Source organism: Pseudomonas sp. 58 R 3, assembly GCF_900006605.1.
GTDB classification, from domain to species: Bacteria; Pseudomonadota; Gammaproteobacteria; order Pseudomonadales; family Pseudomonadaceae; genus Aquipseudomonas; species Aquipseudomonas salomonii.
Genome location: NZ_CVTT01000008.1, coordinates 1 through 56,257, shown reverse-complemented (window position 1 = coordinate 56,257; position 56,257 = coordinate 1). Strand labels below are relative to the sequence as shown.

The window sequence follows — 56,257 nt, the reverse complement described above, 5'->3', positions numbered from 1 at the left end:
GTGCTGGACCTGTCGGAGCTCAAGGCGTTTTTTGACAAAACCCGGGAGCAGACTCGCGAGCAATTGCAGGCCTGGCTGCACAATAACACCGCAGAACGTCAGCAATTGCTCAGGGAATTGCGCATTACCGAAGTCAACCAGGTGGCCGTGCGCCTGTTGAATGTTGGCTCATGCGAGGAAGCCTGGGAACGCCTGATCGATGATTGCCCACGCAATGCCACCGCCATCGGCTATCAAGTGCTTGAGGCGGTGCTGACCCAGCAAAAGCAGCTGGAGCTGGAAATCCAGCTCAATGACGTCGCCGGTAACGATCAATACCTGTGGCTGGTGATGCGCCTGCCGGAGCAGCAGGACGACTTCAAGGCCGTGATCCTCAGCATCAACGATATCACCAGCCGCAAGCTGATCGAGCTGTCGCTGGTGGAGCGCGAGAGTTTCTGGTCGGACGTGGTGCGCACCGTGCCGGATCACCTGTATGTGCAGGACGTGATCAGCCAGCGCATGATTTTCAGCAACCACCATTTGGGCCACACCCTCGGCTACAACAAGGCCGAACTGCAGCAAATGGGCGAGTACTTCTGGGAAATCCTGTTGCACCCCGAAGATGCCGAGTACTACCACGACTTGCGCCAACGCCAGCGTGAGGTGGGTTACACCACGCAGTTACAGTGCCAGTTGCGCTTTCGTCATCGCAATAACCAGTGGCGGCGCTTTGATATCCGCGAGCAGGCCCTGGCCCGCGACAAAACCGCGGTGGTCACGCGCATCATCGGCGTGGCCAAGGACATCACCGACCAGATTGAAGCCAGCGAATCCCTGCGCGACAGCGAGCAGCGCTACCGCATGCTGGCCGAAAGCATCAGTGACGTGATCTGCTCCACCGACAGCCAGTTGGCCCTCAACTACGTCAGCCCGTCGGTCAACGCCGTGCTGGGTTATGACGTGGACTGGGTGTTCAAGAATGGCTGGCAGTCGATCATCGCCAACCCGCAGCAACTGGCCGGCATTTACAGCCTGATGGAACAGGTCAGCCGTGCCCTGGGCGACGCCGCCGCGCTGAATACGCTGCGCGATCAAGTGCATACCCAGCTGTTCCTGTTCGACTGCCTGCGCGCCGATGGCCGCAAGGTACCGATCGAGATGCGCCTTGTGCTGGTGTGGGATGAACACGGCGCGTTCGAAGGCATCCTTGGTGTGGGCCGTGACATCAGCCAGCAACGCCGCGCCGAAAAAGACCTGCGCATGGCGGCCACGGTATTCGAGCACTCAACCTCGGCGATCCTGATCACCGACCCGGCCGGTTATATCGTGCAGGCCAACGAGGCGTTCAGCCGCGTCAGCGGCTATGCCGTGGCGGATGTGCTCGACCAGTTGCCGAACATGCTCACCGTCGACGAACAGCAGGAAGCCCACCTGCGTTACGTGCTCAAGCAGTTGCACCAGCACAGTACCTGGGAAGGTGAAGTGTGGCTCAAGCGTCGCAATGGCGAGCATTACCCGGCCTGGGTCGGCATTACCGCCGTGTTCGACGATGAAGGCGACCTGGCCAGCTACGTGTGTTTCTTCAGCGATATCAGCGAGCGCAAGGCCAGCGAACAGCGTATCCACCGCCTGGCGTATTACGACGCCCTGACGCACCTGCCCAACCGCACGCTGTTCCAGGACCGCCTGCACACCGCGTTGCAGTCGGCCGAACGGCAAAAGTCGTGGGTGGTGCTGATGTTCCTCGACCTCGACCGTTTCAAACCGATCAACGACTCCTTGGGCCACGCCGCCGGCGACCGCATGCTCAAGGAAATGGCCACCCGCCTGCTCGGCTGTGTGGCCGAAGACGACACCGTGGCGCGCATGGGCGGTGACGAGTTCACCCTGCTGCTGCAACCACGGGTGAGCCGCGAGATGGCGTTGAACCGCGCAATCAGCGTGGCCGAACAGATCCTGGCGAGCCTGGTGAAGCCGTTTGTGCTGGAGGGCCGCGAGTTCTTTGTGACCGCCAGTATCGGCATCGCCTTAAGCCCGCAGGACGGCAACGAGCTGAGCCAGTTGATGAAAAACGCCGACACGGCGATGTACCACGCCAAGGAGCGCGGCAAGAACAACTTCCAGTTCTATCAGGCCGACATGAACGCCAGCGCCCTGGAGCGTCTGGAGTTGGAAAGCGACCTGCGCCATGCCCTGGAACAGAACGAATTCGTGCTGTATTACCAACCGCAGTTCAGCGGCGACGGCAAGCGCCTGACCGGCGCCGAAGCCCTGCTGCGCTGGCGTCACCCGCGCCGTGGGCTGGTGCCGCCGGGGGATTTCATTCCGGTGCTGGAAGAGTTGGGGCTGGTGGTGGACGTGGGCGACTGGGTGATCTCTGAGGCTTGCCGCCAGCTCAAGACCTGGCACCAGAACAAGGTGCGCGTGCCGAAAGTCTCGGTGAACATCTCGGCACGGCAGTTCTCCGATGGGCAGTTGGGCGAGCGTATCGCCACCATTCTCAAGGACACCGGCCTGCCGCCGGCGTGCCTGGAGCTGGAGCTGACCGAAAGTATCCTGATGCGCGAAGTCAACGAGGCCATGCAGATCCTTGCCAGCCTGAAAAACCTCGGCCTGAGCATTGCGGTGGACGACTTCGGCACCGGTTATTCGTCGCTCAACTACCTCAAGCAATTCCCCATCGATGTGTTGAAGATCGACCGCACCTTTGTCGACGGCCTGCCGTCCGGCGAGCAGGACGCGCAAATTGCCCGCGCAATTATCGCCATGGCCCACAGCCTCAACCTGGCGGTGATCGCCGAGGGCGTGGAAACCCATGAGCAGCTCGATTTCCTGCGTGAGCACGGTTGCGACGAGGTGCAGGGTTATCTGTTTGGGCGGCCGATGCCGGCAAATCGGTTTGAGGCGCAGTTCAGTAACGACGCGCTGTTCATGTTCGACTGACCTCCACAGTGGACGCAGAGCGTCCAGGGCGGCATTCCCACGCAGAGCGTGGGAACGATCGGTGGCTAAAGTGAGCGCCACTTGTCCGCGACATGATGTCCTTTCATATGCCATCTAAAACCCATTGAGTTAGAATGCCCTCCTTTTCTGCCCCCGATCCTTGAGGACCGCCATGTTCAGCCGTGATTTGACTATTGCCAAGTACGACGCCGATCTCTTCGCCGCCATGGAGCAAGAAGCCGTGCGCCAGGAAGAGCACATTGAGCTGATCGCTTCGGAAAACTACACCAGCCCTGCGGTGATGGAGGCTCAAGGTTCGGTTCTGACCAACAAGTACGCCGAAGGCTACCCAGGCAAGCGCTACTACGGTGGTTGCGAGTACGTCGACGTGGTTGAGCAACTGGCTATCGACCGTGCCAAGGAACTGTTCGGCGCCGATTACGCCAACGTTCAGCCGCACGCCGGTTCCCAAGCCAACAGCGCCGTGTACCTGGCCCTGCTGCAAGGCGGCGACACCATCCTGGGCATGAGCCTGGCCCACGGCGGTCACCTGACCCACGGCGCCAGCGTTTCCTCCTCCGGCAAGCTATACAACGCCGTTCAATACGGTATCGATGCCAACGGCCTGATCGACTACGACGAAGTCGAGCGCCTGGCGGTCGAGCACAAGCCAAAAATGATCGTGGCCGGTTTCTCTGCCTACTCGCAGATCCTCGATTTCCCGCGCTTTCGCGCTATCGCCGACAAGGTTGGCGCCTACCTGTTCGTGGACATGGCTCACGTAGCCGGTCTGGTCGCCGCTGGCGTCTACCCGAACCCGGTGCCATTCGCTGACGTGGTGACCACCACCACCCACAAGACCCTGCGTGGTCCACGTGGCGGCCTGATCCTGGCGCGCGCCAACGCCGAGATCGAGAAGAAGCTCAACTCCGCAGTATTCCCAGGCGCCCAGGGCGGCCCGCTGGAGCACGTCATCGCTGCCAAAGCGATCTGCTTCAAAGAAGCCCTGCAGCCTGAGTTCAAGACTTACCAGCAACAAGTGGTGAAGAACGCCCAGACCATGGCCAGCGTGTTTATCGAACGCGGCTTTGACGTGGTGTCCGGCGGTACTGAAAACCACCTGTTCCTGCTGTCGCTGATCAAGCAGGACATTTCCGGTAAAGATGCTGACGCCGCACTGGGCAAAGCCTTCATCACCGTGAACAAAAACTCCGTGCCGAACGACCCGCGTTCGCCGTTCGTCACCTCCGGCCTGCGCTTCGGCACCCCGGCTGTGACCACTCGTGGCTTTAAAGAAGCAGAGTGCAAAGAACTGGCCGGCTGGATCTGCGACATCCTGGCAGACCTTTCCAACGAAGCCGTGATCGACGCGGTCCGTGAAAAGGTCAAGGCCATCTGCAAAAAGCTGCCGGTGTACGGCGCTTGATTGCAGTTGCGTGACTGAAAAGCCCGGCTCTTGAGCCGGGCTTTTTTATGCCTGAAAAACGGCTCTCTGACCTGAAACCGAATCAAATGTGGGAGCGGGCTTGCTCGCGAAAGCGGTCTTTCAGTTGATACTTGTGCTAGCTGAACCACCGTATTCGCGAGCAAGCCCGCTCCCACATTTTTGACCGTGTTTCAGGTCAGGACTGGTAGACGCGATGGAAGCCTTCACGGATTTTGTCCTCGGGCAACTCGTCGGCAATAAACACAATCACACTTTCACGCGCCTCGCCCTCGGCCCATTCGCTGTCCCAATCGAAACCGTAGAGCTTGAGCACGCCCTGAAACACCATGCGCCGGTCTTCCCCGGCAATGTTCAGCACGCCTTTGTAGCGCAGCAGCTGTTTGCCGTGATCTTCCAGCAACTCATTCATGAACTCGCTGAGCCGGTCGATATCCAGCGGCTGGTCGGTGCGCAGCACCAGGCTGGAAATACGGTCGATGGATGGCGCGGCACTGACCGGGCGCAGGCTCATGCCGGCGTTGAGGTTGAAACCGCGCACGTCGAGCAGTTCAGCCAGGTCGATTTTGCCGTGGTCGACCACCCGAATCGGCGCGCGGCGGTTGATGCGGGTCAGGCGCTGGCTAAGGGCGTCGAAGGTGGCTTCGTCCACCAGGTCGCGCTTGCTCACCAGCAGGCGGTCGGCAAAACCGATCTGGGCCTGGGCGATGGTCTGGGTCAGGTGATGCTCGGCGTGGGCCGCGTCCACCAGGGTGATGATACCGTCGAGGATGTAGCGCTCGCGCAACTCCTCGTCGATGAAAAAGGTCTGGGCCACGGGCGCAGGGTCGGCCAGGCCGGTGCACTCGATCACCAGGCGGTCGAAGGCGATCTCGCCGCTGTCCAGGCGTTCGAGCAGCAGGTACAGGGCTTTGGTCAGGTCGGTGTGGATGGTGCAGCACACGCAACCGTTGGACAGGGTCATGACTTGTACAGGCTCGGCGCCCAACAGTTGGGTGTCGATGCCGGCATCACTGAATTCGTTTTCGATCACGGCGATTTTAAGGCCGTGCTCGGCTTTAAGCAGATGGCGCAGCAAGGTGGTTTTGCCGGCGCCGAGGAAGCCGCTGAGGATGGTGACGGGGATGGGAGAGGACAAAAAATTCTCCTTGAAGAAACACAGAAACAAATGGGGGAGCAGACCCATGTGGGAGCTGGCTTGCCTGCGATGCAAACAACTCGGTCTATCAGTCAGACCGAGGTGATGCTATCGCAGGCAAGCCAGCTCCCACACAAGCCCGCTCCCACATGGGATCACCGCCAGCCCGAATACCGGGTCAGCAGCACTTGGGCCCACCCTTGCCACCGTAACGGGCTTCCTGGCGTTCACGGAAGAACGCCTTGTAGTCCATCATCGGTTTATCCGGGTGCTTGGTTTGCATATGCTCGACGTAGGTGTCGTAGTCGGGCATGCCGACCATCAGGCGCGCGGCCTGACCGAGGTATTTACCGAGGCGACTGATGTCATTGAACATGGTTGCAATCCTCGTTTACGCGTCCGGTACAGCCTGGAACGGGGCTTCTTTGTCCGTGCGTTCTTTGTTGCTCCAAGCGGCGACGCCGACCTTGAGCGCATAGAACAGGATGCTGAAGACCACGAACAGGAACAGCGCCGTCAGCGTTGCGTTGGTGTAGGCGTTCCAGATCACGTGTTGCATCTGGTCGATGTTCTTGGCCGGCGCGAGGATCTGGCCGTTGGCCAGGGCATCGCTGTACTTCTTGGCCAGCGACAGGAAGCCGATCGCCGGGTTAGCGTCGAACAGCTTGATGAAGCCTGCGGTCACGGTGCAGATCAGCAGCCAGACAGCCGGCAGCATGGTCACCCAGATGTAGCGCTGGCGCTTCATTTTGATCAGCACAACGGTGGCGAGCATCAGCGCGATACCGGCGAGCATCTGGTTGGAGATACCGAACAGCGGCCACAAGGTGTTGATGCCGCCCAGCGGGTCGATCACGCCCTGGTACAGCAGGTAGCCCCACATTGCCACGCAACCTGCCGTAGCAATCAGGTTGGCGGTCCAGGACTCGGTACGCTTGAGCGACGGCACGAAGGAGCCGAGCAGATCCTGGAGCATGAAGCGTCCGGCACGGGTGCCGGCGTCGACGGCGGTCAGGATGAACAGGGCTTCGAACAGAATCGCAAAGTGGTACCAGAACGCCATGGTGTTTTCACCCGGCAGCACACTGTGCAGGATCTGCGCGATACCCACCGCCAGGGTCGGCGCACCGCCGGCACGCGCCAGGATGGTGGTTTCACCGATGTCATGGGCCACTGCCGTCAAAGCTTCCGGGGTAATTGCAAAACCCCAGCTGCTGACGGTTTGCGCCACCGTCACCACGTCAGCGCCGACTACCGCAGCCGGGCTGTTCATGGCGAAGTACACGCCAGGCTCAATGACCGAAGCGGCAACCATGGCCATGATGGCCACGAACGATTCCATCAGCATCGCGCCGTAACCGATGTAGCGCGAGTTGACTTCGTTATCCAGCAGCTTGGGCGTGGTGCCCGAAGAGATCAGTGCGTGGAAACCCGACACCGCGCCACAGGCAATGGTGATGAACAGGAACGGGAACAGGCCGCCCTTCCATACCGGGCCGGTACCGTCGATGAATTGGGTGAGGGCCGGCATTTTCAGCTCTGGCATGGTGACCAGAATGCCGATCGCCAGGGCAATGATGGTGCCGATTTTCAAGAACGTGGAGAGGTAGTCACGCGGAGCGAGGATCAGCCACACCGGCAGTACCGCAGCGACGAAACCGTAGCCCACCAGCATCCAGGTGATCTGGATCCCGGTAAACGAGAAGGCCTTGGCCCACACCGGGTCAGCGGCGATTTGCCCACCCAGCCAGATCGAACCCAGCAGCAACAGCACGCCGATGACCGAGATTTCCCCAATGCGGCCCGGACGGATGTAGCGCATGTACACGCCCATGAACATCGCAATCGGGATGGTCGCCATCACCGTGAAGATGCCCCACGGGCTCTCGGCCAAGGCCTTAACCACGATCAGCGCCAGCACCGCAAGGATGATGATCATGATCAGGAAGCAGCCAAACAGCGCGATGGTCCCCGGAATGCGGCCCATCTCTTCGCGAACCATGTCCCCCAGGGAACGGCCATTGCGACGAGTGGACAGGAACAGCACCATGAAGTCCTGCACCGCACCGGCCAGCACCACGCCGGCAATCAGCCAAAGCGTGCCGGGCAGATAGCCCATTTGCGCCGCCAGTACCGGGCCGACCAGCGGACCTGCACCGGCAATCGCCGCAAAGTGGTGACCAAAAAGAATGTGTTTGTTGGTCGGCACATAGTCCAGACCGTCATTGTTAAGCACTGCAGGGGTGGCCCGCCGTGGGTCGAGCTGCATCACATTGTTAGCGATGAACAGACTGTAGTAACGGTACGCAACCAGGTAGATGGCGACAGCAGCAACCACAATCCACAAGGCGTTGATCGCCTCGCCGCGGCGCAAGGCCACTACGCCCAGGGCGCATGCTCCTACAATTGCCAGCACCAGCCAGGGTAGATGGCGTAGCAGGCTATTATTATTTTTCATTTTTATATTCCAGCCAGGGTGGACAGAAAGACAGCCAGCCCGAGTTTAGCGCTGTTGGCCCTAAAGGCCAGCCCCCTACGTTGGTCTAGAGCCTTGCAACCGTAAAAAAAGCAGAAATAAACGCCCGATGATGGCGCAGGGCTACAATTCCCTTATCCACAGAGGGTTTGACCATGAGCGAACACCCGTCCGATCGCCGCCGTTTCCGGCGTATAGCCTTTGATGCCCGAACGACTATTGCGCAAGACCACTGGAATTGGCCGGTGCAATTGGTGGATCTGTCGCTCAAAGGTTTGTTGGTGCAGCGCCCTGATGATTGGCAGGGCGATCACACTCAGCTGTTTGCTGTGGATATCCGTCTGGATCCGCAGGCGCATATAAAGATGCAGGTAAGGCTGGCCCACGATGATCATGGGCAGTTGGGGTTTGTGTGTGAGCACATAGACCTGGAGTCGATCAGCCATTTGCGGCGGTTGATTGAGCTGAATGTGGGCGATCATGAAGAACTGGAGCGTGAGCTGGGCGCCTTGTTAGAGATTTGAAAACCCTCTAAACCGCAGAGGCGACGGGTGTCTGAATAGATCCACTCACCCGCCAGCCTCCGCTACATCCTCATCAATAAAAGTCATACCTTTAGATCAAATCATCATAACAACCCCGCCTGCACGACCACCTGGAAACATATAAACCCTTCACAAAAACGACATACGTCATTTTAATTAAAACTGTAACAACTCAATCCACATTGAATTCGGTGGGAAAAATATGCAACGCCGCTCCTTTCTTTAAAAAGCAACACTTCCAATAATGAAATTATTTTCATGATCGATCATTAAGACGATACGGTTCGCGCGCTTGATAAAAACACAGTTAATAAACTACATTTCACCTGTCCTTCCAGCCCGGCCCTCTAACAGGATGTTAAAGCATGCTTATTGCCAAAGCCGAAATCTTCTTGACCGAAATCCCCTATAAAAACCCCTACCAAACCGCTACCAACATAACCCCGAAAGGGCGGCATATAGTATTAAAGTTAACCACCGATACTGGCTTGGTAGGTTGGGGAGAGTCCGGAATTATCTCAAGACGCTATCCTGCTCAAGGTGATACTCCCGAAACCATGTTGGCCGTCCTTGAAAGTTATCTATGCCCGGCAATCATTGGAAAAGACCCTTGCGCATTCGAAGTTATCATGAGCCAACTCGACACGCTGATCAAAGGGCATCTATTTGCCAAGTGTGCGATTGATCATGCTCTGTTAGACCTCGCGGGCAAAGTGCTTAACATTCCAGTCTGCAACTTGTTGGGCGGTGCATACAACCTCAGCTATACCGTCAGTCGAAGTTTGCCATTTGCCTCCGCCAGGGAGGTGACTGAGCGGGCACTTGAACTACAGGCACAGGGCTATAACCGATTGACACTCAAAGGTTCCGGGGTACTGGAAGATGACTACGCGTGTTTCAAAGCGGTTAGACATGCGCTAGGCGATCACTTTGAGCTCGAAGTAGACCCCAACTGCGCCTACGACGTCCCCACCGCCATCCAATTTATAAAGCGAATTGAGCAGTATGGCGTTTTCGCTGTCGAGCAACCAACGCCAGGTCATGATATCGCTGGGTTAGCGGAAGTAAAGCGGAATGTAGCAACGACTATCATTGCCGATGAAAGCCTGTTTACCCCTAGGGATCTGAAGGACATCATTAGCCTCAATGCAGCACACGCTATATGTCTGAAACCCTTCAAATCCGGCGGAATATTAGCCTCACGTCGACTGTGTGCCGCTGCTGAAGTTGCAGACCTGCAAGTCAGCACGGGTAGCATGCACCCCTTCGGAATTGGCACTGCAGCTCTTCATCATTTTGTTGCCACGCTCAAAAATGTGGCAACCACCGGCTATGGCTGTCCTGCCGAGAGGTTCGCCGATGATATTGTTGATGAAAGCGGTTATTCATTTTGCGATGGCAGAGTAACACTCGCTATCGACAAACCCGGACTCGGCGTTGAAGTCAACGAAGATAAATTGTTGACGTATTCGTCACAATGCAAAGTCGTCGAACACTCAATGCACCGCTAACCCTCATGACAATGGATTGCTTGTGATGACATTTATTACGCTTGTCGACTCAACGCTGCGAGAAGGAAATCAAGCGCCAGGCGTCAAGCTGACAATCAAGTCGACGCTGGCCATTGGCCAAGCACTCGCGGATGCAGGCATCGACTTTATCGAAGCCGGTCATCCCTATGCATCAAAGCAGGAGTTTGACCGAGTCACCTCACTGGTAAAGTCGAGGCTGGCGAAAAACATACTGGCGCACTCGCGTGCGCATCGCGATGACATTGATGCCGTTTACGCAACGGGGGCTAATTGGATAGGGATATTTGCAGGCATTAATGAGGCCTCCCAAAAATACAGGCTCAGAAAAACAAAAGAAGAGATACAAGAACTTGTCAGGCGTAGCATCCTATATGCTAAATCGCTAGGGCTGAACGTGCGATACACCATTGAGGATGCCTCAAGAACTGATCTGGCAGCATTGATTGAAACCTATAAAATCGCCGAAACCGCCGGCGCCGACCGCATATGTTATGCCGACTCACTGGGCATCTGTGAGCCTTTCAAGGTTCGATCCACAGTTCAGCTGATTAAACAGGCATTACCCAACGTTGACTTAGAAGTGCACTTCCATGATGACAGAGGTTTGGCAATGGCAAATACACTGGCCTCCATCGAAGCAGGCGCTACCTTTGTGTCGTGCACCGTGAATGGCATCGGCGAACGTTGCGGTATCACTGAGACATGTCTACTGATTACAAATCTTCATTTCAATTCAATATTGTGCAGCGGCAAAAGCCAAAAGGTATTAAAACTCAGTAGTCTTGTTTCAAAAGCGATAGGCGACACCTTTGATCGCCGTCGTCCGATCATTGGTGAATATAGCTTTGTGCACACCGCAAAACTGCACCTAACCGCTAATAGCAGGGACCGCAATTGCTACCATTGGGTAGACCCCCTCTACTTGAACGAATAACAATTAATGCACTTCATCAGGGATGCAGGTCTTTCAATATGATTGAGCATGAGTGGCTGATAGGCGCAGGGTTGGTCGTACTGGGTGTTATGACGGGTTTTATCGGCACCAATACCGGCGGCAGTGTATTTCTAACAGTGCCGGTGATGATCTGGCTCGGAATATCCCCACAGGCGTCGATAGCGACAGCCCGTCTGGCATCGGTAGGGACGATGTTTGCCGGATTAAGACACTTTCATAACAATGGAAAAGTGGATTACAGGTTAGCGGCCCCCGCCGCCGCACTTGGGTTGGCTGGCGCCTTGGTCGGTGCAAGTCTGCTCGTGCAAATAGATCCGGCGCTGCTGCATAAAATCATTGGCGGTCTGACACTGCTACTGGTGGGGCTTTCACTCATCAGGAAGCCTCACTCGCCGAAGACGGCCCCTTCTTCGCTCAGGCGCTTTTGCGGGTATATCCTGTTTATTCCCGTCGGCATGATCGGCGGCCTGTTCGGCGGGCAGGCCAAGCTATCAACTTATTTGTATATTATATTTTTTAAAAAAACGATCAGTGAGTCAGTTGGCACACGTAAGGTGGGTGGCCTCATCCTCTCAGTCGGCTCGTTAATAATATTCGGTGTCAGCGGAATTATTAATTGGCAGTACGGGTGTTGCCTGATCATAGGCACGCTATTTGGCGCCAATGCGGGCGCCAAGTTTGCTCTTCAGAAAGGCGATAAGTGGATGGAAAGCGCTTTCAACGTAGTCGTGATTGCCTTGGCGTTGAAAATGATCTTCTGGTAGTGACGCTCTCACGCAAAAGCGACACTCAGGGAAACGCGGCACTCGGGGGGAATTCGCTTTCCGTGTCCCAATAACCCGCCTTCTGACGCGACACGGCCTGCCATTGCCCATCGATAAAACGATAGGTCGTGTAGCGGGTTGCGAAATCATCGTCGCCGTCACCGTCCATAAAGGACGAGACCTGCAGTAACTCATCCGTACCGCCGGCGGCTGACGTAGCGATCTGCCAGGCGGCTTTGCCGGTCTGGGCCAGGGTCAGCGGCTCGACCTTGCCGGCCGAGCCCTTATAGCTCATTGGTTTGAGTTGCTGTTTGGCCGGCAGCAGCAGCTGAGTCGCCGGGCCGCTGTAACTGCCCATCGGCGCCGTCTGGTCGATGCTCAAAAAGTACACAGTGTCCGGCAGGCCTTTAAGCGGGGCCTTCTTGACCTTCGCCAAGGGGTAGCCAAGATCGTCGTGCGCAAGCACAGCGCCGGACGCCGACAGCAAACGTACCTGGGCATTGAGCAACGGGTTTTCCACCAGATCGCCGGGCTCGTCAAATGAGTCCTCATCCAGGCCATTGCCCCAGCTGTCTTTATGCAACTGCGCGCTGATGCGCTGGTCTTCCAGCACCTGCAGCACGCTGCCGTCTGCTGTCGCCAGTTCCTGGGCCAGGCGGTAACCGGCCGGCAGTGGGGCCGACTCAGCCAAGGCAATGTCCGACAACCCGAGCAAGGCCACGAACAGGGCACATACCCCCCAACGATTGGTCTGTTGCATTGCGTTCATCCCTGATTGCTCCACGGTTATTCGAACAGTGCATCCAGCGCCTGTTCCAGCCGCGTAACGCCAATAATCTTGATTCCCGGCGGCGATTCCTTCGGCATATTGCCCTTGGGTACGATCGCGCGCTTGAAGCCGTGCTTGGCCGCTTCCTTCAAACGCTCCTGGCCGCTCGGCACCGGGCGCACCTCGCCCGACAGGCCGACCTCACCAAACACCAGCAAGTCATGGGGCAACGGCTTGTTACGCAAACTGGACATCACCGCCGCCATCAATGCCAGGTCGGAGGCGGTTTCCAGCACCTTGACCCCGCCGACCACGTTGAGGAATACGTCCTGGTCATGGGTGGGAATACCGCCGTGACGGTGCAGCACCGCCAACAGCATTGCCAAGCGATTCTGGTCGAGGCCCAGTGTCACCCGGCGCGGGTTGGCCAAGTGGCTGTCATCCACCAGCGCCTGCACTTCCACCAACATCGGGCGAGTGCCTTCCCACGTCGCCATCACCACACTTCCCGGCACTTCTTCCTGGGCACGGGTAAGAAAAATTGCCGAGGGGTTGGAGACTTCTTTCAAGCCTCGGTCGGTCATGGCGAACACGCCCAATTCGTTGACCGCGCCGAAACGGTTCTTCACCGCCCGCAGCAAACGCAAACGACCATCGGATTCGCCTTCGAAATACAGCACGGTGTCGACCATATGCTCAAGCACTCGCGGCCCGGCCAAGGCGCCCTCTTTGGTCACGTGGCCCACCAGAAAAATCGCCGTACCGCTCTGCTTGGCATACCGCACCAGCAGCGCCGCACTTTCGCGCACCTGGGACACGCCGCCGGGTGCCGATTGCAGCTGCTCGGTGAAAATCGTCTGGATCGAGTCGATCACCATGACCTTGGGTTTTTCGATACGGGCCGTGGCGATGATGCTTTCGATGCAGGTTTCGGTCATGACCCGCAGTTGATCCTGGGGCAAGCCCAGGCGACGGGCGCGCATGGCCACTTGCTGCTGGGACTCCTCACCCGTGACGTACAGCGCCGGCATGCGGCTGGCAATGCTGCACAGGGTTTGCAGCAGGATGGTCGATTTGCCGATGCCGGGGTCGCCGCCGATCAGCACCACCGAGCCGTCCACCAGCCCGCCGCCGAGCACGCGGTCCAGCTCGCCGGACGCCGTGGAGAAACGTGGGATTTCCTCGACGCTGACTTCAGCCAACGTCTTGATCTGCGCCTGTTGCCCGGTCCAGCCGGCGCGGCCGGTGGGGGCTGCGGCGCCGCCGCTTTCGATCATGGTTTCCGTCAGGGTGTTCCATGCACCGCACTCGGTGCACTGGCCGGCCCACTTGGGAAAGGTCGCGCCGCACTCGGTGCAGCCGTACATGCGCTTGGCCTTTGCCATTTGAGAACCTCCAACCGAAAAACCGCGATGATAGCTCAGCGCGGCGCCGGGGTCAGGATTTCACCACTGGCCAAACGTGAAGCGCTGTTGCCGATCGGGTCTTCGGCGTTAAGGTCGGCGCCTTTGGCCTTTAACTCATCCAGCAACTCAACGCGCTTGAACAGCCCGGCGTACATGGCGGCGGTCTGCCCGGCGCCGTTGCGCTGGTCGGGGTTGCAGTCGGTGGCGAGCAGGCGCTGGGCGATTTTCAGCTCGCCTTTGAAGATCGCGCCCATGAGGGCGGTGTTACCGCGCTTGTCTTGCACGCAGGCGTCGGCGCCGGCGTTGAGCAGGCGTTCCACGAACGGAGCCTGGCCGTGGTAGGCGGCAAGGATCAGCGCGGTGTAACCCTTGTCATCCTGGGTGTTGAGGCTGTAGCCGGATTCGATAAAGGTGTTGAGCATGTCGATATCGCCACGGCGGGCGGCGTCGAAATAGTAGTTCTGCAACTGGGCCTTGAGCGCGACCGGGTCGGGCGACTCGGCATGGACGACAAAGGCCAGCATGGCCATCAGTAAACCGATAGAAATTCGCATGGGTTTTCTCCAGCTCGGGGTCGACGCCCATCAGCGGGCGCCGACCGTCACCAACGTCAGTCAGTCAGTTTTTCTGCCAGCGCCTTGACGCGCGCCAGGTCGCCTTTTGCCACCTTGGTCACGCCAGTGCCGTACTCAGGGTCAGCCTTGTAGAGGAACGACAGGATGATGTGCTTGCTTTCGTCATCGGTGGTGGCCAGGGAGCCGCCGAAGTTGTCGATCAAGTCCTGACGCTCTTTCTTGCTATAGGAGCGGTACAAGTCACCGGCCTGTTTGAAGTTCTGCTCGCGCTGGATCTTGGCCTGCTGGGTGCTGCCCGACAGCGCCGACTGGCTGTAGCGCGCGGCTTGCGGCTCTTCACGCGGCAGCAGGCGGCTTGGCTGGTAGTTCACGCCCGTGGTGGTGTTGCCGGTGTTCATTGCGCCATCCTGGTTACCGTTGTTGACGGTGACGCGAGGTGCGTTGATCGGCAGTTGCAGGGCGTTCGGCCCCAGGCGGTACATCTGCGTGTCGGCGTAGGAGAACACCCGACCTTGCAGCAGGCGGTCTTCCGACGGCTCAATGCCCGGCACCAGGTTGGCCGGGGCCATGGCCACTTGCTCGGTTTCCTGGAAGACGTTGGCCGGGTTGCGGTTCAGCACCATCTGCCCGACTTTGCGCTCCGGTACGCCAGGCCAGATCTTGGTGGCGTCCAGTGGGTCGAAATCAAACTTGGCCAAATCCTCAGGCTTGAGCACTTGCACGTACAGGTCCCACTTGGGGAAGTCGCCTTTGTTGATGTGAGTGACCAAATCGTTAGTCATATGGCTGTAGTCACGCCCCTGCACATCGGTTACTTGCTTGGGGTCCAGGTTCTTGATGCCCTGCAGGCTCTTCCAGTGGAACTTGACGTAGTGCACTTCGCCCTTGGCGTTTATCAACTTGTAGGCATGTACGCCGTTGCCGTCCATTTCGCGATAACTGGCGGGCGTGCCGGAGTCGGAATACAACTCGGTGAGTGTGCGGGTGGATTCTGGAACATGGGAGAAGAAGTCGAAACGACGGGAGTCATCGTCGAGGTTAGTGCGCGGGTCCGGTTTGAACGCATGGACCATATCCGGAAATTTGATGGCGTCGCGGATAAAGAACGTCGGGAAGTTATTGCCTACCAGGTCCCAGTTACCTTCGCTGGTGTAGAACTTGGTGGCGAAACCGCGCGGGTCACGCAGGGTTTCCGGGGAATGGTTGCCGTGCACCACCGCCGAGAAACGCACGAATACAGGGGTGGCTTCACCGGCTGCGAAGACTTTGGCTTTGGTCAAGTCGCTGAGGTTGTCAGTAACGGTAAACGTGCCGTGGGCGCCGGTGCCACGAGCGTGAACCACGCGCTCCGGGATACGTTCACGGTCAAAGCGCTGCAGCTTTTGAATAAGTTGCACGTCTTGCAACAGCACCGGGCCATTGGCCCCGGCGGTTTGTGAATTCTGATTGTCCCCCACGGCGGCGCCGTTATCGCGGGTCAGGTTGGCGGCGTGTACGGAAAGGGACAGCAGGCTGACAGTGACCAGTGCCAGCGCATATCGCGCTGAAACAGGCCCGCGGCTCATTGACGTGTTCATCGAGGTTTCCTCTGGTTTTTTTAGCGCACATTCAGTTGTGCTTGCCAGAGGCTAGTGACCTGCGGGTCAGAAGATAAATAGAAAAACACCACCGGGCTGATTAAGAAAAAAGTGTGGTAAGACCCTGAATTGAAGCGTATTCCGCGCGCGATTGGTGGCACTTTGCAAACTATTTGCGATTTAATGGGTCGATAAAAATTGACAGTGTTAACGGTTGTGTCGAGCGAGCAGGCTACGACTGACTTACACTGACCTCCACCCTTCTCATCTGTAACAAGGAATAACCTATGGGCGTGATCAGTGAGTTCAAGGCCTTCGCGGTCAAAGGTAATGTGGTCGATATGGCCGTCGGTATCATCATCGGCGCCGCGTTCGGAAAAATCGTTTCCTCGTTTGTAGGCGACGTGGTGATGCCACCCATTGGTCTGCTGATCGGTGGTGTGGACTTCGGGGACCTGGCGATAACCCTCAAGGCCGCGCAGGGTGACGTGCCCGCCGTGGTCCTGGCGTATGGCAAGTTTATCCAGAGCGTCATCGACTTCGTGATCGTCGCCTTCGCCATCTTCATGGGCGTGAAAGCCATCAACCGCCTGAAACGCGAAGAAGCTGTAGCCCCAAGCCTGCCGCCGACGCCGACCAAGGAAGAGCTGCTGCTGGGTGAGATCCGTGATCTGCTCAAAGCACAGAACGACAAGCCGCTTTAACCCGTGTTTGCCTGGAAAAGGCGCCTGTTTCAGGCGCCTTTTTTATTACCAGTAGTTTTCCACCGCCACCTGCCCAGGGCGCCGACTCAGGCTCAGTTGCAGGTCGCGCTGCTTGAGCAATTGGCGGGTGTCATCGACCATCTGCGGGTTGCCGCAGATCAGCACGCGAGAGTGCTCCGGGGTCAGTGCTACGCCGGCAGCGCGCTCCAGCTCGCCATTCTCGATCAGCGTGGTGATGCGCCCGTTGAGCGCCCCTGGGTGCTGCTCACGAGTGACGATGGGAATGTAGGTCAGCTTATGCGCGTACTCGGCCAGGTACTCACGCTCGCCCAGCGTGTCAATCAGCGACTGATACGCCAGCTCCTTGGCCTCTCGGGCGCTGTACACCAGCACGATGCGCTCGAATTTCTCCCAGACCTCGAAGTCCTGCAGAATCGACAAAAACGGTGCCACCCCGGTGCCGGTACCCAGCAGCCACAGATCACGCCCGTCCACAAAGCGGTTCAAGGTCAGATAGCCAGTGGCTTGGCGCTCCACCATCAAGGTATCGCCCACCTTCAGGCGGCTTAATTCACTGGTGAACTCGCCTCCCGGAACCACAATAGAGAAGAAGTCCAAGTGTTCGTCAAATGGCGAGGACACGATGGAATAGGCGCGCCACACCGTGCTGCCGTCCGCCTTGGTCACGCCCAAGCGCACAAACTGGCCGGCGGTAAACCGAAAGCCCGGATCACGGGTGGTGCGCAGGGTAAACAGGCTGGGCGTCAGCGATTGCACCTCGAGCAAGGTCTGGCAGGTAAATTTCTCAGCACTGGCCGTCATGAGGGGCTCCGTTGAACAGGTGCCCTAGTGTCCCTCAAAGTCGCGCAGGGAAACACCGGTGGTTTGTACTGGCATTGCCACGTGCACGGGGGAGCCGTTCGCGTGTTAACGCTCAAATCGAATCTATCCAGTCCAACTAAACATTTAGCTATTTCTCACCTTCCAACAGGCCATTGCCTGTCACTGTGTAGTTAAACCGCTATCAATTTAATATCACTGCCAAAATATTAATTTTATTAGATATTTCGGTGCAACAGCGATGCATGTACAAAAGATCGCTCGGCGTATAAGTATTAAACAAAGAAAATACGAACAATCAGTAAATTTTTTTCACGCTACGAGTTGTAGGCTTTGTCCTACACTGTTTTCCGTACCCGCTGGGAGATAGGACGTGCCCAGGCAACAACACTATGGAGAGTTACCGATGGTCAACTGGCGCAATACACGACTCCCCAAACTGGAAGGTGAGAACAAGATCAGCACTATTTATGAGATGGTGATCAATCACACCTATGAGCTCGGGTTCCAATACTGCTCATTCACGATGAGCTCACAACAATCAGGCACTCAAACAAAACCCATTCACTTCAATAACTACCCAAGCGAATGGAACAACGTCTACAAACAAGCGCATTTCTTTGACATTGATCCGGTCGTCGCCCACTGCAAAAGCAGTGTGATGCCCATCGTGTGGGATGAAAAAACATTCAACACCACGCCGCACTTATGGTCGTTGGCCCAATCCTTTGGTGTGCATTTGGGGTGGACCCAGGCCGTTCACGACTTTCAAGGCGTGTTCAGCATGCTCACCCTGGGCCGCAGTAACGGCGAAGTCAGCCCGGAAGAGCTTTACGAGAAAGCCGGCCAGGTCCTCTGGCTTTGCCACGTGATGCACGCGGCGGTGGCACAAGAATATGCCGGAAAAACCAGCGTCACGGCGCCTTGCAAGTTGACGCCACGAGAAACAGAAATCCTCAGGTATTCAGCCTTGGGCAAGACGGCGTGCGAAATTGCCATGATCCTGTGCCTGTCGGAGCGCACCGTAGGCTTCCATATCAGCAGTTGCTTGAGAAAACTTGGGGTCAATAACAAGATTGCGGCCGTGCTTTGCGCCTCCAAAGCCGGGTTGTTTTAACCGCTGAAGAAACACCGCATGTAATCGCGCCGAAAAAAAAGTAACATTTACGGCCAATTCTGAGTGTTGATACGGCGCATGGGTGCCACTTCGTTGTTCACTCAGATGGTTGCGCCGGCCTCCCGTGCCCGCTGCCGCCCCATCGATGACCCAGAGCTCCCCCCGCCATGCCCCTGCTTGACAGCCCCTTCGCCCAGCTCGACCTGATTCGCCAGCCAGAGCAACACAATGACCCGTTGCAGGCCTTCGATGCCGCCGACGAGTACCTGCTCAGCTACCTGGCCGAGCAGCAGCCTGGCGCGGCAACCCGTGTACTGGTGCTCAACGACAGCTTCGGCGCGTTGGCGGCCAGCCTTGAAGGCCAGGTGCAGGTCACGTCCAGCGGCGACTCGTTTTTGGCGGCCCAGGGTCTGGAAAAAAACCTGGTACGCAACGGCAAGGCCTTTGATGCCGTGGCATTCGTGCCCGCCAGCCAGCTGCCGGCCGGGCCGTTCGACCGCGTGCTGATCCGCGTGCCAAAGACCCTGGCCCTGCTGGAAGAACAGTTGATCCGCCTGCAAGGGCAGTTGGCGCCAGGCGCTCAGGTAATTGCCGGCGCAATGATCAAGCACCTGCCACGGGCGGCGGGCGAGTTGCTGGAGCGCTATATCGGCCCGATGCACGCCTCCCTCGCCATGAAAAAAGCCCGGTTGCTGATCGCCACGGCTGAAGACCGCCCGGCTGCCGTCTCGCCCTACCCTACTCGCTACACACTAGACACACCGGCCATCGAGCTGTTGAACCACGCCAATGTATTCTGCCGCGAAGGCCTGGACATCGGCACCCGCGCCTTCCTCCCGCACCTGCCAACCAACCTCGGCAGCGCGCGCGTCGCGGACCTGGGCTGCGGCAACGGCGTGTTGGCAATTGCCAGCGCCCTGCAAAACCCCGACGCGCAGTACACCCTGCTGGATGAGTCCTACATGGCCGTGCAGTCAGCGGCCGAAAACTGGCAGGCCGCCTTCGGTGCGCGCGAGGTCACTGTACGCGCCGCCGATGGCCTCGCCGGTCAGGAACCGCAGTCTTTGGACGTGGTGCTGTGCAACCCGCCGTTTCACCAACAACAGGTGGTCGGCGACTTCCTGGCCTGGCGCATGTTCCAGCAGGCGCGCGAAGCCCTGGTAGTGGGCGGTGCCCTTTATATCGTCGGCAACCGCCACCTGGGTTATCACAGCAAATTGGCGCGTTTGTTCCGTGGCGTTGAACAAGTCGCCGCCACGCCGAAGTTCGTCATTCTCAAAGCCCGCAAATAAAAAAGCCCTCGTAGCGAGGGCTGGAAAACCAGGCCGCAAAGCCCGGATCGGGATATCAGTGAGTGGTCAGGCCGGCCGCATTCATGAACATGCGCATCAGGCTGGCCACGACGAACAGGGCCAGCACGCTGCCGGTCCAGATCATCGCCAGCCACCCCAGGCGCCGCCACAGCGGCTGTTTCTCGGCCTGTTCAATCTCGTGTAACGAAGGTTTGCCGGACATACAACGACCCTCCTAGTGGTAGCCGTCTTCGTGGGTGACCTTGCCGCGGAACACGTAGTAGCTCCAGAAGGTGTAGCCCAGGATAAACGGGATGATGAACAACGTGCCCACCAGCATGAAGCCCTGGCTCTGCGGCGGTGCGGCAGCGTCCCAGATCGACACGGAAGGCGGAATGATGTTCGGCCACAAGCTGATACCCAGGCCACTGTAGCCGAGGAAGATCAGCACCAGCGTCAGCAGGAACGGCGTGTAGTGCGCATTACGTGCCACCGCGCGGATCAAGCCGTACATGGTCACCAGCACCAGGATCGGCACCGGCAGGAACCAGAACAGGTTCGGCAGGGTGAACCAGCGCGAAGCGATTTCCGGGTGCGCCAGCGGCGTCCACAAACTGACGATGCCGATCACTGCCAGCACCACAAAGGCCAAGGGCCGCGCCAGGTTGTGCATCTGCTCCTGCAACTTGCCTTCGGTTTTCATGATCAGCCAGGTGCAGCCGAGCAAGGCATAGGCGACCACCAGTGCAACGCCGCAGAACAGGGTGAATGGCGTGAGCCAATCCAGCGAACCGCCGGCAAACTGGCGATTCACCACCGGAATGCCATCGATAAACGCCCCCAGCGCCACGCCCTGGAAGAACGTCGCGGCGATGGAGCCACCGATAAACGCCTTGTCCCACAGGTGACGCTTGTCGTCCTTGGCCTTGAAGCGGAACTCAAAGGCCACGCCCCGGAAGATCAGCCCGATCAGCATCAGGATCAGCGGCAGGTACAGCGCCGACAGCACCACCGAATAGGCCAGCGGGAACGCGCCAAACAATGCCGCGCCACCGAGTACCAGCCAGGTTTCGTTGCCGTCCCAAACCGGTGCGACGGTGTTCATCATCACGTCACGGTCGACTTTGCCGGGGATAAACGGAAAGAGGATGCCGATGCCCAAATCGAAACCGTCCATCACCACGTACATCATGATGCCGAAGATGATGATCACGGCCCAGATCAGCGGAAGATCAATACCCATCTCAATTCCCCTTGTGCTGGATGTGGGCGTGGTCGTCGTCGCTGCCGTCATCGGCGGCGGACAACGGACGGGCCGGTGTACGTTTCTGGCCAGGGCCGCCATGGGTCGGCTCGCTGCCTTCGTGGGTCTGCGGGCCTTTGCGCACCAGGCGCATCATGTAGCCCAACCCGGCGCCGAACAGCGCGAAGTACACCACCACAAACAGCACCAGCGTGATGGTCATCTGCGCCAGGCTATGCCCGGAGGAAGCATCCGCCGTGCGCATCAACCCATAGACCACCCACGGCTGTCGGCCGATTTCGGTGGTGAACCAACCGGCAAGAATCGCGATCAGGCCGGACGGGCCCATCCACAACGCCAGGTACAGGAACGGCTTGGACGTGTACATCTTGTCGCCCCGGCGCAGCCACAGGCTGAACAGACCGGTGAAGATCATCAGGAAGCCCAGGCCGACCATGACCCGGAACGACCAGAACACAATGGTCGAATTAGGACGGTCTTCAGGCGGGAACTCCTTGAGCGCCGGCACCTGTTTGTCCAGGGAGTGGGTCAGGATCAGGCTACCGAGGTACGGAATCTCCACCGCGTATTTGGTTTTCTCGGCTTTCATGTCCGGCCAGCCGAACAGGATCAGCGGCGTGGGCTCGTTGCCGATATTTTCCCAGTGGCCTTCAATCGCGGCGATTTTCGCCGGTTGGTGCTTCAAGGTGTTGAGGCCATGGAAGTCACCGATCACCGCCTGAATAGGCGCCACAATCAGGGCCATCCACATCGCCATCGACAGCATGGTGCGGATCGCCGGGTTGTCCTTGCCGCGCAGCAAATGCCAGGCTGCCGAAGAACCGACGAAGAACGCGGTGGCCACAAAGGCGGCCGTGGCCATGTGCATCAGGCGGTAGGGGAACGACGGGTTGAAGATCACCGCCAGCCAGTCGGTGGGAATCACCCGGCCGTCGATGATTTCAAAGCCTTGCGGGGTCTGCATCCAGCTGTTGGAGGCCAGAATCCAGAAGGTCGAGATCAGCGTACCGACGGCCACCATCACCGTGGCAAAGAAGTGCAGCTTGCGCCCCACCTTGTTCCAGCCGAACAGCATCACCCCGAGAAAACCCGCCTCAAGGAAGAAGGCCGTGAGCACTTCGTACGTAAGTAGCGGCCCGGTGACGGCACCGGCGAAGTCCGAAAAGCGACTCCAGTTGGTGCCAAACTGATAGGCCATGACCAGGCCCGAAACCACCCCCATGCCGAAGTTGACGGCAAAGATCTTCGACCAGAAATGGTAGAGGTCACGGTAGGTGTCGTTATGGGTCTTGAGCCACAAGCCTTCCAGCACCGCAAGGTAACTGGCCAGGCCGATGGTGATCGCCGGGAACAGGATGTGAAATGAGATGGTGAACGCGAATTGAATTCGGGCGAGATCTAGCGCCTCCAAACCGAACATAAGTCTTCCTCTGTCAGGTAATACCGGCTGCTGGCGGGAGCCTGCACCCACTGCCCCCACGGATATGGAGTGTGGCGAATTTCAATTCGTTTCTTTTTTTACCCATCACGTAGGGATTCTGGCCTTGCGGCCGCCAGACCAATCCCGGGGCCGGTTTTGATCTGGATCAAGCATTGCTGAAAGAGTAGCCCCATTTTCGGACGAAAGCCGTGTGGTTCATTGACGCGTGACAGGTTGCCTCAGCTCAGTTCTTGCAACTATTTGTTACAGCTTGATGCTAATCTGCCCGCTCCCTCTGCTCCTGACCTGACTTCCCGATGCCTAGTGAACCTGCGTTGCTGTTGCGTCACCACCGCCCTTTCATCGCGTTCTGGCTTGCGCGCATCTTCACCGCCAGCGGTTTCCAGATGCTTACTGTGGCCATCGGTTGGAACCTCTACCAACTGACCGGCAATGTGCTGGACCTGGGCTTGGTCGGCCTGGTGGAGTTTATTCCACGCGTGCTCTTCATGTTGCACACAGGCCACGTGGCCGATCGCTATGAGCGGCGCAAGGTCGCCGCCATCTGCCAGACCGTGCAGGCGTTAATTGCCTTATCCCTGGCCGTCGGCGGGCTGACCGGCAACGTGACCCGCGAGATGATCTTCATCCTCGCCTTCCTGCTCGGCGCTGCACGCTCGTTTGAGATGCCCACCACCCAAGCGCTGCTGCCGAGCATCGTGCCCAGCGCGCTGTTCCCGCGTGCCGTGGCCTCGTCGCAATCGGCGCAGCAACTGGCCACCATTGTCGCGCCGGCGCTGGGCGGTTTGCTCTATGCGTTTGGCAGCGTGTGGGTGTATGGCCCAACCGTGGTGCTGTACCTGATCGCCTGCGTACTGACCCTCAACCTGCCCGCGCGCCAGACGCCGCTCAATAAAGCCAAGGCAACCATGGATTCGCTGCTCGCCGGGATCCGCTTTATTCGCAGCCGCCCGGACATTCTCGGTGCTATCTCGCTGGACCTGTTCGCCGTATTGCTGGGCGGCGCCACGGCGTTGCTGCCGGTGTTCGCCAAGGACATTCTGCTGACCGGCGCCTGGGGGCTGGGCCTGTTGCGTTCGGCACCAGCGGTAGGCGCGTTGTTGATGTCACTGTGGCTGGCGAGGTTCTCGGTAGACCGGCATGTCGGGCGCGTGATGTTTACCGCCGTCGGTGTGTTTGGCGTGGCAACCATTGCGTTCGGCCTGTCGACGTCGTTCTGGTTCTCCCTGGCGGTATTGGTGGTGCTGGGCGCGGCGGACATGATCAGCATGGTGATCCGCGCTTCGTTCGTGCAGCTGGAGACCCCGGATGAAATGCGCGGGCGGGTCAGTGCGGTCAACGGCCTGTTTATCGGCGCATCCAACCAACTGGGCGAGTTTGAATCGGGGATTACCGCCCACTGGTTCGGCACCGTGCCCGCCGTGGTCATGGGCGGGATTGGTACGTTGTTGGTGACGGGGGTGTGGATCAAGCTGTTTCCCACCCTGGCCAACCGCGATCGGATGCATGTGCCGGTGGAAGAAACCAAGGCCTGAGCCACCGGTGAACCTGATGTTGAAATGCAGTCAATGTGGGAGCGGGCTTGCTCGCGAATGCAGTGTGTCAGTCACTGAATGTGTATCTGACACGCCGCATTCGCGAGCAAGCCCGCTCCCACATTTTGATCTTCTGTGGCTTGAAGACCGGGTTACAGCACCTTATCCAGGGTGATAGGAAATTCCCGCACCCGCTTGCCGGTGGCATGGTAAATCGCATTTGCCACTGCTGCCGCCACCCCGACAATGCCGATTTCACCCACGCCCTTGGAGCCCAGGGCGTTGACGATTTCGTCGTGTTCGTCGACAAAAATCACTTCAATGTCGCCGATGTCGGCATTTACCGGGATGTGGTACTCGGCCAGGCTGTGGTTCATGTAGCGCCCCAGTTGATGGTCGACCTGGGTCTCTTCATGCAGTGCCATGCCGATGCCCCAGACCACGCCGCCGAGGATCTGGCTGCGGGCCATTTTCGGGTTGACCACTCGCCCGGCGGCAATGGCGCTCACCACCCGACGCACCTTGATCGTGCCCAGGTCTTCGTCGACCTGAACCTCGACAAACACCGCCGAATGGGTCGCCGTCGCATAGCCTTCACGCTTTTTGTCCGGCTGGCTGTCAACCTGGACGGCTACTACCTCTTCGCCACTGTCCTTGACCAGTTGCGCCAGGGACACACTCACGTCCCCTGTGTGCAATTGGCCGTCTTCAAAGCGCACAGTTCCTGCGTCTTTGAACACCGGGTAAGTCTGCCGGGCAATCGCCAGCAGCTTGGCGTTCAGCGCTTCGCAGGCCTGCTGTACGGCTGTGCCGACGGACGAGACGGTAAACGAGCCGCCCTGTAACGGCGCCGTGGGTAACGACGAGTCACCCAGCAGAAAATGCACATCGGCCATCGCCACACCGCTGGTTTGCGCGGCAATCTGGGTCATCACCGTGTAGGTGCCCGTGCCGATATCGGTGGTGGCGCTGCTGACGGTCAATTGGCCTTGGGCATCCAACTGCGCCTTGGCGCTGGCCTTCATCTGCAGGGCTTCCCACACACCACCGGCCATGCCCCAACCGATCAACTGGTTGCCGTCACGCATGCTGCGCGGCTCGGGGTTGCGCTGGCTCCAGCCGAAGCGCTCGGCGCCTTCGCGGTAACACTCGCGCAGGGCTTTGCTCGACCAGGGTTTGTCTTCGTTCTGGTTGCGCTCGGCGTAGTTGATAAGGCGCAGCTGCACAGGGTCCATCCCCAGGGCGCAGGCCAGTTCATCCATCGCACATTCCAGGCCAATCACGCCCAGCGCGGCGCCCGGCGCGCGCATGTCCAACGGCGTGGACACGTCCAGGGGCACCAGTTTATAGGTCAGTTGCACGTTGTCGCAGTGGTAGAGCATGCCGCTCCACTCCACCACGTGCTCGCTGAAATCTTCGAAGCGCGAGGTCTGGCCAATCGCGGTGTGGCCCAACGCCAACAGGCGACCATTGGCAGCAGCGCCCAGTTGCAAACGCTGCAGGGTGCGCGGGCGGTAGCCGAACGTGAACATCTGTTGACGGGTCAAGGTGACGCGCACCGAACGCTTGAGCGCCAGCGCTGCCATCACCGCCAGCGGCAATTGATACTGCGGGCGCAGGCCCGAGCCAAAGGCACCGCCGACGAATGCGGCAAAAATCCGTACCTGGCTTTTATCCAGGCCGAAGACTTTTTGCACGTAGGCCTGGCAGTTCTGCGGGCCCTGGGTCTTGTCGTGGATATGCAGGGTGCCGTCCGGCTGATACAGCACGGTGCTGGCGTGGGGTTCCATCGGGTTGTGGTGCTCGATGGGCGTGCTGTAGTGCATATCCAGGCTGACGGCGGCGGCAGCCCATTCGGCCTGGAAGTTGCCCCGTGGCTTGGGCGGCGTTTGCGGCGAGGGGTGCGCCTGCTCCTGCAAGGCCGCAAGATCAGTGGCAAATGCCTCGCTCGCGTATTCGATCTCGACGAGCGAGGCAGCGTGCCGCGCCAGTTCAAGGTTGTCGGCGATCACCAGGGCCAGGGGTTGCCCGTTATAAAGCACGCGGTCGTTATACAGCGGGCGAAACGGCGAGCCGTCGGCCGCATCGGCGTCGGCGAAAGCCTCATCGTAGCTGGCGAGTTTGGGGCGGTTCAGATGATCAAGCACGCTGACCACGCCCGGCAGCGCCAGGGCTTTGGACGCGTCGATCCGGATCACCCGGCCCTTGGCAATCGTGCTTGAGACAACACTGCCATGCAGCAAGTCGTTGCCTGGAAACTCACCGGCATAACGCGCCTGGCCGGTGACCTTGAGCAGACCGTCAACACGGTCCAGGGGTTTGCCGACGGCGGTCATGGGCGTTCTCCTGCGACAGCGGCGTCGCTCAGGGCACGGATAATTGCGCGGCGTGCCAGCTTGATTTTAAAGCGGTTGTGTTCCAAGGGTTCGGCGTCCTGCAGCAAGGCGTCAGCGGCCTGGCTGAAGGTTTCGCGGCTGACCGCCTGCCCGATCAGCGCGGCTTCCACGGCGCGATCGCGCCAGGGTTTGTGGGCCACACCGCCAAGGGCCAGGCGCGCATCGACGATGGTGTCGCCTTCCAGTTCCAGCGCGGCGGCAACGGAGACCAGCGCGAAGGCGTAGGAGGCACGGTCACGAATTTTCAGGTAGTGGCTATGGTTGGCGAGACGGTCAGGCGGCAGTTCGATGGCGGTGATCAGCTCATCGTCGGCCAGCAGGTTGTCGCGCTCGGGCGTATCGCCAGGCAGCCGATGAAAATCAGCAAACTCGATCACCCGTGCACCGCCACGCCCTTCGACATGCACCCGCGCCTGCAGCGCTGCCAGGGCGACGCACATGTCCGAGGGATGGGTGGCCACGCAGTGTTCGCTGGCGCCGAGGATCGCATGGATGCGGTTCAACCCCGCGCGCGCCGGGCAACCACTGCCAGGCTCACGCTTATTGCACGGCACGCTGGCATCATAAAAATAGTAGCAACGGGTACGTTGCAACAGGTTACCGCCGGTGCTGGCCATATTGCGCAGTTGCGGCGAGGCGCCCGCCAGGATGGCCTGGGACAGCAATGGGTAGCGCGCCTCGATCAGCGGGTGCCAGGCCAGGTCGGCATTGCTGACCAACGCGCCGATCATCACCCCGCCGTCGGCGGTCTCCTCTACGCCGTTGAGCGCCAAACCGGTGATGTCGATCAGGTGTTCGGGGCGGCTGATGTTTTCTTTCATCAAGTCCAGCAGGTTGGTGCCACCGGCAATAAACCGCGACGTCGCGCTGCTCAGGTGCACGGCCTCCTGCACATCGGCCGGCTTGCTGTACTGGAAGGGGTTCATTGGTCACCTCCCAGCACAACGTCCTCAATGGCATCGCGAATATTGCTGTAGGCCCCGCAGCGGCACAGATTACCGCTCATCAGTTCCTGGATTTGCCCGGTGTTGTGGGCGCGGCCTTCATTGGCCAGGCCGACGGCGGAGCAAATCTGCCCAGGCGTGCAGTAGCCGCACTGGAACGCGTCATGCTGGATAAAGGCCTGCTGCATCGGGTGCAACCGGTCGCCATCGGCCAGGCCCTCAATGGTGGTCAATTCGGCACCGTCGCACATCACCGCCAGGGTCAGGCAGGCGTTGATACGTTTGCCATCGCGCAACACCGTGCAGGCGCCGCACTGGCCGTGGTCACAGCCTTTTTTGCTACCCACCAGATCCAGCTGTTCGCGCAGCAGGTCCAGCAAGGTGGTCCAGGGCAACACCTGCAGCTGGCGGTCTTGGCCATTCAGGGTCAGGCGTATCGGGTGGCTGACGAACGGTTTGGTCGTCGTGCCATTAGGGTTCGCGCTCATAAACACCTCACGGGTTGGTGCACTTCCGCGGCGTTCAGGAAAGTCGCCGTCTTAGGGCTACGACTTCCCGAGGTAGTGAGCGTTCAAGGGGATTGATCAGAGGATGTTGAACTCGAGTTTCAAGGTGTTTTGCGCGCCATTGATCGAGATATTGCTGTATTCGAACCAGCCCTGGGCCTGGACATTCAGGTCAAACACATAGATGTAGCCCATCACAGTGCCTGCGCCGTTACAGACTTCGCTGATGTTGCCCACCTGACACACCGGCGTGCGTTGCCCATTCAATTCGGCGCCATTGAAGCGCCCCATCGGGCTTTTGCCCAGGCCGACTTCCATCACCGAAACCCTGGTCTGCCCACGATGGGTGCACATCTGGGTGGTCGTCACGCCCGTGGGGATGGTTTCCGTGCAACGTGCCGATTCGACCTTGAATACCCGCACCTCGCTCAAGGGCGGTGCAGCCGCGCCCCACGCCGGTGCCACGAGCCCCAGCCCGATTAAGGCGAACAGAGCTAGACTGCTGGCGTTGGCTTTTTTCATGCTGATAACGACCCTGTGTTTAACGTCGGCGCAGTATGCCTCAAGGCCAGATTCGAGAATACGCAGCCTATCCGCCACATCGCGTCGGCTGCTGGTATCATGCGCCGCTTTTTCCGATCCTCTCTGAAACCACAGGCGCTTGGCGCAGTTTGTGCTTTGACTTAGAGGTCAACAAATAACGACGCAAAATAGCGTCACAGGGAGCCGGCATGCTGGAAAAGCTGTTTCAACTCAAAGCACACAACACCAACGTGCGCACCGAGATTCTCGCGGGTATCACGACCTTTCTGGCCATGGCCTACATTCTGTTCGTGAACCCGAGCATCCTCGGCGAGACCGGCATGGACAAGGGCGCGGTGTTCGTCGCCACCTGTCTGGCCGCCGCCATCGGTTCGACCGTGATGGGCCTGATCGCCAACTACCCGATCGCGCTGGCGCCGGGCATGGGCCTCAATGCCTTCTTCACCTACACCGTGGTCCTGCACATGGGCCATACCTGGCAAGTCGCATTGGGCGCGGTATTCATTTCGGCGGTGTTGTTCTTCCTGCTGTCGATCTTCCGCATCCGTGAGTGGATCATCAACAGCATCCCGCTGCCGCTGCGTTCGGCGATTGCCGCCGGTATCGGCCTGTTCCTGGCGCTGATCGCCCTGCACAACGCCGGTATCGTGGTCAGCAACCCGGCCACCATGGTTGGCCTGGGCGACCTGAAACAACCGGCGCCGATCCTCGCTACCCTGGGTTTCGCGCTGATTGTTGCGCTGGAAGCCCTGGCGGTGCGCGGTGCAGTACTGATCGGCATCCTGGCGGTGACCATCGTGTCTATCGTGATGGGCTTCACTCCGTTCGGCGGCGTGACCTCGATGCCACCGTCCCTGGCGCCGACCTTCCTGCAACTGGATATCAAAGGCGCGCTGGATATCGGCCTGGTCAGCGTGATCTTCGCCTTCCTGTTCGTTGACCTGTTCGACAACTCCGGCACCCTGATCGGTGTGGCCAAACGCGCCGGCCTGATGGGCAAGGACGGCCACATGCCGAAAATGGGCCGTGCACTGATCGCCGACAGTACCGCCGCCATGGCCGGTTCGCTGCTGGGTACGTCGACCACCACCAGCTACATCGAGTCGGCTGCGGGCGTGAGTGCCGGTGGCCGTACCGGTTTGACCGCCATTGTGGTCGCCATCCTGTTCTTGCTGGCGTTGTTCTTCTCGCCACTGGCCGCCAGTGTTCCAGCATTTGCCACCGCGCCGGCGCTGCTGTTCGTGGCCGTGCTGATGACCCAGGGCCTGGCCGAAATCGACTGGGACGACATTACTGTTGCAGCGCCGGTGGTGGTCACCGCCCTGGCGATGCCTTTCACTTACTCCATCGCCAACGGCATCGCCTTCGGTTTCATCGCCTGGACCGCCATCAAGCTGCTTTCGGGCCGCTACCGTGAGCTGAACCCGGCACTGGTGATCCTGTCGATTCTGTTTGTGATCAAGCTGGGCTGGTTCAACGCATGACTTTTGACGCCACAAGCTACACCGCTCAACTGCAAGACAAGGTCACGCGCTTGCGTGACCTGTTGGCACCGTTCGACGCACCTGAACCGCAGGTCTTCGATTCGCCGCTGCAGAACTTCCGCCTGCGCGCGGAGTTCCGCCTGTGGCGCGAAGGCGGTGAGCGCCACTACGCGATGTTCTCCCAGGACGACAAACGCACGCCGATCCTGATCGAACAATTCCCGATCGCAAGCCAACGCATCAACCAGTTGATGCCGCAACTCAAAGCCGCCTGGCAAGCCAGCGCAGCCTTGAGCCACAAGCTGTTCCAAGTGGAGTTCCTGACCACACTGGCCGGCGACGCGATGATTACCCTGTGCTATCACCGCCCGCTGGACGAGCATTGGCACACTGCTGCGAACAAGCTGGCGGCGGACTTGAATGTCAGCGTCATCGGCCGCTCCAAGGGCAAGCGCGATGTGATCGGCCATGACTACGTGGTGGAAAAGCTCGAGGTCGGCGGGCGCACCTTCAGCTACCGCCAACCCGAGGGCGCGTTCACCCAGCCCAACGGCACCGTGAACCAGAAGATGCTCAACTGGGCCTATGAAGCCTTGGGCGATCGCCCGGATGATTTGCTGGAGTTGTATTGCGGCAACGGCAATTTCACCCTGCCACTGGCAACCCGTGTGCGTAAGGTACTGGCCACCGAAATCAGCAAGACCTCGGTGAATGCGGCCTTAAGCAACCTTGATGAAAACGCAGTGGCTAACGTCACCCTGGTGCGCCTGTCTGCCGAAGAGCTCACCGAGGCACTCAACGAAGTTCGACCGTTCCGCCGTCTGCACGGCATCGACCTGAAAAGCTACGAATTCGGTAGCGTCTTCGTCGACCCACCGCGCGCCGGCATGGACCCGGACACCTGCGAACTGACCCGACGTTTTGACAACATCCTGTACATCTCCTGCAACCCGGAGACGTTGGCGGCAAACATTGCGCAACTGCATGACACGCACCGGATTACCCAGTGTGCGATGTTTGACCAGTTCCCGTGGACGCACCATATGGAGTCCGGGGTGTTATTGACCCGCCGGTAAACTGTGGGAGCTGGCAAGCCAGCGACCACACCGGGTTTTCATGCATCTGTTGAATCACCGTTATCTACCGGCTCCTTGCGTGGCCGACCGCCCTTCTTGCCATTGGCTCGGGCGGCAGCGGTTTTGGCGGCGCTGCTCTTGCGACCGTTACGCGACGCTACCATGCTTGTTGCCAGGTCCATCAAGGGCTGGCTGGTGGCGATGAGGCCGGTGATCGACACGTCCAGATCCTGCGCCTCACAGCACAGCGCCTTGCCGCCAAAGCCGACCTCCAGTTGCTGAAAGTCCTCCAGGGAAAACCCTTCGAACTCCGGCAGCCCGGCCACCGGCAACATGACGCGGCTGCCGTCGCTGAAGCCGATGGAAATGCACCCGTGTTCATAGCGCACGTTGCTGGCATTGGCGTACAGACGTTTGAGCTTGCGCCCACGGGCAATTGCCTTGTCGACATCGGCCTCAGTGAGCGGCTTGTAGGGCACGACTTTGGCTTTTACGATTTTTTTCATAAATCAATCTCCACAAAACCTGGTGCCCTGACCAGATTCAAAATTGTCTTCTGCCCCACAACATCGTGCCGGGCACGTGCAATCACATAAACACCGCGCTGAATGATCAACCCCGGCAATACCTCATCGGCATCCCAATCCCAGGAATGATTCTCCAGGCAAACCGTTTGCAGCTTCTCCCACCAGATCCTGCGTGCCCGCGCCAGGTAATGCGGCTGCATGATCGCCTCGCGTATTTCCTTCAGGAGCGCAGTAGATGGCCGCCTGCGATCCGGCTCCACATCCCACAACTCCACGTCTGCATCCACAAAGCTGAAACGAAAACGCGCATCCCATGCCATGCCCCTCACATGAACGTGGGGCGGGCAGTGTTCATCCCGCAAAAACACTGAAATCACATATCCCTTGTAAGCACCTACTTTCATCGTAACCCATCCGTTAGGTTATTTTCCGTCAGGTAACAATTTTTCCGTGGCACCCGACAACCGGCTCCATCCTTGCGAAGCTGTTTCACAGATTAGTAACGACGAACAACCCCGCGAACACGGGGTTGTAACCACTCATGCCCACGGCTGGAAATACCCTGCCAACGCCCGCAAGTCCTGCTCGTTCAGCAACCCCGCGTAATACTTCAACTGAATCCGCGCCAGCCAATACCCATGCTGTGCGTTGATTTTTCACTCGATAGTGAATTTGATGCTGCGGGGTATGCCTGCGAATAAGCGTTCGATAATCGAACACATCAGCCGCCTTCAATTGACCAAATTAACCATCCGGTACATTTTATCCACACAACCAATAATAAGTGTGGAGATACCCTTTATGCCGCCCATCGTGCTGGTGCTCAACGGCCCCAACCTCAACCTGCTCGGCACCCGCGAGCCTGCTACCTACGGGCATGAAACCCTGGCCGACATCGCCGCACTGTGCGGCCGCAGCGCGGAAAACCTCGGGTTGAAAATCGAATTTCGCCAGACCAACCACGAAGGTGAACTGCTCGACTGGATCCACGGTGCCCGCGCCCGTTGCGCCGGTATCGTGATCAACCCGGCGGCCTGGACCCACACCTCCGTAGCGATTCGCGACGCACTGGTGGCCAGTGAAGTGCCGGTGATTGAAGTGCATTTATCCAATGTGCATGCGCGCGAGGCGTTCAGGCACCACTCGTTTGTGTCGCCCATTGCCAAGGCGGTGCTTGCAGGCTTTGGCAGCCATGGTTATCACCTGGCGCTGGAACACTTCAGCCACAGCCTCAAAGGATCCGCCCGATGAAACCGCGCATCCTCGCCGGCCTGATCGGCGCCGGCATCCAGGCCTCCCGCACGCCCGCCCTGCATGAACAGGAAGGCGACGCCCAAGGCTTGCGCTACCTGTATCAGTTGATCGACCTGGAAGCCCTGCAACTGAACATCAACGCCCTGCCCGACCTGCTGGACGCGGCCGAGTTGATGCACTTTACCGGCTTGAACATTACCTACCCGTGCAAGCAGGCAGTGCTGGCGCTGCTCGATGAATTGTCTGACGAGGCGCGAGGCATTGGCGCCGTCAATACCGTGGTGTTCAAGGATGGCAAGCGCATTGGCCATAACACGGATTGCCTGGGGTTTGCCGAAGGTTTCCGGCGCAACTTGCATGATGTCGCGCGCGAGCGCGTCGTACAGATGGGCGCCGGCGGTGCGGGCGCAGCAGTGGCCCATGCGTTGCTGGCCCAAGGCGTGCAGCACTTGAGTATTTTTGATGTGGACATGACCCGCGCCCGCGACCTGGTGGATAACCTTGCGCAGCGCTTTGGTGCCGGTCGCGCCCAGGTTGGCATCCAACTGGAGAACGCGATGGCCGAGGCGGATGGCTTGGTGAACACCACGCCCATGGGCATGGCCAAGCTGCCCGGCACGCCGGTGCCGCCGGCGCTGTTGCGAGCCGAACTGTGGGTCGCGGAAATCGTGTATTTTCCGCTGGAAACCGAACTGCTGCGCGACGCCCGCGCCTTGGGTTGCCGCACGCTGGACGGCGGCAATATGGCGGTGTTTCAGGCGGTGAAGGCGTTTGAACTGTTCAGTGGCGAGGCGCCGGATGCGCAGCGAATGCTGGCGCACTTTCAGAGCATGAATGGCTGACTGCCGAAACCGAAATCAAAAAATGTGGGAGCTGGCTTGCCTGCGATAGCGATTCAACAGTCACTATTGATGTGACTGGCACACCGTCATCGCAGGCAAGCCAGCTCCCACACTGATTGCATTCCAGATTGGGAGTCGGTGGGTTCAAGCCTGCAGGTACCGCATCACCGACTCACAAATCATCTCCCGATGCCGCTGTTTAATCGCCTCATCCGACAGCTCGATCTGAAAAATCTCACTGAACGTATGGCGGTTGGACACCCGGTAAAAGCTGAATGAGTTGATCAGCAGGTGCACATCCAGCGGCTCCAGCCCCTCGCGAAACACCCCCATCTCGGCGCCCCGCCGCAATGTGGCGCCCAGCGCTTCGAGGATGTTGCTGTTCATCGCCTTGATCGAATCCGAGCGCTTCACGTATTCCGCGTTGTGGATATTTTCGATGCTGACGATGCGCACGAAATCCACGTTCTGGTCGTGGTGATCGAAGGTGAACTCCACCAGCCGGCGGATCGCTTCACGCGGTTCAAGGGCCGTGAGGTTCATGCGGGTTTCGGTGTTGCGGATGTCGCCGTAGAGTTTTTCCAGCACCTCGACGTACAACTGCTCCTTGCTGCCGAAGTAGTAATAGATCATGCGTTTGGAGGTGTGGATACGCTCGGCGATCGCATCCACGCGCGCGCCGGACAGGCCCTGCTGAACAAACTCGACGATGGCTTCCTGCAGGATGTTTTCGCGGGTCTTTTCCGGGTTGTTCTTGCGACTCTTGCGCGGTGTGTCTGACACAGCGGAGAGGTCGGGGGTCAGGGTCATGGTGCGCTCACGGCCATTTGTGTTGTGCAAACGGCGATTATGGGCCGAGGCGCTTCCCGAAGGAAGCACCTGCCCGGCCGTTATAAACGCGCCTGACGTGCCGCGCCGCTGCGCGATTTGGCCATCGCGGCCAGGCGCACCGCCACATTGGCCGCGCCATACCCGGCGTAGCCGTTCTTGCGCTGGATGATCTCAAAGAAAAACCGCCCTTCGAACGCCTCGGTGTACACATGAAACAACTCACCGCCCTGGGCATCACGGTCGTACAGCACGTTGTAGTACGCCAGTTCGCTGAGGAACTCATCGTCGAAATCAAACCGTGCGGCCAGGTCGTCGTAGTAGTTGAGCGGGATATCCAGTAACGGCACACCGGCTGCTTTGGCGCGGCTGACCTCGGCGAAAATATCTGCGCAGTCAAAAGCAATGTGGTGCACGCCCGAACCACGATAACTCGACAGCGCGTGGGAAATTGCCGTGTTGCGGTTCTCGGAAATATTCAACGGCAAGCGGATCGAGCTGCACCGGCTGCGCAACGCTCGGCTTTTCACCAGGCCATAAGGGTCGGGCAGCACCACTTCATCATCGGCTTCGAAATCCAGCAGGCTCTTGTAAAACAGCACCCAACTGTCGAGGCTGTCGGCCGGCAAGGCCATGGCCATATGGTCGATGCGCAGCAAACCGCCGCTGGACGCCGTTGCCGCTTGCAAGTTGAAGTCGGTGTCGTACAGCGCACCCTCGGCAGGGTCCACCAGATAAATCAGGCTGCCATCCGGCGCACGTACCGCCGCCAGCTCCAGCTCGTTAGGCCCGACCAGCCCGCGATACGGCTGGCCTTTGTAGGCCACGGCCCGCTCCAGCGCCTTGGCGCTGTCCTTGACCCGAATCGCCGTAGCGCACAACGACGGGCCGTGGGCTTCGAAAAAGTTGTGGGCGAACGAATAGGGTTCACAGTTGAGGATCAGGTTGATATCCCCCTGGCGCAGCAGGCTCACACTCTTGGAGCGGTGCTGCCCAGCCTTGACGAACCCCAGGCGTTCCAGCCAGTGGGTCAGCTTGGCGCCGAGGCTTTCGTCCACGGCAAACTCGAGGAATTCGATGCCGTTGTATTCGCTGGCTGCCGGGGTATCAAACAGAATCTCGACAGGCTGGGCCGGCGCCTCCTGCTTGAGGCGTTCACGGGTTTTCTCTTCCAGGTACAGCAGCGAACGCAAGCCATCCGCCGCATTCGCGCGGGTGGGTGCGGCGCGGAAACCGTCGTTGAAAATCTCCAGGGACAACGGCCCGGTGTAGCCACTTTTGATGATCGGCGCGAGAAAGCCTGCCAGGTCAAATTCGCCCTGCCCCGGGAAACAGCGGAAATGCCGGCTCCACTCCAGCACATCCATGGCCAGTACCGGCGCGTCGGCCATTTGCACAAAGAAGATTTTGTCGCCGGGGATGTCGGCAATGCCGCTAGGGTCGCCCTTGAGCGACAAGGTATGGAAGCTGTCGAGCAACACGCCCAGGCTAGGGTGATCGACCTGACGCACCAGGTTCCACACCTGCTGCCAGGTGTTCACATGCTTGCCCCAGGCCAGCGCTTCATAACCAATGCGCAAACCACGGCGGCCGGCGTGCTCGGCCAGCAAGCTGAGGTCATCGAGCAAAATGCGTTCATCGCCCACGCAATCTGCCGAGGCATTGCTGCACACCAGCACCAGGTCGGTGCCCAGCTCCTGCATCAAATCGAATTTGCGCTCGGCGCGTTCCAGGTTGCGCGCCAGGCGGTCGCGGCGGCATCCTTCAAAGTCGCGGAACGGCTGGAACAAGGTGATGGCAATGCCCAGGTCGGCGCACATTTGCCTAACTTCCCGCGGGCTGCCGTCGTAATACAACAGGTCGTTCTCGAAGATCTCCACCCCGTCGAACCCGGCAGCGGCAATGGCTTCGAGCTTTTCCGGCAGGGTGCCGCTCAAGGAAACGGTGGCAATGGAACGTTGCATGGGGCGACTCCCGGAGTTGTTATTTGCAGCAAATTATTGGCCCCTAGCCTACACGCAGCAATTAAAATGTACGAACCGGTTAGTTTTTTGTGCGATTACCGAACACTATGCCCTGTTGGCGAATTGACGACTTTTTAACCACTGCGCACCATCGAACCTGCACCAAGACCCAGAACACACCATAAAAATTTCAAAAACGGGTACGACCTCATGCCTTCGCAAAACTCCGCTCTGGCCGCGCGCCCGGGCAACCCGCACGCCGGCATCGGCGACAAGATCCGTGGCGCCATGGCCGTGGGTAAAACGCGCTGGGGCATGCTGGCCCTGGTGTTCTTCGCCACCACCCTGAACTACATCGACCGCGCCGCCCTGGGCGTGATGCAACCGATCCTGGCCAAAGAGATGAGCTGGACGGCGATGGACTACGCCAACATCAACTTCTGGTTCCAGGTCGGTTATGCCATCGGTTTTGTGCTGCAAGGCCGGCTGATTGACCGCGTGGGCGTCAAGCGCGTGTTCTTCTGCGCCGTGCTGCTGTGGAGCCTGGCCACCGGTGCCCACGGCCTGGCCACCTCGGCGGTGGGCTTTATGGTCTGCCGCTTTATTCTCGGGCTGACGGAAGCCGCCAACTACCCGGCCTGCGTCAAGACCACGCGCTTGTGGTTCCCGGCCGGTGAGCGCGCAGTGGCCACCGGCATCTTCAACGCCGGCACCAACGTCGGCGCGATGATGACCCCAATGCTGCTGCCGTTGATTCTGCACGTGTGGGGCTGGCAGGCGGCGTTCCTGTGCATGTCGGCACTCGGCGCGATCTGGCTGGTGTTCTGGGGGTTGAAGTACTACAACCCGGAAGACCACCCGACGGCCAAACAATCCGAATTGGACTACGTGCAACAGGAAGCCGAACCCGAGCAACCGAGCGTGCCGTTCAGCCGCATCCTGCGCATGCGCGGCACCTGGGCCTTCGCCCTTGCCTACGCCATGACCGCGCCGGTGTTCTGGTTCTACCTGTACTGGCTGCCGCCGTTTTTGAACCAGCAATACAACCTGGGCATCAACGTGACGCAGATGGGCATTCCGCTGATCATCATTTACCTCACCGCCGACTTCGGCAGCGTGGGTGGCGGGATTCTGTCGTCATTCCTGATCGGCCGCGGGATGAATGCGATCAAGGCGCGGCTGTTGTCGATGCTGCTGTTTGCCTGCTGCATCGTCGGCGTGATCATGGCTGCCGGCTCCAGCCAATTGTGGGTTGCAGTGTTCGCCATCTCCCTGGCGATCGGCGCACACCAGGCCTGGACCGCCAACATCTGGAGCCTGGTGATGGACTACACGCCCAAGCACATGATGAGCACGGTGTTCGGTTTCGGCGGCATGTGCGCGGCCATCGGCGGCATGTTTATGACCCAGATCGTCGGGCACATCCTTACCGTGACCAACAACAACTACACCCTGTTGTTCACCCTGATCCCGGCGATGTATTTCATTGCGCTGACCTGGATGTACTTCATGGCGCCGCGCAAGATTCCCACAGTCGACGTGTAACTCACCGCCGCCGCTGCTGCCAGGCAGCGGCCAGCCCGCTCATGCAGATCACCCCGATGCCGACCACCGTGGTCACATCGGGGGTATGGCTGAACACCAGCCAACCCAACAACCCCGCAAACACGATCTGGCAATAGCCGAACGGTGCCAGCAAGGCCGGCGCCGCGAAGCGGAACGCCTGGGTCAACATCAAGTGCGCCGTCATGCCGCAGCTGCCCAGCGCCAGCATCAAGCAGGCATGCCACAGCGTCGGGACCTGCCAGAAGAACGGCACCAACGCACTCATCACCAAGGTATTGCACAGCCCGGCGAAGAAGTTACTGGTGGTCGGTGTGTCGTATTGGCTGAGGATGCGCGTGAGTAATTGGTAGAAACAGAAGAACATCGCCGAACACAGCGGCAGCAACACCGCAGGCGTGAACAACTCACCGCCGGGGTGGATGATGATCAACACACCGACAAACCCGCAAATCACCGCCAGCCATTGGCCACGCGTGACGTGCTCGCCGAGCAAAGGCACCGATAGCGCCGTCACCAGGATCGGTGCCAGGAAGTTCACCGCCGTGGCTTCCGCCAACGGGATGTAATGCAGTGCCGCAGTAAAAAACAAACTCGTGCCCAACAGGCACAACGCCCGCACCACCTGCATGCCCGGCCGCTTGCTGCGCAGCACCCGCAAGCCGGATTGCGGCAGGAAAATCCCGGCCATCAGCAAGGTGTGCACCAGGTAACGCGCCCACACCACCATTACAATCGGGTAAAACCCGGCCAGGTATTTGGACAGGGCGTCGTGGCTGGAGAACAGAAACGTCGCCAGCACAATCAGCAGGATGCCTTTGAAAGGATGGTTGACGCCGGAAAGCGGTGTGCTGACAGTCATTGAATTCTCTTGCATGGTGGGCTGAACGCTTTGGCACTCAACCCGGTAATCTAGCAGCCGGGCTTGCGTCTGCCCCAAGAGCATAACCAAACACCGTGCGAACAGCGCACTAAATCACGGGTTTCGAGTCCAACGCTGCACGTTCACCGTCGCGTTGCACCCTTTTTAACCAAGGCCATGTCGCTATGAAAAAAACACTCTTTGTTCTTTCTGCCCTTGCCCTGCTCACCGCGTGTAACAAGGAACCCAAGGAGGCCCCTAAGCCCGCCCCCGCCTCCGTGCAAGCCACGCTGGTGCCGGCAACCCCACCGACCGATAAATGGGTCGGCAAATGGATCGGCGTCGAAGGCCTGAACCTGACCATCGCCAAGGACGACAGCATCGGCCGTGGCCACTACCTGCTTACCATGAAATACGGCCTTGATGCCGACGACTCCGGCACCTTCAAAGGCGAAGCCAATGAAGACGGCATCAGTTTCACCCGCCCGGACGGCCCGCAACAGTTGAGCGCCGGCGACGGTGAAGCCACGGGCCTTAAATGGCTGGCAGATAAAAAAGACTGCCTGGTCGTCGATACCGGCGAAGGCTACTGCCGCGACTGAGGCGGCAAACCTGACATAACTTTCATCTGGCGCCCCTGCCGACACGGCCTGACAGCAGCGATACTAGGCAGCTCTCGTTGCTTGTCGGACAGCCGGGCTGGCGCCATGCCCCTGCACCAACAACACTGCTCTTAAAATAAAGAGCACAGGCTTAACGAGAGGACTGCACCAATGCTATGGAAAAAAGGCCGACGCAGCGACAACGTGGTGGACGCCCGCGATGACAGTGGCGGCGGCGGTGGCGGTATGCGCTTTGGTGGCGGCAAAGGCCTGAGCCTCACGGCGATCGTGCTGATCGTCGGCATTGGCTGGCTGACCGGCCAGGACCCGATGCAGATCCTCGGCCAGCTAAGCGGTCAGATGGAGCAAGCGCCCCCGGCGAGTACGCAGGCGCGCCAGGCGCCGCCGGCCAACGACCAGCAGGCCGATTTCGTGCGCGCCGTGCTGGGCGACACGGAAGACACCTGGGGCCAGGTGTTCAAGGAAAACGGGTTGGTCTACAAGAACCCGAAACTGATTCTGTTCCGTGGCCGGGTCAATTCTGCCTGCGGTGGTGCCACCTCGGCCAGCGGCCCGTTCTATTGCCCGGCCGACCAGCAAGTGTATCTGGACCTGGATTTCTTCCGGGAGATGTCGCAACGCTTCAAGGCTTCGGGCGAGTTCGCCCAGGCGTATGTGATCGCCCACGAAGTCGGGCACCACGTGCAAACGCTGCTGGGCATCTCGGCCAAGATCCAGGCCGCACGCCAGCAAGGCCGGCAGATGGAAGGTGACGGCGGTTTACTGGTACGCCAGGAACTGCAAGCCGACTGTTTCGCCGGCGTGTGGGCCAACCGCGCGCAAAAACGCCTGAACTGGCTGGAGCCGGGCGATATTGAAGCGGCACTGAATGCGGCCAACGCCATCGGCGATGACCGTTTGCAGCAACAGGGTCAAGGGCGCGTAGTGCCGGACTCGTTTACCCACGGCACCTCCGCACAGCGGGTTCGCTGGTTCAAGACCGGCTTCGCAGAGGGCCAGATCACTCAATGCGACACCTTTACAGCCAAGAGTCTTTAAATGAATAAACGATTGGGATTGCTGCTTAGCGCATTAGCGATGTGTTCCACCACCACTTGGGCCGCAGAGAAAGAACATGGCGTCAAGGTGGTCAGCCCCGATCGTTTCCAACTGGATGCCGGCACCTTGAGCCTGGGTTTGAGCCAGGACTGGAGCCGGCCGCTGCCCAACGTCACCCGCGCGTTGATCATCGTGCACGGTCGCCTGCGCAATGCGCAGACCTACCTGCAAAGCGGCGAAGATGCCGCCCAGCACGCAGGTGTTGCCGCCAATACCCTGGTGATCGCGCCGCAGTTTCTGAATGAGTTGGATACCCAGCGCAACCACCTCGACAATCAGCTGCTGCGCTGGAACCACAACGACTGGATGGCCGGCGACCCGTCGACCGGCCCAGGCCACATCAGCTCCTACGGCGCCCTCGACCAGATCATCAAGCACCTGGGCAACCGCAAGCTGTTCCCGGCCTTGAAAGAAATCGTGGTAGCCGGCCATTCCGGCGGCGGCCAGGTGGTGCAGCGCTTCGCCCTCACCGGCCACGACCACCCGATGCTGCAAACCGAAGGCATCAGCCTGCGTTACGTGGTGGCCAACCCATCGTCCTACGCCTACTTCACCCCACAACGCCCGGTGAAGTTTGATGTGGCCAGTTGCCCAGGCTTTAACGACTGGAAGTACGGCATGCAAAACCTGCCGGATTACGCCAAGGGCCAGAGCGCGCAGCAGTTGGAGCAGGTTTACGTGTCACGCAACATCACCTACCTGCTGGGCCAGCAAGACACCGACCCCAACCACCCGGCGCTGGATAAAAGCTGCGAAGCCGAAACCCAGGGCGCGTATCGCCTGATTCGTGGGCACAATTATTTTGACTACCTCAAGCAGCGTCATCCGCAACTGACGCACAAGCTGGTGGAAGTGCCTGGGGTTGGGCACGACGGCGATAAGATGTTTACGTCGCCTGAGGGTGAGAAGGTGTTGTTTAGTCAGTAGCTGACAAAACCGGATCAAAAATGTGGGAGCTGGCTCCCACACAAGCTAGCTCCCACCTAAGCCCGACCAAGGTGCCTGGGTTAGAGCATTCGGCGCAACGCCGCGCAATCCTCAGCATGCCAATCCGCCAGTTCCGGCCACGGGTTCTCCGGCAAGTTCACCAGCACCGTGCGCGTCCCCGCCGCCCGGCCACAAACCAGGTCAAAGCGGTAATCGCCGACCATCACCATCTCACTCGGCGCTACTTTCCAGGCAGTCGCGAACTTCAGCAACCCACCCGGATCGGGTTTTGGCGGCGCATTCTCACGCCCCAGCACATCCTCAACGGCAAAGCAGTCCGCCAGGCCTATAGCTTGCAGGGTGATATGCGCCAACTCTTGCGCATTGCGCGTCAGGATGCCCAGGCGATAACCCCGCCCGGCCAGCTCGCGCACCAGCTCCACCGCGCCGACAGCAGCCACCGAACCCACGGCCAGCTCCCGCTCGTGCTCAAGCAACCAGGCATGCTTGGCCGCCGCCACCTGCGCAGGTAATGCCGCCAGGTGCGTGAGAATGTCGGCTTCAGGTGGAATATCGAGGGCCGCGCGAATCGCCGCAAAATCATGCACGGCCACCGTGAGGGTGCCGTCCATATCAAACACCCAATATTTAACGTCCGACAGGCTCATGCCCAATCCTTGCGATGGCGAATCAGCCCTTCCTGGGTCACCGAAGCCACCAGTTGCCCGGCGCGGTTGTACACGCTGCCACGGGAGAAACCTCGGGAATTGCCGGCCCACGGGCTGTCCATGGCGTAGAGCAGCCAGTCATCGGCGCGCAGGTCGGCGTGGAACCACAGCGCATGGTCAAGGCTGGCGACCTGCATGTCTTTCTGCCAAACCGTTTTGCCGTGGGGCAGCAGCGAAGTGGTCAGCAGGCCGAAGTCCGAAGCGTAAGCCAGCAGGTATTTGTGCAGCGCCGGTGAATCGGCCAGCGCGCCGTCAGCACGAAACCACACGTACTTGACTGGGTCGGACGGCTGCGGGTTGAACGGGTCTTTTTCGGTCACCGGGCGCACTTCGATCGGCTTGGGGCACAGCAGCTTGTCGCGCATGTGCTCGGGGATCAGGTGTGCGCGTTGCTTGGTCAGTTCCAGCTCCGACGGCAGGTTTTCCGGGCCGACCACCACGGGCATGGTGGTCTGGTGCTCAAAGCCTTCTTCGTCATACTGGAACGAGGTGGTGCAGGTGAAAATCGGGTTGCCCTTCTGGATCGCCGTGACGCGGCGCGTGCTGAAACTGCCACCATCGCGCACGCGGTCCACCGAATACACCACGGGCAGCGCTGCATCGCCAGGGCGCAGGAAATAGCCATGCAGGGAATGCACGTGGCGCGCTTCTTCTACGGTCTGGCTGGCAGCCGACAGCGACTGGCCCAGCACCTGGCCGCCGAACAGTTGGCGAAAACCCAGGTCCTGGCTGCGGCCGCGAAAGAGGTTTTCCTCGATCGGCTCCAGGGTCAGCAAGTCCACCAGATCTTCCAATACTTGGCTCATAGAGCAACTCCTACAATCAATAGAGCATTCCGGGCTGCTTATCCGTGCAGCGTGTCCAACCATTGGGCGCGGGTGATGCGGTACAACACATGATGGCGCAGCGGGTCATCGGCTGCGACCTTGGGGTGTTCAAAATCTGCCTGCGGATCGTAATGCATACCGATGGCCTGCATGACTTTTTGTGATGGCAGATTGGATTCGGTGGTGAAGGCGAGGATTTCATCCAGCTGCAGCCGGTCAAAACCACAGCGCAGCGCGGTCCACGCCGCCTCGCTGGCGTAACCCAGGCCCCAATGCTCGCGGGCCAGGCGCCAGCCAATTTCTACCGCTGGGGTAAAGTCGGCCTCGAAGTTGACGTTTTGCAGCCCGGTGAGGCCGATAAATTCGCCGGTGTCCTTGCGCTGCAAGGCCCAAAAGCCAAAGCCATATTCGGCAAAATGCCCGCGAATCCGGCCGATCAACGCCGCGCTTTCCAAGTGGCTCAGCTTGGCCGGGAAATAACGCATCACCTGCGGGTCGGCGCACATGTGGGCAAATTCCGTCAGGTCGCTGTCGCGCCATTGGCGCAGCACCAGCCGTGCGCTTTCCAATTCCAGTATCGGCTCCATGGGTCCCCCTCCCTTGCCATGTGCGTGAGTGTACAGCGCTGGTAAGATCCGTCGCAGGTTCCCGTCAGAAAATCCCATGCCTTTGCCATTGATCTACCACGATGACTACAGCCCTGAGTTCCCGGCGGACCACCGGTTCCCCATGGACAAATTCCGCCTGTTGCGTGACCACTTGGTGGACAGCGGCCTGACCCAGGACAGCCACCTGCTGCGACCCGAGGTCTGCCCCGCCGAAATTCTGGCCCTGGCCCATGAACCTGGGTATATCGAGCGCTACATGAGCGGCGAGCTGTCCCGCGAAGACCAACGCCGCCTCGGTTTGCCCTGGAACGAAGCCCTGGCCCGGCGCACCGTGCGGGCCGTCGGCGGCTCGATACTCGCAGCGCAAAAGGCGCTGGAACACGGCCTGGCCTGCCACCTGGCGGGCGGCACGCACCACGCCCATTACGACTACCCGGCAGGCTTTTGCATCTTCAATGACCTGGCGGTGATCAGCCATTACCTGCTGGCGAGCGGGCGGGTCAACCGCGTGCTGATCTTCGATTGCGACGTCCACCAGGGCGACGGCACCGCGCGCATCCTGCACGACACGCCGGATGCCATCACCGTGTCGCTGCACTGCGAAAAGAACTTCCCGGCGCGCAAGGCCCAGAGCGACTGGGACATCCCGCTGCCCATGGGCATGGGCGATGCCGACTACCTCAAGGTGGTCGACGACGCGCTCAACTACCTGTTGCCGCTGTACCAGCCCGACCTGGTGCTGTACGACGCGGGTGTGGATGTGCACAAAGACGACGCCCTCGGTTACCTCAAGCTCACAGATGCAGGCGTCGCCGCACGTGATGAAAGCGTGATGCGCCACTGCCTGGGCCGCGATATTCCAGTGATGGGCGTGATCGGCGGCGGCTACAGCAAAGACCGCCCGGCCCTGGCGCGCCGCCACGGCATCCTGCACCACAGCGCACAACGGGTGTGGGCGTCATCAGGTTGTCATTGAATTGTGGGCGTTACCCACAATGCCTGTGGAACGGCCTGTGGATAACTTGAGCGTAAGGGCCTGAAAGCCAGCAGCCGTAAGGCGTGTAGGAAAGTGTACGTTTTTTGATCAGGCAGCTACGCCGTCGTCGGGTAGAATGCTCGCCCTATTCAAGCGACCGTAGCCCTGCCCATGCCTCAGACCCCTTCTCAACACGTCACTATTATCGGCGGCGGCCCTGCCGGGCTGATGGCCGCTGAAGTCTTGAGCCAAGCGGGCGTGCGGGTGGACGTGTACGACGGCATGCCTTCGGTGGGGCGCAAGTTCCTGCTGGCGGGCGTGGGTGGCATGAACATCACCCACTCCGAGGTGTACCCGGCGTTTCTGTCGCGTTACGCCGAACGCGCGCCGCACATGGCGCCATTGTTGCGCGCGTTTGGCGCAGAGGCTTTGTGCGAGTGGATTCATGGCCTGGGCATCGAGACCTTTGTCGGCACCTCCGGCCGCGTATTCCCCACCGACATGAAAGCCGCCCCACTGCTGCGCGCCTGGCTCAAGCGCCTGCGCGACCAGGGCGTGGTTATCCACACCCGGCATCGCTGGCTGGGCTGGAACGACGACGGCAGTTTACTTATCCACAGCCCGGACGGCGATAAAACTGTCCACAGCGATGCGGTGGTGCTGGCCTTGGGCGGCGGCAGCTGGTCGCGCCTGGGCTCCGACGGAGCCTGGCTCAAGTTGCTGGAAGATAAAGGCGTGCCCTACGCCGCGCTGCAACCGAGCAATTGCGGCTTCGAAGTGTCGGGCTGGAGCGAGTTGATGGTCAGCAAATTCGCGGGCGCGCCGCTGAAGAACGTCGCCATCGGCCTTGGGGAGGACAAGCCTCGGCTGGGCGAATGCGTGGTCACCGCCATGGGCATCGAGGGCAGTTTGATCTACGCGCTGTCGGCGCCGATTCGCGAAGCGATCAACCGTGACGGCTCAGCCACTGTGCATATTGATTTGTTGCCGAGCAAGCCGCTGGACAAGGTGCAAGCCGCCTTGGCCAAGCCCCGTGGCTCGCGGTCGATGAGCAAGCATTTGCACAGTCAGTTGGGGCTCGATGGCGTGAAGGCGGCGCTGTTGCGTGAACTGGCGCCAGCTGAGCACTTCAATGACCCGGCGCAATTGGCGGTGGATATCAAGGCGCTGCCGCTGACACTGGTGAAGACTCGACCGATGGATGAGGCGATCAGCACCGCAGGCGGCGTGCCGTTTGAGGCGTTGGATGAGCGCTTGATGCTCAAGCAATTGCCAGGCGTGTTCTGTGCGGGGGAGATGCTGGATTGGGAAGCGCCGACCGGCGGGTATTTGCTGACGGGGTGTTTTGCCAGTGGGCGGGCGGCTGGGCGTGGTGTATTGGAGTGGCTTAAGCGCTAGGTTTGAGTCCGCTATCGCAGGCAAGCCAGCTCCCACATTTTGAACGGTGAACACCGTCAAATGTGGGAGCTGGCTTGCCTGCGATGAGGCCCTGACAGGCTTACTTCTTCTTGCGCGGCCCAGTGTTGAACACCGGCACCTTACGCACCGGCTTGATCGACGGCTCAGCCGGCGCCACGTCGCCACTGTCCACCCACTTACCCAAATTGCGCTTGCCGCCACCGCCGCCCGAAGCTTTAGGCTTCTTCGGCTTTTTCGGCTTCTTCACCACCTGCCCGCTGGCATCGGTGTCCGGCACGCGGTGCTCGGGTTCGAAGTCCGGCTCCATCTGGCGGGTCAGGGTCTGACGCGTGAGCATTTCGATGGCCGACAGCATGTTCACTTCATCGGCACACACCAGCGAAATCGCCTCACCGGTGTTGCCCGCCCGGCCGGTACGGCCGATACGGTGGATGTAGTCTTCAGCCACGATCGGCAGGTCAAAGTTGACCACCAGCGGCAAGTCTTCAATGTCCAGGCCACGGGCCGCCACGTCGGTGGCTACCAGAATCTGCACGTCGCTGGATTTGAAACGGTCCAGTGCACGCTGGCGGGTGGCTTGGGGTTTGTCGCCATGAATGCCGTCGGCATTGATGCCCAGGCCCTGCAACTTGTCCACCAGCGCATCCACGCCGTTACGGGTCTTGGCAAACACCAGCACCTGCTTCCAGCGGCCTTTGCGCATCAGGTGCACAAACAGCTCCGGCTTGCGCTTCTTGTCCACCGGCACCACCCACTGCTTCACGGTGCTGGCAGCGACGTTACGCGGGCTCACTTCAATGCTCAGCGGGTCGTTGAGCATCTGCCCGGCCAGTTGGCGGATTTCATCGGAGAAGGTCGCGGAGAACAGCAGCGTCTGGCGCTTTTTCGGCAGCATGCGGTAGATGTTCGCCAGCTCTTCGGAGAAGCCCAGGTCGAGCATGCGGTCGGCTTCGTCCAGTACCAGGGTTTGCAACTGGTTGAGTTTCAGCGCGTTCTGGCGGAACAGGTCGATCAGGCGGCCCGGCGTGGCGACCAGGATGTCGACGCCCTTGCGCAGCTTCATCATCTGCGGGTTGATGCTCACGCCGCCGTACACCGCGTAAGTGGTCAGCGGCAGGTTCTGCGCGTACTCGGCGACGCTGGCGTGAACCTGCTCGGCCAACTCGCGAGTCGGGCAAAGGATCAGCGCACGCGCCGAGTTGGCGGCGACTTTCGGCCCTTCCATGGTCAGCAATTGCAGGAGCGGCAGGGCGAAACCTGCGGTTTTGCCGGTGCCGGTCTGGGCCGCGGCCATCAGGTCGCGACCAGCCAGCACCGCCGGAATGGCTTGCGCCTGCACCGGCGTCGGGGTCTGGTAGCCAAGCGTCTCAAGGGCGCGCAGCAAGGGTTCGATCAGGCCAAGTGTGGCGAAAGTCATGTGTTTACCGTAGGAAAAATTCAGCGCAAGGTCGCAATGCGCCGCAGTTTACCTTATTTCCGGTTTTGGCTTACGCCACTGTGGCAGGCTGATCAATAGCACCGCGCTGATGATCACCAGCATCGCCAAGGCTTCTTCCATGCCGATGGTCTCACCGACGAACACAATCCCCAACAACACCGCCACGGCCGGGTTTACATAGGCATAGCTGGTCGCCGCCGCCGGGCGTACGTGCTTGAGCAGGTACATATAGGCATTGAAGGCGATGATCGAACCGAACACGGCCAAGTACGCCAAGGCCAGCCAGCCTTCAATCGGCGGCACAGCCTGCAGGCGTTCGCCGCAGAGCGCACTGCCCACCAACAGCAAGGCACCGGCGACGATCATTTCCGCCGCACTGGCCATCGCGCCGGCAGGTAACGGCAAGTGCCTGCTCCACACCGAGCCGAAGGCCCAGGAGGCGGCGGCAAACAGCAGCAACATCGCCCCGGTCGGGCTCGACTGCAAATTGGAGCCCATATTGAGCATGGCAATGCCGATAATCCCCAGCACCACCCCGGCCCACTCCAGGCGGGTATTACGTGCGCCCCAGAAATAGCCGCACAGCAACGTGAACAATGGCACCGTCGCCACCGCCAATGCCGCAACACCCGAGGTAACCCCCGTGTGCTCAGCCACCGACACCGCGCCATTGCCGAAGGTGAGCAGCAAAATGCCGATCCTGGCCGCAGCCTTCCACTGCACCCACGTCGGCGCAGGTGCCCCGCGCCAGCGCAAAAAGCCATACATCACCAAACCCGCCACCAGGAATCGAATCCCGCCGAGCATCAGCGGCGGCCAGTATTCAACGCCGATTCGAATCACCAGGTAGGTAGAACCCCAAATCACATACAGCGCAAAAAAAGCGGCGATCAGCGGTAACGGAAAGCGACGTGGGCCAGGCATTGGGCGGCTCTATGGCAGGAGGTGGGAGGCTTATTCTAAAAAGGCAGCACGCTAAACATAAGTTACAAAACCTGTTTAAAGCGCCGATACACTTTTCAAAGCATGGTTGTGAGGGCTATAAACCGTGCTTTCGAAAGCCACGCGTGACTGGAGCCTTATCATGGACAAATACGACCGCATGCTCCTCAGCGCCCTGCTCGAAGACGGCCGCGCGTCCTACGCGCAATTGGCCCGCACGGTAAACCTTTCTGCGCCGGCCGTGGCTGAGCGCGTGGCCAAGCTGGAGGCCAGCGGCGTGATCACCGGGTATCAGGCCAAGGTGGACCTGTCCAAAATCGGCCTGCCCATCCAATGCACGATCGAACTGCGCTTGACCAACAACGGCAGCCAGAAGGTCTACGACGCCTTGGCTGAAATCCCCGAACTGACTGAATGCCATCGGGTCACGGGCGACCCGTGCGTGATCATGCAAGCGGCGGTGGGGTCGATGCCGGAGCTGGAGAATTTGATTAACCGCGTGGCGAAATTCGGGTTCAGCAAGACTTCGATTATTTTGTCCAGCGCGATAGAACGGCGAGTGCCGTTGGGGCAGTTGGAGGGTAAAGCCACCTGACACCGATCGTTCCCACGCTCTGCGTGGGAATGCAGCCCAGGACGCTCTGCGTCCGCGCTTGAAGTCGTGACGCGGAGCGTCACCGGAGGCATTCCCACGCGGAGCGTGGGAACGAGCAAAAAGTGGTGGCTGATACACCGCCATCGCAGGCAAGCCAGCGATGGCGTCAGTTGCTTCACCGAAGGCTTGAGCGCTGAACAATCAAATCGATAATCTGCTTAATGGTCGTGATGTGATCCCAGTCTTCCTGAGTCGCTTGCAGGTTGAACTGCCACTTAATCTGCATAACGAAGCAGGTCAGGTCGTCATCAATGATCTTAAAGTCATGGATGAAATCCGTTTGCTCGGTCACCTGGCTTCGGTCGATGAAGCCGATGATATCGACGAACAGCTGAAGCACTTTTTCGCTGATCTCAGCTCGGGTCAGGTTACCTTCCATTTCTCGCCTCGTAGGCACACTTACCAATACTGATCAGGTCAAAAATAGCCAACCCCGCCGCAACGAAGGGGAGGCCCCGCCCAATAATGCCAAATACTCGAACGGTGCCGAACGTTGCTTTTGCCATCTTGGCCGCTGTCGGTTGCCGGATCAATGTTCGAGGGAAAAAGCGCATTCCAATGAGGCTAGCCAAATTCGTCGTTTTGCTTGAGCCGACGTGGACCCAAGTCCCCACGGCGATTTTGCTGATCGGTATGCCTGCCGCGCCAGTGAGAACCGTTGCCGCCGTCAGGCCGTAGTGTTGCTGCGTGCATTTCCAGAGGTCGTCAACAGTGGTGTCAGACGCCGTTGATTCCGCCTGAATGGGCCGGAGCAACGTGTAACTGGCACCATGAGTCCATCCTGGCGAGTTAGGTAAAACCATGACTGCCGGGCAGCTTGTCATCATGTTTCCCAGATGAAACGTCATGCTGGACGTCGAGCCGAAATCGACGCCATTGCGCTGGAGTTCAGACTGGCTTCGCATGATTGCTGTGTGGAGGTCGCTTTCCTGCATGACGTAGTCCCTTTACGTAAATAGCAGGCGAGATGTTAAGTCGCAAAAAGGAGCGATAGACGGGTGAAGGGAAAAACCGGAAAGGTCCGACGACGCAATAGGGCTTCCCCTACTTACCATTCAGAAAGAGTGAAGAAGGCCCTAAAAACAGCTGATGTTTTGGTGGCCAGCAGGACCGATCCCTTTCATTTGCGGGACGTTTCCTAGAGAATTCCACGGCCTTGTTTCCGTCGGATCAGGTAGTTAGTCTCGCTCCGTCATCGAATGTTCGGTGGCCGGGCGTGCAAGTCCGATGGCAAGTGAGATCCATCAATCAACCTACAGCCAAATAGCCAAATGCCAGCTTCCATGTTGGCGTTCGCCCTTATGGCGGCTGTACGTGGGAGACCTTCGGGTCTGCTGGGTTTGACTTCTTGCCCCGGTCTTGCACACCTACGTACAGTTGCCACCCTCTTCGCGTGCAAGCGGACGGTGCCAACTTCTTCCAGCAAGGAGTTCAACCATGGTCAAAGTTACCCCCGATCCACCCAACTTCCTCAGCGAAGACGCCCTCCTCAACCGCCGAGCCATCGACTACTACCTCAAAGCATCCGCCCCGGACGCGCCCAATTTTGTGCTCAATGACAACCTGAGTTTCGAAGACGCCCTCGCCCATGCGGCCGACTTGCTGCATTGCGCGGTCGAGACGGTGAATGTGTCGGGGGAGACGCTCAGCACCCAGCAGCGGGCGGTGATGCATTTGGTGGGGATGGCCAAAGGTGTGGTGGATCGGGCGTTGGAGTGTGTGCAGCCTCGATAGCCAGCCGCCGATCGTTCCCACGCTCTGCGTGGGAATGCAGCCCAGGACGCTCTGCGTCCGCGCTTGAAGTCGTGACGCGGAGCGTCACAGGAGGCATTCCCACGCGGAGCGTGGGAACGATCATCGTAAGGCTTAGAACCCGCGGTGCTTTTTCAGGTGTTCGTTGATCTTCGCCGCCGGCACTTTCTGCAAGGTACACAGCAAATCGTGGGACAGTTCGCGCAAGCCATGGGTGCCGCGCAGTTGCTGGGCCAGGTGCGCGGTGAGGTTGGCCGCCATCTCCGCATCCGCCATCGCCCGGTGAGCCTTGCCGGTGTGGGGCAGTTGGGCGAACGCGTTCAGCGTGCCGAGCTTGTGGTTGGGCGCCGACGGCATCAGGCGCCGGGCCAGTAGCAGCGAGCAGGCGAATTTTTGCAGGCGGGTGCGGCGGATCAGGCCCAGTTCGAAGTCCCAGAACTTCTGGTCGAATGCGGCGTTATGCGCCAGCAGCGGCGTGGTGCCGACGAATTCATTCACTTCATTCATCACCCGCTCAGCCGGTGGCGCGCTGCGCAGCATGGCGTTGCTGATGCCGGTGAGTTGTTCGATAAAGCCCGGCACGCGCACGCCGGCATTCATCAGGCTCTGGTAGCGGTCCACGATTTGGCCGCGCTCGAGGATAACCACCGCGATTTCCGTGGCCCGGCAGTGGCTGCTCGGGGTGATGCCGGTGGTTTCAAAGTCGATGACCGCTATACGTTCCAAACCTGTTCCAACTCCGTCTAACTATTGATTAAGCCACAGCACTTATTTGAGCAGCAGCGCGCCTTCGATGGGCACGTAGCGGCTGGCGGCGCGTATCAGCGAGTTGGCCGTCAACCCCGGCACGCCGTAGGCCACGGCTTCAACGCCGTGCTTTTGGATGATGCGTTCGAGCAGCATGTCGAAATCACCGTCGCCGGAAGCCAGCACCACTTCGTCGACGTGGTCGGCGGCGTCCATGATGTCCAGGGTGATGCCCACGTCCCAGTCGCCCTTGGCCGAGCCGTCGGCGCGCTGGATGTAGGGTTTGAGTTTTACCGTAAAGCCCAGGTTGCGCAGGATCTGCTGGAATTGCTGCTGCTTGCTGTCGCCACGGTCGATGGCATAAGCGTACGCCTCGACGATCTGCCCGCGTGAACCGATATCAGCCCACAGCGCCGCATAGTTGAAGTGGCAGCCATACGCCTGGCGCACGGTGTAGTAGAGGTTTTGCACATCGGCGAACACTGCAATTTTTTTCACCGCACTTCCTCATGACAGCCAGGCGCCACGGCCCGGAAAGGTTGCCAGTATGCCAGCCATGGGAAAGTTTCAGCGAAAAATCAGCCCGGGGCGACGAAGCGCCCCGGTTGAAGGCGGGTCAGACGAAGGAGTCGTCGTCACCGAAGGAGGAGGAATCGTCGGAGTAGTCGCTGTCTGCGAAGCTGTCGGATGAGTTGTCATTGCCCCAGCTGTCATTGCCGGCAAACTTCTGGTCGTCATTGCCCCAGTTGCCATTGTCGCTGGCCGGTGCCGGTTCTTCGCGGATGATTTCTTCCACCACCTGCGGCTGCTGCGAGTTGTGGCTGAACAGGCTGCTGATGCCTTCGGCCAGCATCACACCACCGGCCACACCGGCGGCGGTTTTCAGCGCGCCACCCAGGAAACCACTGCCGATAGGCGCGGCGGGGGCTTGCGGCGGCTGTTGATAATTCTGCTGTGGCGCAGCGTAGTTCTGTTGCGGTGCAGGCTGGCCGAACGATGGCCGCGCCGGCTCACGCCAGCCACCGCCGGAAGAAGGCGGAGCACTTTGTGCCGGTTGCGAGTCGCGGGAACTGCTGCCACCAAAGATGCTCGACAGGAAGCCACCACTGCTCGGCGCCGGTTGCGCGGCCTGGGAGCGGGCCTGTTGCAGTTCGTCCTGCAATTGCTGGATCTGCTGCGCCTGTTGCTTGTTCTGCGCGTCGAGGCTTTTGATCGCGTGCTCTTGCACCAGGATCGACTGGGTCATGTAGTACCCGGCGGCCGGTTGGCGAGTCAGGTGCTCCTTGATCCGCGCTTCGGCCAGGGCGTCGCGGGGGGCTGAGTCCGTTTCGGCTTGTTGCAACCGTGAAAACAGTCCATCGATCAGGGTTTGCTCTTCGCTGTTCATGGCGACCTCGTTAGATTGCCGGTAGAAATCATGGGCCCGCCTGTGATCAGGTGAGCTACAGCGTAGTTATGGGGGTGTTACCAGACGTTTCAATGGTCTTTACGTAAGGTTTACGTTTGCTTACCTCTCGTCATGATCGGTTAAAGTGTTCGCCTTGCTTTTAGGGCTGTGATGAACCTGATGAATCCGTTAGACGTATTGCGCGACTCTCTCCGTTTCACCCAACGCAACCTGGGCGCCATCGTCCAGCTGTGCCTGCCGTTGGTGATCCTCGAAGCCCTGCTGCAACAGGTGCTCGACCACACACTGGGCCCGGATGCGTTCCCCGGTTACAGCGTGGTCGTCGGGTTGTTGGTGTACCCGCTGTACACCGGCGCCTTGATCCTGTTTCTGGATGCGCGCACCCGTGGTGAGTCGCCCAGCACTAAAGATGTGTGGGCCATGGCCGTGGCCATGTGGCCGCGTTTCGCCCTGCTGACGGCGGTCAGCACCTTGCTGATTTTGCTGGGGCTGTCGCTGTATTTCCTGCCGGGCCTGTGGCTGATGGTGGTGCTGGCGTTTGCCGAGTACCTGCTGGTGTTGCGCGGCATGTCGGCGCTGGAGGCGATGAAGGAAAGTTTGCGCCTGACCCGTGGGCATTTCTGGCGAATCCTGGTGTGCCTGCTGTGCGTAATGACGCCGTTGTGGCTGCTCAAAGGCGCGAGCGTGGCGGTGTACCCCAACCCCGCGCCGCTGCTGGGTTTGCTGATCGACAGTGCCCACAGCTTCCTGCAACTGTTTACCAGCGTGGTACTTTTCCGTTTGTTTATGCTGATCGGTGGCGATGCCGACGCACGGTGATATGCTCCGTGCCACCTCTGATAACGCTATAAGCCGAGCCAATGACCCGTTTATTGCGCATCACCCTGCTGAGCCTGTTGATCATCGCGGGCCTGCTCGCGGCCCTGATCTACAGCCTGACCTGGCGCCCCGTCGACAAGCAGACCCTGCCGGTCAGCTGCGTAGCGCCACGTGCGCCGACCTTGCTGCCGGGGCAGGCGCTCAAGGTCATGACCTGGAACGTGCAATACCTGGCCGGCAAGAACTATGTGTTCTGGTACGACAGCCCCGACGGCAAAGGCCCGGACGATCGCCCCACGGTGGAAGACATGGCCTTCAGCCTGGACGAAGTGGCGCGGGTTATTCGCGACGAACAACCCGACATCCTGTTGTTGCAGGAACTCGATGAAGGCGCCAAGTCCTCTCACTATCAGGACCAGGTCGCGTTGCTCCAGGAACGCCTGGTCGACCTGTACCCGTGCAGCGCCCAGGCGTTCGACTGGAAAGCCGACTTCGTGCCCAACCTGCATATCTTCGGCAGCGTCGGCCGCAAGCTCGTCACGCTGAGCCGCTACCAGATCGAACACGCCGAGCGCCTGCAATTGCCGGTGTCCCCGGCCAACTTCATCAGCCGTCAGTTCCAGCCTAAACCGGCGTTATTGCTGACCTACCTGCCATTGAGCGATGGCGGCCAACTGGCCGTGCTCAACACCCGCCTGGATGGCGATAAGCCTGGGCGTTCGGCGGTGCAGGAGCAGGCCAAAGCCACGCTAAAACTGCTGGACAAGTTCGAAGGCCGTGGCACGCCTTGGCTGATTGGCGGGGATTTCAACCTGCTGCCGCTGGGGCAGTTCCTGCGCCTGGACGCGGGCAAGCGCGGGCAGTATTCGCCGGACAGCGAGCTGCATTTGCTGTGGGATAAATACCCGATGATCCCGAGTAACAGTGAATCCAGTGGGATTGACCGGGCGAAGTGGCTGACGAACTTCCCCAATGACCCGAGTGTGGAGGGGCCGGATCGGACCTTGGATTATTTGTTCTACAGCCCAAGGATCAAGCGGGTGGAGGCCAAGGTGCGCCAGGAGGATACGTTGCGTATCTCTAACCACTTGCCTGTGATCGCGCGGTTCCTGCTGCCGGCTGCGCAATAACCCGCACCACTACACCCCATGTGGGAGCGGGCTTGCTCGCGAAGGCGGTGTGTCAGTCAGCACATGTATCAACTGAACCACCGCTTTCGCGAGCAAGCCCGCTCCCACATTGGATCTTCACATCACCTACTTTCGGGGTTTGATCCGGGCAGTGGGTTCGGCCACCAAGGGGTCATCCGGCCAGTAATGCTTGGGGTATCTTCCCTTCAAATCCTTCTTCACCTCCGCATACGTACTGCGCCAGAAGTTCGCCAGGTCCTGCGTCACCTGCACCGGCCGACGTGCCGGGGACAGCAGGTGCAGCTTGACCACCTGGCGCCCACCGGCAATGCGCGGCGTGTCCGCCAGCCCGAACAATTCCTGCAGGCGCACCGCCAGAATCGGCGGCTGTTCGCTGTAGTCCAAACGCACCGATGAGCCCGAGGGCACCTTCACATGCTGTGGCGCCAGCTCGTCCAGGCGTTGGGGCAGCGGCCAGGGCAGCAGGTTGTGCAGGAAGCTGGAAATATCCAAATTAGAAAAGTGGCTGAGGCGCGAGACTTTACCCAGGTAGGGCATCAGCCAATGCTCCAAATCGGCCAGCAAGGCTTTGTCGCTGATATCCGGCCATTCGCTGGTTTTACCCGCGTCCAGCTGGCGCAGCAGCATGACGCGCGCCTGCCACTGGCGCAGTTCGGGCGTCCACGGCAGCAGCTCCAGGCCTTTGCGGCGCACCAGGTTGACCAGTGCCTGGCTGCGTGCGGACTCATCCAGGCCGGTCAGCGGCTCGCGGCTGAGCACCAGCTCACCGACTTTGCGTTGGCGTTCGGCGCGCAGCACGCCTTCGCGTTCATCCCAATCAAGCTGGTCGACCGTGCGCACTTGCTCGACCAGCACGCTGTCGAACAGCGCCGGGTCAAAATCCGCCGCGAGGTAGATGCGCTCTTCGCGCTGGCCCTGGCGGCTGCCGAGGTCGGCGATCACCAGCCACGGTTGCTTCATCAGGCTGTCGGCCTCGGCGAACAGCGCGGCGCGGCCGTTGGCCAGGCGATATTCGGCGCCACCGGGGCGGCGTTGCTGGGCGACGCGGTCG

Annotated in this window: 55 protein-coding genes (1 of these 55 cut by a window edge); 24 read left to right on the top strand and 31 right to left on the bottom strand. The window is 59.8% G+C overall.

Features of this window, described 5'->3' with window-relative positions:
* Together BFP92_RS00490 and glyA are read left to right on the top strand one after the other, a co-directional pair.
* Positions 1-2,925, top strand: partial view of a bifunctional diguanylate cyclase/phosphodiesterase gene (locus BFP92_RS00490; protein WP_065911143.1) — the 3' portion only. 927 nt of this gene lie to the left of the window's left edge; only the last 2,925 of its 3,852 coding nucleotides appear in the window; its start codon lies beyond the left edge, outside the window; its stop codon occupies positions 2,923-2,925.
* A 172-nt stretch (positions 2,926-3,097) separates the two neighbouring features.
* Complete coding sequence (gene glyA / locus BFP92_RS00485; protein ID WP_056858229.1) at positions 3,098-4,351, top strand: serine hydroxymethyltransferase; 1,254 nt, start codon at positions 3,098-3,100, stop codon at positions 4,349-4,351.
* Between the two features lie 196 nt (positions 4,352-4,547).
* On the opposite strand, the gene yjiA is transcribed toward glyA, so the two are convergent.
* From yjiA to BFP92_RS00470, 3 genes are all read right to left on the bottom strand, one after another.
* Positions 4,548-5,555 (bottom strand): GTPase, encoded by a 1,008-nt coding sequence (yjiA, locus tag BFP92_RS00480; protein ID WP_170875809.1) that lies wholly within the window; start codon positions 5,553-5,555, stop codon positions 4,548-4,550.
* Positions 5,556-5,685: 130 nt separating this feature from the next.
* Positions 5,686-5,883: a YbdD/YjiX family protein gene (locus BFP92_RS00475; RefSeq protein WP_003176208.1), complete on the bottom strand. Its 198-nt coding sequence runs from the start codon at positions 5,881-5,883 to the stop codon at positions 5,686-5,688.
* Between the two features lie 15 nt (positions 5,884-5,898).
* Positions 5,899-7,965, bottom strand: coding sequence for a carbon starvation CstA family protein (locus BFP92_RS00470; RefSeq protein ID WP_065911142.1), 2,067 nt, complete (start codon positions 7,963-7,965; stop codon positions 5,899-5,901).
* Between the two features lie 173 nt (positions 7,966-8,138).
* Here BFP92_RS00470 and BFP92_RS00465 point away from each other — a divergent pair, with 173 nt between their 5' ends.
* From BFP92_RS00465 to BFP92_RS00450, 4 genes are all read left to right on the top strand, one after another.
* Positions 8,139-8,507: a PilZ domain-containing protein gene (locus BFP92_RS00465; RefSeq protein WP_065911141.1), complete on the top strand. Its 369-nt coding sequence runs from the start codon at positions 8,139-8,141 to the stop codon at positions 8,505-8,507.
* A gap of 386 nt (positions 8,508-8,893) precedes the next feature.
* Entirely contained in the window at positions 8,894-10,039 is a 1,146-nt protein-coding gene (locus tag BFP92_RS00460) for a mandelate racemase/muconate lactonizing enzyme family protein (protein ID WP_065911140.1), read from the top strand.
* A gap of 25 nt (positions 10,040-10,064) precedes the next feature.
* On the top strand, positions 10,065-10,994 hold the full coding sequence (locus tag BFP92_RS00455; protein ID WP_065911139.1) for a LeuA family protein: 930 nt from the start codon (positions 10,065-10,067) through the stop codon (positions 10,992-10,994).
* 38 nt (positions 10,995-11,032) lie between these two features.
* The gene (locus BFP92_RS00450) at positions 11,033-11,779 is read left to right on the top strand and encodes a sulfite exporter TauE/SafE family protein (RefSeq protein ID WP_065911138.1); all 747 of its coding nucleotides are present in this window, start codon (positions 11,033-11,035) and stop codon (positions 11,777-11,779) included.
* A 25-nt stretch (positions 11,780-11,804) separates the two neighbouring features.
* Here the strand turns inward: BFP92_RS00450 and BFP92_RS00445 are convergent, their stop codons facing one another.
* The 4 genes from BFP92_RS00445 to katB are packed head-to-tail and all read right to left on the bottom strand — an operon-like array spanning position 11,805 to position 16,094.
* Positions 11,805-12,539, bottom strand: coding sequence for a hypothetical protein (locus BFP92_RS00445; RefSeq protein ID WP_065911206.1), 735 nt, complete (start codon positions 12,537-12,539; stop codon positions 11,805-11,807).
* 26 nt (positions 12,540-12,565) lie between these two features.
* Entirely contained in the window at positions 12,566-13,933 is a 1,368-nt protein-coding gene (gene radA / locus BFP92_RS00440) for a DNA repair protein RadA (RefSeq protein ID WP_056858224.1), read from the bottom strand.
* A 35-nt stretch (positions 13,934-13,968) separates the two neighbouring features.
* Positions 13,969-14,508: an ankyrin repeat domain-containing protein gene (locus tag BFP92_RS00435; protein WP_065911137.1), complete on the bottom strand. Its 540-nt coding sequence runs from the start codon at positions 14,506-14,508 to the stop codon at positions 13,969-13,971.
* A gap of 56 nt (positions 14,509-14,564) precedes the next feature.
* Positions 14,565-16,094 carry a catalase gene (katB, locus tag BFP92_RS00430; protein ID WP_204839894.1) on the bottom strand — a complete coding sequence of 510 codons (1,530 nt, stop codon included), beginning with the start codon at positions 16,092-16,094 and terminating at the stop codon, positions 14,565-14,567.
* 299 nt (positions 16,095-16,393) lie between these two features.
* On the opposite strand from katB, the gene mscL reads away from it, so the two are divergent.
* Positions 16,394-16,810, top strand: coding sequence for a large-conductance mechanosensitive channel protein MscL (mscL, locus tag BFP92_RS00425; protein ID WP_056858221.1), 417 nt, complete (start codon positions 16,394-16,396; stop codon positions 16,808-16,810).
* A 45-nt stretch (positions 16,811-16,855) separates the two neighbouring features.
* Here the strand turns inward: mscL and BFP92_RS00420 are convergent, their stop codons facing one another.
* Positions 16,856-17,632 carry a ferredoxin--NADP reductase gene (locus tag BFP92_RS00420; RefSeq protein WP_065911135.1) on the bottom strand — a complete coding sequence of 259 codons (777 nt, stop codon included), beginning with the start codon at positions 17,630-17,632 and terminating at the stop codon, positions 16,856-16,858.
* A 424-nt stretch (positions 17,633-18,056) separates the two neighbouring features.
* Between BFP92_RS00420 and BFP92_RS00415 the strand changes: the two genes are divergently transcribed.
* A complete protein-coding gene (locus tag BFP92_RS00415; RefSeq protein WP_065911134.1) occupies positions 18,057-18,767 on the top strand; it encodes a helix-turn-helix transcriptional regulator in 711 nt (236 codons plus the stop codon).
* 167 nt (positions 18,768-18,934) lie between these two features.
* Positions 18,935-20,059 (top strand): methyltransferase, encoded by a 1,125-nt coding sequence (locus BFP92_RS00410; RefSeq protein WP_065911133.1) that lies wholly within the window; start codon positions 18,935-18,937, stop codon positions 20,057-20,059.
* Positions 20,060-20,114: 55 nt separating this feature from the next.
* On the opposite strand, the gene BFP92_RS00405 is transcribed toward BFP92_RS00410, so the two are convergent.
* Genes BFP92_RS00405 through BFP92_RS00395 form a run of 3 tightly spaced genes read right to left on the bottom strand, consistent with a single transcriptional unit; the run spans position 20,115 to position 22,743 of the window.
* Positions 20,115-20,282: a DUF2474 domain-containing protein gene (locus BFP92_RS00405; protein ID WP_010206690.1), complete on the bottom strand. Its 168-nt coding sequence runs from the start codon at positions 20,280-20,282 to the stop codon at positions 20,115-20,117.
* Positions 20,283-20,294: 12 nt separating this feature from the next.
* Positions 20,295-21,302, bottom strand: coding sequence for a cytochrome d ubiquinol oxidase subunit II (gene cydB, locus BFP92_RS00400; RefSeq protein WP_056858218.1), 1,008 nt, complete (start codon positions 21,300-21,302; stop codon positions 20,295-20,297).
* Position 21,303: 1 nt separating this feature from the next.
* Positions 21,304-22,743: a cytochrome ubiquinol oxidase subunit I gene (locus BFP92_RS00395; RefSeq protein WP_065911132.1), complete on the bottom strand. Its 1,440-nt coding sequence runs from the start codon at positions 22,741-22,743 to the stop codon at positions 21,304-21,306.
* A 317-nt stretch (positions 22,744-23,060) separates the two neighbouring features.
* On the opposite strand from BFP92_RS00395, the gene BFP92_RS00390 reads away from it, so the two are divergent.
* Positions 23,061-24,299, top strand: a complete 1,239-nt coding sequence (locus tag BFP92_RS00390) for an MFS transporter (protein ID WP_065911131.1) — start codon at positions 23,061-23,063, stop codon at positions 24,297-24,299.
* A gap of 152 nt (positions 24,300-24,451) precedes the next feature.
* Here the strand turns inward: BFP92_RS00390 and BFP92_RS00385 are convergent, their stop codons facing one another.
* From BFP92_RS00385 to BFP92_RS00370, 4 genes are all read right to left on the bottom strand, one after another.
* A complete protein-coding gene (locus BFP92_RS00385; RefSeq protein WP_065911130.1) occupies positions 24,452-26,635 on the bottom strand; it encodes a xanthine dehydrogenase family protein molybdopterin-binding subunit in 2,184 nt (727 codons plus the stop codon).
* Positions 26,632-27,621, bottom strand: a complete 990-nt coding sequence (locus BFP92_RS00380; RefSeq protein ID WP_065911129.1) for an FAD binding domain-containing protein — start codon at positions 27,619-27,621, stop codon at positions 26,632-26,634. Before BFP92_RS00380 ends, BFP92_RS00385 begins: the two co-directional genes overlap by 4 nt.
* Entirely contained in the window at positions 27,618-28,127 is a 510-nt protein-coding gene (locus tag BFP92_RS00375) for a (2Fe-2S)-binding protein (RefSeq protein ID WP_065911128.1), read from the bottom strand. Before BFP92_RS00375 ends, BFP92_RS00380 begins: the two co-directional genes overlap by 4 nt.
* Positions 28,128-28,223: 96 nt before the next feature.
* Entirely contained in the window at positions 28,224-28,667 is a 444-nt protein-coding gene (locus tag BFP92_RS00370; RefSeq protein ID WP_065911127.1) for a DUF4879 domain-containing protein, read from the bottom strand.
* A 209-nt stretch (positions 28,668-28,876) separates the two neighbouring features.
* On the opposite strand from BFP92_RS00370, the gene BFP92_RS00365 reads away from it, so the two are divergent.
* Positions 28,877-30,172 carry an NCS2 family permease gene (locus tag BFP92_RS00365; RefSeq protein ID WP_065911126.1) on the top strand — a complete coding sequence of 432 codons (1,296 nt, stop codon included), beginning with the start codon at positions 28,877-28,879 and terminating at the stop codon, positions 30,170-30,172.
* Positions 30,169-31,248 carry a tRNA (uridine(54)-C5)-methyltransferase TrmA gene (gene trmA / locus BFP92_RS00360; protein ID WP_065911125.1) on the top strand — a complete coding sequence of 360 codons (1,080 nt, stop codon included), beginning with the start codon at positions 30,169-30,171 and terminating at the stop codon, positions 31,246-31,248. Before BFP92_RS00365 ends, trmA begins: the two co-directional genes overlap by 4 nt.
* A 38-nt stretch (positions 31,249-31,286) precedes the next feature.
* Here the strand turns inward: trmA and BFP92_RS00355 are convergent, their stop codons facing one another.
* Both BFP92_RS00355 and BFP92_RS00350 read right to left on the bottom strand, forming a co-directional pair.
* On the bottom strand, positions 31,287-31,754 hold the full coding sequence (locus BFP92_RS00355) for a DUF2442 domain-containing protein (RefSeq protein ID WP_065911124.1): 468 nt from the start codon (positions 31,752-31,754) through the stop codon (positions 31,287-31,289).
* Positions 31,751-32,179 (bottom strand): DUF4160 domain-containing protein, encoded by a 429-nt coding sequence (locus BFP92_RS00350; RefSeq protein ID WP_065911123.1) that lies wholly within the window; start codon positions 32,177-32,179, stop codon positions 31,751-31,753. Before BFP92_RS00350 ends, BFP92_RS00355 begins: the two co-directional genes overlap by 4 nt.
* Positions 32,180-32,576: 397 nt before the next feature.
* On the opposite strand from BFP92_RS00350, the gene aroQ reads away from it, so the two are divergent.
* Positions 32,577-33,026, top strand: a complete 450-nt coding sequence (aroQ, locus tag BFP92_RS00345) for a type II 3-dehydroquinate dehydratase (protein WP_056858207.1) — start codon at positions 32,577-32,579, stop codon at positions 33,024-33,026.
* Positions 33,023-33,871 carry a shikimate dehydrogenase gene (locus BFP92_RS00340; RefSeq protein WP_065911122.1) on the top strand — a complete coding sequence of 283 codons (849 nt, stop codon included), beginning with the start codon at positions 33,023-33,025 and terminating at the stop codon, positions 33,869-33,871. The genes aroQ and BFP92_RS00340 overlap by 4 nt, the downstream gene beginning before the upstream one ends.
* Positions 33,872-34,015: 144 nt before the next feature.
* Here BFP92_RS00340 and BFP92_RS00335 read toward each other — a convergent pair whose 3' ends face one another.
* A complete protein-coding gene (locus tag BFP92_RS00335) occupies positions 34,016-34,681 on the bottom strand; it encodes a TetR/AcrR family transcriptional regulator (RefSeq protein ID WP_056862012.1) in 666 nt (221 codons plus the stop codon).
* Between the two features lie 80 nt (positions 34,682-34,761).
* The gene (gene quiC / locus BFP92_RS00330) at positions 34,762-36,663 is read right to left on the bottom strand and encodes a 3-dehydroshikimate dehydratase QuiC (RefSeq protein ID WP_017139331.1); all 1,902 of its coding nucleotides are present in this window, start codon (positions 36,661-36,663) and stop codon (positions 34,762-34,764) included.
* A gap of 210 nt (positions 36,664-36,873) precedes the next feature.
* Between quiC and BFP92_RS00325 the strand changes: the two genes are divergently transcribed.
* Positions 36,874-38,208, top strand: coding sequence for an MFS transporter (locus BFP92_RS00325; protein WP_065911121.1), 1,335 nt, complete (start codon positions 36,874-36,876; stop codon positions 38,206-38,208).
* 1 nt (position 38,209) lies between these two features.
* On the opposite strand, the gene BFP92_RS00320 is transcribed toward BFP92_RS00325, so the two are convergent.
* The gene (locus tag BFP92_RS00320) at positions 38,210-39,088 is read right to left on the bottom strand and encodes a DMT family transporter (RefSeq protein WP_065911120.1); all 879 of its coding nucleotides are present in this window, start codon (positions 39,086-39,088) and stop codon (positions 38,210-38,212) included.
* Positions 39,089-39,273: 185 nt separating this feature from the next.
* Between BFP92_RS00320 and BFP92_RS00315 the strand changes: the two genes are divergently transcribed.
* From BFP92_RS00315 to BFP92_RS00305, 3 genes are all read left to right on the top strand, one after another.
* Positions 39,274-39,690, top strand: coding sequence for a membrane lipoprotein lipid attachment site-containing protein (locus BFP92_RS00315; RefSeq protein ID WP_065911119.1), 417 nt, complete (start codon positions 39,274-39,276; stop codon positions 39,688-39,690).
* Positions 39,691-39,861: 171 nt separating this feature from the next.
* On the top strand, positions 39,862-40,749 hold the full coding sequence (locus BFP92_RS00310; protein ID WP_065911118.1) for a KPN_02809 family neutral zinc metallopeptidase: 888 nt from the start codon (positions 39,862-39,864) through the stop codon (positions 40,747-40,749).
* A complete protein-coding gene (locus BFP92_RS00305; protein ID WP_065911117.1) occupies positions 40,750-41,736 on the top strand; it encodes an alpha/beta hydrolase family protein in 987 nt (328 codons plus the stop codon). It abuts the gene before it with no gap.
* Between the two features lie 80 nt (positions 41,737-41,816).
* Here BFP92_RS00305 and BFP92_RS00300 read toward each other — a convergent pair whose 3' ends face one another.
* The 3 genes from BFP92_RS00300 to BFP92_RS00290 are packed head-to-tail and all read right to left on the bottom strand — an operon-like array spanning position 41,817 to position 43,878.
* Complete coding sequence (locus tag BFP92_RS00300) at positions 41,817-42,404, bottom strand: HAD family hydrolase (protein WP_065911116.1); 588 nt, start codon at positions 42,402-42,404, stop codon at positions 41,817-41,819.
* The gene (gene tesB, locus BFP92_RS00295; RefSeq protein ID WP_017139338.1) at positions 42,401-43,270 is read right to left on the bottom strand and encodes an acyl-CoA thioesterase II; all 870 of its coding nucleotides are present in this window, start codon (positions 43,268-43,270) and stop codon (positions 42,401-42,403) included. Before tesB ends, BFP92_RS00300 begins: the two co-directional genes overlap by 4 nt.
* Positions 43,271-43,308: 38 nt before the next feature.
* On the bottom strand, positions 43,309-43,878 hold the full coding sequence (locus tag BFP92_RS00290; protein ID WP_065911115.1) for a GNAT family N-acetyltransferase: 570 nt from the start codon (positions 43,876-43,878) through the stop codon (positions 43,309-43,311).
* A 76-nt stretch (positions 43,879-43,954) separates the two neighbouring features.
* Between BFP92_RS00290 and BFP92_RS00285 the strand changes: the two genes are divergently transcribed.
* Positions 43,955-44,875: a histone deacetylase family protein gene (locus BFP92_RS00285; RefSeq protein WP_058421550.1), complete on the top strand. Its 921-nt coding sequence runs from the start codon at positions 43,955-43,957 to the stop codon at positions 44,873-44,875.
* A gap of 171 nt (positions 44,876-45,046) precedes the next feature.
* The gene (locus BFP92_RS00280; RefSeq protein ID WP_065911114.1) at positions 45,047-46,273 is read left to right on the top strand and encodes a TIGR03862 family flavoprotein; all 1,227 of its coding nucleotides are present in this window, start codon (positions 45,047-45,049) and stop codon (positions 46,271-46,273) included.
* Positions 46,274-46,373: 100 nt separating this feature from the next.
* On the opposite strand, the gene BFP92_RS00275 is transcribed toward BFP92_RS00280, so the two are convergent.
* Complete coding sequence (locus BFP92_RS00275) at positions 46,374-47,711, bottom strand: RNA helicase RhlE1 (RefSeq protein WP_065911113.1); 1,338 nt, start codon at positions 47,709-47,711, stop codon at positions 46,374-46,376.
* 48 nt (positions 47,712-47,759) lie between these two features.
* A complete protein-coding gene (gene yedA / locus BFP92_RS00270; RefSeq protein ID WP_065911112.1) occupies positions 47,760-48,656 on the bottom strand; it encodes a drug/metabolite exporter YedA in 897 nt (298 codons plus the stop codon).
* 160 nt (positions 48,657-48,816) lie between these two features.
* On the opposite strand from yedA, the gene BFP92_RS00265 reads away from it, so the two are divergent.
* Complete coding sequence (locus tag BFP92_RS00265; RefSeq protein ID WP_065911111.1) at positions 48,817-49,269, top strand: Lrp/AsnC family transcriptional regulator; 453 nt, start codon at positions 48,817-48,819, stop codon at positions 49,267-49,269.
* 175 nt (positions 49,270-49,444) lie between these two features.
* On the opposite strand, the gene BFP92_RS00260 is transcribed toward BFP92_RS00265, so the two are convergent.
* Together BFP92_RS00260 and BFP92_RS00255 are read right to left on the bottom strand one after the other, a co-directional pair.
* Positions 49,445-49,708 carry an acyl carrier protein gene (locus BFP92_RS00260; protein WP_065911110.1) on the bottom strand — a complete coding sequence of 88 codons (264 nt, stop codon included), beginning with the start codon at positions 49,706-49,708 and terminating at the stop codon, positions 49,445-49,447.
* Positions 49,698-50,264 carry a hypothetical protein gene (locus BFP92_RS00255; RefSeq protein ID WP_065911109.1) on the bottom strand — a complete coding sequence of 189 codons (567 nt, stop codon included), beginning with the start codon at positions 50,262-50,264 and terminating at the stop codon, positions 49,698-49,700. Before BFP92_RS00255 ends, BFP92_RS00260 begins: the two co-directional genes overlap by 11 nt.
* 502 nt (positions 50,265-50,766) lie before the next feature.
* On the opposite strand from BFP92_RS00255, the gene BFP92_RS00250 reads away from it, so the two are divergent.
* Positions 50,767-51,063 carry a DUF3077 domain-containing protein gene (locus tag BFP92_RS00250; RefSeq protein WP_065911108.1) on the top strand — a complete coding sequence of 99 codons (297 nt, stop codon included), beginning with the start codon at positions 50,767-50,769 and terminating at the stop codon, positions 51,061-51,063.
* A gap of 132 nt (positions 51,064-51,195) precedes the next feature.
* Here the strand turns inward: BFP92_RS00250 and BFP92_RS00245 are convergent, their stop codons facing one another.
* The 3 genes from BFP92_RS00245 to BFP92_RS00235 all read right to left on the bottom strand — a co-directional run bounded on the left by BFP92_RS00245 (position 51,196) and on the right by BFP92_RS00235 (position 53,215).
* Complete coding sequence (locus tag BFP92_RS00245) at positions 51,196-51,807, bottom strand: 3'-5' exonuclease (protein WP_065911107.1); 612 nt, start codon at positions 51,805-51,807, stop codon at positions 51,196-51,198.
* Positions 51,808-51,849: 42 nt separating this feature from the next.
* Positions 51,850-52,326, bottom strand: coding sequence for a LabA-like NYN domain-containing protein (locus BFP92_RS00240; RefSeq protein WP_065911106.1), 477 nt, complete (start codon positions 52,324-52,326; stop codon positions 51,850-51,852).
* Between the two features lie 118 nt (positions 52,327-52,444).
* Positions 52,445-53,215: a DUF2076 domain-containing protein gene (locus BFP92_RS00235; RefSeq protein WP_065911105.1), complete on the bottom strand. Its 771-nt coding sequence runs from the start codon at positions 53,213-53,215 to the stop codon at positions 52,445-52,447.
* Positions 53,216-53,395: 180 nt separating this feature from the next.
* Here BFP92_RS00235 and BFP92_RS00230 point away from each other — a divergent pair, with 180 nt between their 5' ends.
* A complete protein-coding gene (locus BFP92_RS00230; RefSeq protein WP_065911205.1) occupies positions 53,396-54,055 on the top strand; it encodes a YciC family protein in 660 nt (219 codons plus the stop codon).
* A 41-nt stretch (positions 54,056-54,096) separates the two neighbouring features.
* Positions 54,097-55,185: an endonuclease/exonuclease/phosphatase family protein gene (locus BFP92_RS00225; RefSeq protein ID WP_065911104.1), complete on the top strand. Its 1,089-nt coding sequence runs from the start codon at positions 54,097-54,099 to the stop codon at positions 55,183-55,185.
* 126 nt (positions 55,186-55,311) lie between these two features.
* On the opposite strand, the gene BFP92_RS00220 is transcribed toward BFP92_RS00225, so the two are convergent.
* The coding region (locus BFP92_RS00220; protein ID WP_275656392.1) for an ATP-dependent helicase C-terminal domain-containing protein at positions 55,312-56,257 on the bottom strand (946 nt) is incomplete at its 5' end.

Coding starts and splice junctions, on each gene's coding strand:
- glyA (WP_056858229.1), top strand. CDS start 3,098: ATGTTCAGCCGTGATTTGACTATTGCCAAGTACGACGCCGATCTCTTC.
- yjiA (WP_170875809.1), bottom strand. CDS start 5,555: ATGGGTCTGCTCCCCCATTTGTTTCTGTGTTTCTTCAAGGAGAATTTT.
- BFP92_RS00475 (WP_003176208.1), bottom strand. CDS start 5,883: ATGTTCAATGACATCAGTCGCCTCGGTAAATACCTCGGTCAGGCCGCG.
- BFP92_RS00470 (WP_065911142.1), bottom strand. CDS start 7,965: ATGAAAAATAATAATAGCCTGCTACGCCATCTACCCTGGCTGGTGCTG.
- BFP92_RS00465 (WP_065911141.1), top strand. CDS start 8,139: ATGAGCGAACACCCGTCCGATCGCCGCCGTTTCCGGCGTATAGCCTTT.
- BFP92_RS00460 (WP_065911140.1), top strand. CDS start 8,894: ATGCTTATTGCCAAAGCCGAAATCTTCTTGACCGAAATCCCCTATAAA.
- BFP92_RS00455 (WP_065911139.1), top strand. CDS start 10,065: ATGACATTTATTACGCTTGTCGACTCAACGCTGCGAGAAGGAAATCAA.
- BFP92_RS00450 (WP_065911138.1), top strand. CDS start 11,033: ATGATTGAGCATGAGTGGCTGATAGGCGCAGGGTTGGTCGTACTGGGT.
- BFP92_RS00445 (WP_065911206.1), bottom strand. CDS start 12,539: ATGCAACAGACCAATCGTTGGGGGGTATGTGCCCTGTTCGTGGCCTTG.
- radA (WP_056858224.1), bottom strand. CDS start 13,933: ATGGCAAAGGCCAAGCGCATGTACGGCTGCACCGAGTGCGGCGCGACC.
- BFP92_RS00435 (WP_065911137.1), bottom strand. CDS start 14,508: ATGCGAATTTCTATCGGTTTACTGATGGCCATGCTGGCCTTTGTCGTC.
- katB (WP_204839894.1), bottom strand. CDS start 16,094: ATGAGCCGCGGGCCTGTTTCAGCGCGATATGCGCTGGCACTGGTCACT.
- mscL (WP_056858221.1), top strand. CDS start 16,394: ATGGGCGTGATCAGTGAGTTCAAGGCCTTCGCGGTCAAAGGTAATGTG.
- BFP92_RS00420 (WP_065911135.1), bottom strand. CDS start 17,632: ATGACGGCCAGTGCTGAGAAATTTACCTGCCAGACCTTGCTCGAGGTG.
- BFP92_RS00415 (WP_065911134.1), top strand. CDS start 18,057: ATGGTCAACTGGCGCAATACACGACTCCCCAAACTGGAAGGTGAGAAC.
- BFP92_RS00410 (WP_065911133.1), top strand. CDS start 18,935: ATGCCCCTGCTTGACAGCCCCTTCGCCCAGCTCGACCTGATTCGCCAG.
- BFP92_RS00405 (WP_010206690.1), bottom strand. CDS start 20,282: ATGTCCGGCAAACCTTCGTTACACGAGATTGAACAGGCCGAGAAACAG.
- cydB (WP_056858218.1), bottom strand. CDS start 21,302: ATGGGTATTGATCTTCCGCTGATCTGGGCCGTGATCATCATCTTCGGC.
- BFP92_RS00395 (WP_065911132.1), bottom strand. CDS start 22,743: ATGTTCGGTTTGGAGGCGCTAGATCTCGCCCGAATTCAATTCGCGTTC.
- BFP92_RS00390 (WP_065911131.1), top strand. CDS start 23,061: ATGCCTAGTGAACCTGCGTTGCTGTTGCGTCACCACCGCCCTTTCATC.
- BFP92_RS00385 (WP_065911130.1), bottom strand. CDS start 26,635: ATGACCGCCGTCGGCAAACCCCTGGACCGTGTTGACGGTCTGCTCAAG.
- BFP92_RS00380 (WP_065911129.1), bottom strand. CDS start 27,621: ATGAACCCCTTCCAGTACAGCAAGCCGGCCGATGTGCAGGAGGCCGTG.
- BFP92_RS00375 (WP_065911128.1), bottom strand. CDS start 28,127: ATGAGCGCGAACCCTAATGGCACGACGACCAAACCGTTCGTCAGCCAC.
- BFP92_RS00370 (WP_065911127.1), bottom strand. CDS start 28,667: ATGAAAAAAGCCAACGCCAGCAGTCTAGCTCTGTTCGCCTTAATCGGG.
- BFP92_RS00365 (WP_065911126.1), top strand. CDS start 28,877: ATGCTGGAAAAGCTGTTTCAACTCAAAGCACACAACACCAACGTGCGC.
- trmA (WP_065911125.1), top strand. CDS start 30,169: ATGACTTTTGACGCCACAAGCTACACCGCTCAACTGCAAGACAAGGTC.
- BFP92_RS00355 (WP_065911124.1), bottom strand. CDS start 31,754: ATGAAAAAAATCGTAAAAGCCAAAGTCGTGCCCTACAAGCCGCTCACT.
- BFP92_RS00350 (WP_065911123.1), bottom strand. CDS start 32,179: ATGAAAGTAGGTGCTTACAAGGGATATGTGATTTCAGTGTTTTTGCGG.
- aroQ (WP_056858207.1), top strand. CDS start 32,577: ATGCCGCCCATCGTGCTGGTGCTCAACGGCCCCAACCTCAACCTGCTC.
- BFP92_RS00340 (WP_065911122.1), top strand. CDS start 33,023: ATGAAACCGCGCATCCTCGCCGGCCTGATCGGCGCCGGCATCCAGGCC.
- BFP92_RS00335 (WP_056862012.1), bottom strand. CDS start 34,681: ATGACCCTGACCCCCGACCTCTCCGCTGTGTCAGACACACCGCGCAAG.
- quiC (WP_017139331.1), bottom strand. CDS start 36,663: ATGCAACGTTCCATTGCCACCGTTTCCTTGAGCGGCACCCTGCCGGAA.
- BFP92_RS00325 (WP_065911121.1), top strand. CDS start 36,874: ATGCCTTCGCAAAACTCCGCTCTGGCCGCGCGCCCGGGCAACCCGCAC.
- BFP92_RS00320 (WP_065911120.1), bottom strand. CDS start 39,088: ATGACTGTCAGCACACCGCTTTCCGGCGTCAACCATCCTTTCAAAGGC.
- BFP92_RS00315 (WP_065911119.1), top strand. CDS start 39,274: ATGAAAAAAACACTCTTTGTTCTTTCTGCCCTTGCCCTGCTCACCGCG.
- BFP92_RS00310 (WP_065911118.1), top strand. CDS start 39,862: ATGCTATGGAAAAAAGGCCGACGCAGCGACAACGTGGTGGACGCCCGC.
- BFP92_RS00305 (WP_065911117.1), top strand. CDS start 40,750: ATGAATAAACGATTGGGATTGCTGCTTAGCGCATTAGCGATGTGTTCC.
- BFP92_RS00300 (WP_065911116.1), bottom strand. CDS start 42,404: ATGAGCCTGTCGGACGTTAAATATTGGGTGTTTGATATGGACGGCACC.
- tesB (WP_017139338.1), bottom strand. CDS start 43,270: ATGAGCCAAGTATTGGAAGATCTGGTGGACTTGCTGACCCTGGAGCCG.
- BFP92_RS00290 (WP_065911115.1), bottom strand. CDS start 43,878: ATGGAGCCGATACTGGAATTGGAAAGCGCACGGCTGGTGCTGCGCCAA.
- BFP92_RS00285 (WP_058421550.1), top strand. CDS start 43,955: ATGCCTTTGCCATTGATCTACCACGATGACTACAGCCCTGAGTTCCCG.
- BFP92_RS00280 (WP_065911114.1), top strand. CDS start 45,047: ATGCCTCAGACCCCTTCTCAACACGTCACTATTATCGGCGGCGGCCCT.
- BFP92_RS00275 (WP_065911113.1), bottom strand. CDS start 47,711: ATGACTTTCGCCACACTTGGCCTGATCGAACCCTTGCTGCGCGCCCTT.
- yedA (WP_065911112.1), bottom strand. CDS start 48,656: ATGCCTGGCCCACGTCGCTTTCCGTTACCGCTGATCGCCGCTTTTTTT.
- BFP92_RS00265 (WP_065911111.1), top strand. CDS start 48,817: ATGGACAAATACGACCGCATGCTCCTCAGCGCCCTGCTCGAAGACGGC.
- BFP92_RS00260 (WP_065911110.1), bottom strand. CDS start 49,708: ATGGAAGGTAACCTGACCCGAGCTGAGATCAGCGAAAAAGTGCTTCAG.
- BFP92_RS00255 (WP_065911109.1), bottom strand. CDS start 50,264: ATGCAGGAAAGCGACCTCCACACAGCAATCATGCGAAGCCAGTCTGAA.
- BFP92_RS00250 (WP_065911108.1), top strand. CDS start 50,767: ATGGTCAAAGTTACCCCCGATCCACCCAACTTCCTCAGCGAAGACGCC.
- BFP92_RS00235 (WP_065911105.1), bottom strand. CDS start 53,215: ATGAACAGCGAAGAGCAAACCCTGATCGATGGACTGTTTTCACGGTTG.
- BFP92_RS00230 (WP_065911205.1), top strand. CDS start 53,396: ATGAATCCGTTAGACGTATTGCGCGACTCTCTCCGTTTCACCCAACGC.
- BFP92_RS00225 (WP_065911104.1), top strand. CDS start 54,097: ATGACCCGTTTATTGCGCATCACCCTGCTGAGCCTGTTGATCATCGCG.